This is a genomic window from Stenotrophomonas sp. AS1 (assembly GCF_048957655.1).
In the GTDB taxonomy this organism is placed as follows: domain Bacteria; phylum Pseudomonadota; class Gammaproteobacteria; order Xanthomonadales; family Xanthomonadaceae; genus Stenotrophomonas; species Stenotrophomonas bentonitica_A.
Genome location: NZ_JARVXM010000005.1, coordinates 57672 through 112730, shown reverse-complemented (window position 1 = coordinate 112730; position 55059 = coordinate 57672). Strand labels below are relative to the sequence as shown.

The 55059-nt window shown below is 67.6% G+C and carries 55 protein-coding genes (2 of these 55 running past the window's edge); 19 read left to right on the top strand and 36 right to left on the bottom strand.

Annotated elements, in window-relative coordinates; genetic code table 11:
* On the bottom strand, positions 1–909 hold the 5' portion of the coding sequence (locus PV764_RS08740) for a KpsF/GutQ family sugar-phosphate isomerase (protein WP_019185411.1). Its footprint begins 93 nt before the window's first position; the window shows 909 of its 1002 coding nt (coding positions 1–909); it begins with the start codon at positions 907–909; its stop codon lies off the left edge, out of view.
* Between the two features lie 53 nt (positions 910–962).
* Here PV764_RS08740 and PV764_RS08735 point away from each other — a divergent pair, with 53 nt between their 5' ends.
* From PV764_RS08735 to PV764_RS08725, 3 genes are all read left to right on the top strand, one after another.
* Complete coding sequence (locus tag PV764_RS08735) at positions 963–1196, top strand: BolA family protein (protein WP_019185412.1); 234 nt, start codon at positions 963–965, stop codon at positions 1194–1196.
* Positions 1197–1300: 104 nt separating this feature from the next.
* Complete coding sequence (gene murA / locus PV764_RS08730) at positions 1301–2575, top strand: UDP-N-acetylglucosamine 1-carboxyvinyltransferase (protein WP_019185413.1); 1275 nt, start codon at positions 1301–1303, stop codon at positions 2573–2575.
* Entirely contained in the window at positions 2572–2880 is a 309-nt protein-coding gene (locus PV764_RS08725) for an EF-hand domain-containing protein (RefSeq protein ID WP_284128266.1), read from the top strand. The genes murA and PV764_RS08725 overlap by 4 nt, the downstream gene beginning before the upstream one ends.
* Positions 2881–2913: 33 nt before the next feature.
* Here PV764_RS08725 and PV764_RS08720 read toward each other — a convergent pair whose 3' ends face one another.
* The 5 genes from PV764_RS08720 to purM all read right to left on the bottom strand — a co-directional run bounded on the left by PV764_RS08720 (position 2914) and on the right by purM (position 6640).
* A complete protein-coding gene (locus PV764_RS08720; RefSeq protein WP_019185415.1) occupies positions 2914–3597 on the bottom strand; it encodes a DUF3108 domain-containing protein in 684 nt (227 codons plus the stop codon).
* Between the two features lie 2 nt (positions 3598–3599).
* On the bottom strand, positions 3600–4343 hold the full coding sequence (locus PV764_RS08715) for a DUF3108 domain-containing protein (protein ID WP_261997832.1): 744 nt from the start codon (positions 4341–4343) through the stop codon (positions 3600–3602).
* A gap of 103 nt (positions 4344–4446) precedes the next feature.
* Positions 4447–5097, bottom strand: a complete 651-nt coding sequence (purN, locus tag PV764_RS08710) for a phosphoribosylglycinamide formyltransferase (RefSeq protein WP_421116487.1) — start codon at positions 5095–5097, stop codon at positions 4447–4449.
* On the bottom strand, positions 5094–5576 hold the full coding sequence (locus tag PV764_RS08705) for a hypothetical protein (protein ID WP_019185418.1): 483 nt from the start codon (positions 5574–5576) through the stop codon (positions 5094–5096). The genes purN and PV764_RS08705 overlap by 4 nt, the downstream gene beginning before the upstream one ends.
* Positions 5577–5584: 8 nt before the next feature.
* Positions 5585–6640 carry a phosphoribosylformylglycinamidine cyclo-ligase gene (gene purM / locus PV764_RS08700; protein WP_019185419.1) on the bottom strand — a complete coding sequence of 352 codons (1056 nt, stop codon included), beginning with the start codon at positions 6638–6640 and terminating at the stop codon, positions 5585–5587.
* A gap of 108 nt (positions 6641–6748) precedes the next feature.
* Between purM and PV764_RS08695 the strand changes: the two genes are divergently transcribed.
* The 3 genes from PV764_RS08695 to hda are packed head-to-tail and all read left to right on the top strand — an operon-like array spanning position 6749 to position 9749.
* Positions 6749–7873, top strand: coding sequence for a DUF2066 domain-containing protein (locus PV764_RS08695; RefSeq protein WP_235319018.1), 1125 nt, complete (start codon positions 6749–6751; stop codon positions 7871–7873).
* Positions 7870–9042, top strand: a complete 1173-nt coding sequence (locus PV764_RS08690) for an AI-2E family transporter (RefSeq protein ID WP_046274061.1) — start codon at positions 7870–7872, stop codon at positions 9040–9042. The genes PV764_RS08695 and PV764_RS08690 overlap by 4 nt, the downstream gene beginning before the upstream one ends.
* Entirely contained in the window at positions 9039–9749 is a 711-nt protein-coding gene (gene hda / locus PV764_RS08685; RefSeq protein WP_019185422.1) for a DnaA regulatory inactivator Hda, read from the top strand. Before PV764_RS08690 ends, hda begins: the two co-directional genes overlap by 4 nt.
* Before the next feature lie 202 nt (positions 9750–9951).
* Here the strand turns inward: hda and murU are convergent, their stop codons facing one another.
* Genes murU through PV764_RS08665 form a run of 4 tightly spaced genes read right to left on the bottom strand, consistent with a single transcriptional unit; the run spans position 9952 to position 13559 of the window.
* Complete coding sequence (gene murU / locus PV764_RS08680; RefSeq protein WP_421116486.1) at positions 9952–10656, bottom strand: N-acetylmuramate alpha-1-phosphate uridylyltransferase MurU; 705 nt, start codon at positions 10654–10656, stop codon at positions 9952–9954.
* Positions 10653–11678: an aminoglycoside phosphotransferase family protein gene (locus PV764_RS08675; protein WP_261997789.1), complete on the bottom strand. Its 1026-nt coding sequence runs from the start codon at positions 11676–11678 to the stop codon at positions 10653–10655. Before PV764_RS08675 ends, murU begins: the two co-directional genes overlap by 4 nt.
* Before the next feature lie 58 nt (positions 11679–11736).
* The gene (locus PV764_RS08670) at positions 11737–12006 is read right to left on the bottom strand and encodes a GlsB/YeaQ/YmgE family stress response membrane protein (RefSeq protein WP_019185648.1); all 270 of its coding nucleotides are present in this window, start codon (positions 12004–12006) and stop codon (positions 11737–11739) included.
* Between the two features lie 59 nt (positions 12007–12065).
* Complete coding sequence (locus PV764_RS08665) at positions 12066–13559, bottom strand: M20 family metallopeptidase (protein WP_019185649.1); 1494 nt, start codon at positions 13557–13559, stop codon at positions 12066–12068.
* Positions 13560–13811: 252 nt separating this feature from the next.
* Between PV764_RS08665 and PV764_RS08660 the strand changes: the two genes are divergently transcribed.
* From PV764_RS08660 to PV764_RS08645, 4 genes are all read left to right on the top strand, one after another.
* Positions 13812–14087, top strand: coding sequence for a ComEA family DNA-binding protein (locus PV764_RS08660; protein WP_046274067.1), 276 nt, complete (start codon positions 13812–13814; stop codon positions 14085–14087).
* Positions 14088–14495: 408 nt separating this feature from the next.
* Positions 14496–15557, top strand: coding sequence for a L,D-transpeptidase (locus PV764_RS08655; protein WP_019185651.1), 1062 nt, complete (start codon positions 14496–14498; stop codon positions 15555–15557).
* A 27-nt stretch (positions 15558–15584) separates the two neighbouring features.
* On the top strand, positions 15585–16292 hold the full coding sequence (locus tag PV764_RS08650) for a murein L,D-transpeptidase catalytic domain family protein (RefSeq protein ID WP_390330834.1): 708 nt from the start codon (positions 15585–15587) through the stop codon (positions 16290–16292).
* 36 nt (positions 16293–16328) lie between these two features.
* Positions 16329–16940 carry a HutD family protein gene (locus PV764_RS08645; protein WP_046274069.1) on the top strand — a complete coding sequence of 204 codons (612 nt, stop codon included), beginning with the start codon at positions 16329–16331 and terminating at the stop codon, positions 16938–16940.
* Positions 16941–16954: 14 nt separating this feature from the next.
* Here PV764_RS08645 and PV764_RS08640 read toward each other — a convergent pair whose 3' ends face one another.
* The 19 genes from PV764_RS08640 to PV764_RS08550 all read right to left on the bottom strand — a co-directional run bounded on the left by PV764_RS08640 (position 16955) and on the right by PV764_RS08550 (position 35948).
* Positions 16955–18568 carry a sulfite reductase subunit alpha gene (locus PV764_RS08640; RefSeq protein WP_421116485.1) on the bottom strand — a complete coding sequence of 538 codons (1614 nt, stop codon included), beginning with the start codon at positions 18566–18568 and terminating at the stop codon, positions 16955–16957.
* A complete protein-coding gene (locus PV764_RS08635) occupies positions 18565–19545 on the bottom strand; it encodes an FAD:protein FMN transferase (protein WP_421116484.1) in 981 nt (326 codons plus the stop codon). Before PV764_RS08635 ends, PV764_RS08640 begins: the two co-directional genes overlap by 4 nt.
* A 120-nt stretch (positions 19546–19665) precedes the next feature.
* On the bottom strand, positions 19666–20472 hold the full coding sequence (locus PV764_RS08630) for a DUF4198 domain-containing protein (protein ID WP_421116483.1): 807 nt from the start codon (positions 20470–20472) through the stop codon (positions 19666–19668).
* A 25-nt stretch (positions 20473–20497) separates the two neighbouring features.
* A complete protein-coding gene (locus PV764_RS08625; protein ID WP_102789113.1) occupies positions 20498–21016 on the bottom strand; it encodes a DUF2271 domain-containing protein in 519 nt (172 codons plus the stop codon).
* Between the two features lie 23 nt (positions 21017–21039).
* Complete coding sequence (locus PV764_RS08620) at positions 21040–21678, bottom strand: PepSY-associated TM helix domain-containing protein (RefSeq protein WP_421116482.1); 639 nt, start codon at positions 21676–21678, stop codon at positions 21040–21042.
* A 150-nt stretch (positions 21679–21828) separates the two neighbouring features.
* The gene (locus tag PV764_RS08615; protein ID WP_421116481.1) at positions 21829–24252 is read right to left on the bottom strand and encodes a TonB-dependent receptor domain-containing protein; all 2424 of its coding nucleotides are present in this window, start codon (positions 24250–24252) and stop codon (positions 21829–21831) included.
* A gap of 140 nt (positions 24253–24392) precedes the next feature.
* Positions 24393–24827, bottom strand: a complete 435-nt coding sequence (locus PV764_RS08610; protein ID WP_421116480.1) for a hypothetical protein — start codon at positions 24825–24827, stop codon at positions 24393–24395.
* Between the two features lie 129 nt (positions 24828–24956).
* Entirely contained in the window at positions 24957–25670 is a 714-nt protein-coding gene (locus tag PV764_RS08605; RefSeq protein WP_421116479.1) for a tetratricopeptide repeat protein, read from the bottom strand.
* Positions 25663–26352, bottom strand: coding sequence for a Fe2+-dependent dioxygenase (locus tag PV764_RS08600; RefSeq protein WP_019185662.1), 690 nt, complete (start codon positions 26350–26352; stop codon positions 25663–25665). Before PV764_RS08600 ends, PV764_RS08605 begins: the two co-directional genes overlap by 8 nt.
* 49 nt (positions 26353–26401) lie before the next feature.
* Positions 26402–28684, bottom strand: a complete 2283-nt coding sequence (locus PV764_RS08595; protein ID WP_421116478.1) for a TonB-dependent receptor — start codon at positions 28682–28684, stop codon at positions 26402–26404.
* Positions 28685–28831: 147 nt separating this feature from the next.
* Entirely contained in the window at positions 28832–29218 is a 387-nt protein-coding gene (locus tag PV764_RS08590) for a hypothetical protein (protein ID WP_421116477.1), read from the bottom strand.
* A gap of 89 nt (positions 29219–29307) precedes the next feature.
* Positions 29308–29640, bottom strand: a complete 333-nt coding sequence (locus tag PV764_RS08585; protein ID WP_019185665.1) for a non-heme iron oxygenase ferredoxin subunit — start codon at positions 29638–29640, stop codon at positions 29308–29310.
* Complete coding sequence (locus PV764_RS08580; protein WP_019185666.1) at positions 29637–30173, bottom strand: GNAT family N-acetyltransferase; 537 nt, start codon at positions 30171–30173, stop codon at positions 29637–29639. Before PV764_RS08580 ends, PV764_RS08585 begins: the two co-directional genes overlap by 4 nt.
* Positions 30174–30280: 107 nt before the next feature.
* The gene (locus PV764_RS08575) at positions 30281–31537 is read right to left on the bottom strand and encodes a cysteine desulfurase (RefSeq protein WP_421116476.1); all 1257 of its coding nucleotides are present in this window, start codon (positions 31535–31537) and stop codon (positions 30281–30283) included.
* Positions 31534–32796, bottom strand: coding sequence for a Fe-S cluster assembly protein SufD (gene sufD, locus PV764_RS08570; protein WP_019185668.1), 1263 nt, complete (start codon positions 32794–32796; stop codon positions 31534–31536). Before sufD ends, PV764_RS08575 begins: the two co-directional genes overlap by 4 nt.
* Positions 32796–33560: a Fe-S cluster assembly ATPase SufC gene (gene sufC / locus PV764_RS08565; RefSeq protein WP_399621863.1), complete on the bottom strand. Its 765-nt coding sequence runs from the start codon at positions 33558–33560 to the stop codon at positions 32796–32798. Before sufC ends, sufD begins: the two co-directional genes overlap by 1 nt.
* 45 nt (positions 33561–33605) lie before the next feature.
* Complete coding sequence (locus PV764_RS08560; RefSeq protein ID WP_019185670.1) at positions 33606–34010, bottom strand: lysozyme inhibitor LprI family protein; 405 nt, start codon at positions 34008–34010, stop codon at positions 33606–33608.
* Positions 34007–35482, bottom strand: coding sequence for a Fe-S cluster assembly protein SufB (gene sufB, locus PV764_RS08555; protein WP_421116475.1), 1476 nt, complete (start codon positions 35480–35482; stop codon positions 34007–34009). Before sufB ends, PV764_RS08560 begins: the two co-directional genes overlap by 4 nt.
* Positions 35483–35495: 13 nt before the next feature.
* Positions 35496–35948 carry an SUF system Fe-S cluster assembly regulator gene (locus PV764_RS08550; RefSeq protein ID WP_026070170.1) on the bottom strand — a complete coding sequence of 151 codons (453 nt, stop codon included), beginning with the start codon at positions 35946–35948 and terminating at the stop codon, positions 35496–35498.
* A gap of 172 nt (positions 35949–36120) precedes the next feature.
* Here PV764_RS08550 and PV764_RS08545 point away from each other — a divergent pair, with 172 nt between their 5' ends.
* Positions 36121–36588: an SET domain-containing protein gene (locus PV764_RS08545; RefSeq protein ID WP_019185673.1), complete on the top strand. Its 468-nt coding sequence runs from the start codon at positions 36121–36123 to the stop codon at positions 36586–36588.
* A gap of 123 nt (positions 36589–36711) precedes the next feature.
* Positions 36712–37254, top strand: coding sequence for a type 1 glutamine amidotransferase domain-containing protein (locus PV764_RS08540; protein ID WP_421116474.1), 543 nt, complete (start codon positions 36712–36714; stop codon positions 37252–37254).
* Between the two features lie 39 nt (positions 37255–37293).
* Here the strand turns inward: PV764_RS08540 and PV764_RS08535 are convergent, their stop codons facing one another.
* From PV764_RS08535 to PV764_RS08525, 3 genes are all read right to left on the bottom strand, one after another.
* Positions 37294–37890 (bottom strand): DUF1439 domain-containing protein, encoded by a 597-nt coding sequence (locus PV764_RS08535; RefSeq protein ID WP_421116473.1) that lies wholly within the window; start codon positions 37888–37890, stop codon positions 37294–37296.
* 80 nt (positions 37891–37970) lie between these two features.
* Positions 37971–38315 carry a DUF3861 family protein gene (locus PV764_RS08530; RefSeq protein ID WP_019185676.1) on the bottom strand — a complete coding sequence of 115 codons (345 nt, stop codon included), beginning with the start codon at positions 38313–38315 and terminating at the stop codon, positions 37971–37973.
* Between the two features lie 254 nt (positions 38316–38569).
* Positions 38570–38968 (bottom strand): HU family DNA-binding protein, encoded by a 399-nt coding sequence (locus PV764_RS08525; RefSeq protein WP_019185677.1) that lies wholly within the window; start codon positions 38966–38968, stop codon positions 38570–38572.
* A gap of 364 nt (positions 38969–39332) precedes the next feature.
* On the opposite strand from PV764_RS08525, the gene PV764_RS08520 reads away from it, so the two are divergent.
* Both PV764_RS08520 and PV764_RS08515 read left to right on the top strand, forming a co-directional pair.
* On the top strand, positions 39333–39767 hold the full coding sequence (locus PV764_RS08520; protein WP_070426802.1) for an OsmC family protein: 435 nt from the start codon (positions 39333–39335) through the stop codon (positions 39765–39767).
* Positions 39768–39850: 83 nt separating this feature from the next.
* Complete coding sequence (locus tag PV764_RS08515) at positions 39851–41524, top strand: amidohydrolase (RefSeq protein ID WP_421116472.1); 1674 nt, start codon at positions 39851–39853, stop codon at positions 41522–41524.
* Between the two features lie 15 nt (positions 41525–41539).
* On the opposite strand, the gene PV764_RS08510 is transcribed toward PV764_RS08515, so the two are convergent.
* Positions 41540–42415 (bottom strand): PhzF family phenazine biosynthesis protein, encoded by an 876-nt coding sequence (locus PV764_RS08510; RefSeq protein WP_421116471.1) that lies wholly within the window; start codon positions 42413–42415, stop codon positions 41540–41542.
* A 205-nt stretch (positions 42416–42620) separates the two neighbouring features.
* Here PV764_RS08510 and PV764_RS08505 point away from each other — a divergent pair, with 205 nt between their 5' ends.
* The 3 genes from PV764_RS08505 to murD are packed head-to-tail and all read left to right on the top strand — an operon-like array spanning position 42621 to position 48000.
* Positions 42621–45224 (top strand): bifunctional aspartate kinase/diaminopimelate decarboxylase, encoded by a 2604-nt coding sequence (locus PV764_RS08505; protein WP_421116470.1) that lies wholly within the window; start codon positions 42621–42623, stop codon positions 45222–45224.
* Positions 45225–45257: 33 nt separating this feature from the next.
* Positions 45258–46610, top strand: a complete 1353-nt coding sequence (gene murL, locus PV764_RS08500) for a UDP-N-acetyl-alpha-D-muramoyl-L-alanyl-L-glutamate epimerase (protein WP_421116469.1) — start codon at positions 45258–45260, stop codon at positions 46608–46610.
* Positions 46591–48000 carry a UDP-N-acetylmuramoyl-L-alanine--D-glutamate ligase gene (gene murD / locus PV764_RS08495; RefSeq protein WP_421116468.1) on the top strand — a complete coding sequence of 470 codons (1410 nt, stop codon included), beginning with the start codon at positions 46591–46593 and terminating at the stop codon, positions 47998–48000. The genes murL and murD overlap by 20 nt, the downstream gene beginning before the upstream one ends.
* Before the next feature lie 169 nt (positions 48001–48169).
* Here the strand turns inward: murD and PV764_RS08490 are convergent, their stop codons facing one another.
* Positions 48170–48766, bottom strand: a complete 597-nt coding sequence (locus PV764_RS08490) for an SMI1/KNR4 family protein (protein ID WP_421116467.1) — start codon at positions 48764–48766, stop codon at positions 48170–48172.
* A 208-nt stretch (positions 48767–48974) separates the two neighbouring features.
* Between PV764_RS08490 and PV764_RS08485 the strand changes: the two genes are divergently transcribed.
* Complete coding sequence (locus tag PV764_RS08485; protein ID WP_421116466.1) at positions 48975–49775, top strand: dienelactone hydrolase family protein; 801 nt, start codon at positions 48975–48977, stop codon at positions 49773–49775.
* Positions 49776–49937: 162 nt separating this feature from the next.
* On the opposite strand, the gene PV764_RS08480 is transcribed toward PV764_RS08485, so the two are convergent.
* Complete coding sequence (locus PV764_RS08480; protein WP_070426810.1) at positions 49938–50936, bottom strand: polyprenyl synthetase family protein; 999 nt, start codon at positions 50934–50936, stop codon at positions 49938–49940.
* Between the two features lie 315 nt (positions 50937–51251).
* Between PV764_RS08480 and PV764_RS08475 the strand changes: the two genes are divergently transcribed.
* Complete coding sequence (locus PV764_RS08475) at positions 51252–52865, top strand: alpha-glucosidase family protein (protein ID WP_284128246.1); 1614 nt, start codon at positions 51252–51254, stop codon at positions 52863–52865.
* Positions 52866–53431: 566 nt separating this feature from the next.
* On the opposite strand, the gene PV764_RS08470 is transcribed toward PV764_RS08475, so the two are convergent.
* A protein-coding gene (locus PV764_RS08470; RefSeq protein ID WP_421116465.1) for a TonB-dependent receptor crosses the window boundary here: on the bottom strand, positions 53432–55059 show its 3' portion. 1132 nt of this gene lie beyond the right edge of the window; the window shows 1628 of its 2760 coding nt (coding positions 1133–2760); its start codon lies off the right edge, out of view; its stop codon occupies positions 53432–53434.

The window sequence follows — 55059 nt, the reverse complement described above, 5'->3', positions numbered from 1 at the left end:
GGCTTCCATCAACTGCGCGGCCTCGGCCGCCAGCTGGTCGGCACCGATGGTGCGCGGGCCGCGGGTCATCACATCGGCGATCTTCGCGCTGCGCACGTCCAGGTCGGTATCCAGCGCGCGGCGCAGGTCGCCGTCGGTGAACAGGCCGATGAGGTGGTTGTCCGCGTCCACCACGGCGGTCATGCCCAGGCGCTTGCGGCTCATCTCCACCAGGGCTTCGCTCAGGCTGGCACCGACGTCCACGCGCGGCAGCTCATCGCCGCTGTGCATGACATCGGTGATGTGCAGCAGCAGGCGGCGGCCGAGGCTGCCGGCCGGGTGCGAGCGGGCGAAATCATCGGCCGTGAAGCCACGCGCATCGAGCAGGGCCACGGCCAGTGCATCGCCCATGGCCAGCGAGGCGGTGGTGCTGGAGGTCGGGGCCAGGGCCAGCGGGCAGGCCTCGGCCGGTACGCTGACATCCAGGTGAACGTCGGCGGCGCTGGCCAGGCTGGACTGCGGTCGGCCGGTCATCGCGATCAGGCGGTTGCCCTGGCGCTTGAGCACCGGCAGCAGCATCAGCAGTTCGTCGGACTCGCCCGAATAGGACAGCGCCAGCACCACGTCGGCCTCGGTGATCATGCCCAGGTCGCCGTGCCCGGCTTCACCGGGGTGCACATAGAAGGCCGGGGTGCCGGTCGAGGCCAGGGTAGCGGCGATCTTGCGGGCCACATGGCCGGACTTGCCCATGCCGGTGGCGACCACGCGGCCCTTGCCCTGCAGGACCAGCTGGCAGGCCTGGCTGAACGCCTCGCCCAGCCGCTCGGCGACCGCGCCCAGCGCATCGCGCTCGATCTCGAACACGCGGCGGCCGCTGGCGACCAGTGCCGCAGCGTCGGCCGGATGGGGGAGTTGGGGCGAGACAGCCATGCGAGCGCCACGTGGAAGAGTAGAATGAGCGCTCATTTTATTAGGAAAGCCCGTTGGACGCCGAGACCATCCGCAATCTGATCGAAACCGGCCTGCCTGGCGCCCGCGCGGACGTGCAGGGTGACGACGGCGTGCACTTCGAGGCCACCGTGGTCTGCGACGCCTTTGCCGGAAAAATGCCGCTGGCGCGTCACCGCATGGTCTACGCGACCCTGGGCGATCTGATGGGCGGGGCGATTCATGCGCTGGCGCTGAAGACGGTCACCCCGGCCGAAGCGGGCGGTTGATTCCGGGGTACCCCTCACGGTTATCGTTTCAGCCGACCCACGGTCGGCTACCCAGACCATTCAGCCGACCAACGGTCGGCTCTACCTCATTCCAAGTAGATTCCATGGCCAAGATCGTAGTGACCGGCGGCAAGCCGCTGCACGGTGAAGTGAACATTTCCGGCGCCAAGAACGCTGTCCTCCCCATCCTGTGCGCGACCCTGCTGGCCGATGCGCCGGTGGAGATCACCAACGTGCCGCACCTGCACGATGTGGTCACCACCGTGAAGCTGCTCGGCGAGCTGGGTGCCAAGGTCACCATCGACCAGGGCACCCTGTCGCGCGGCAGCGCGATCGTGGTCGACCCGCGCTCGGTGGACCAGCACGTGGCGCCGTATGAGCTGGTCAAGACCATGCGCGCCTCGATCCTGGTGCTCGGCCCGCTGCTGGCCCGCTTCGGCGCGGCCGAAGTGTCGCTGCCCGGCGGCTGCGCGATCGGCTCGCGTCCGGTCGACCAGCACATCAAGGGCCTGCAGGCCCTGGGTGCGGAAATCACCGTCGAGAACGGCTTCATCAAGGCCCAGGCCAAGCGTCTGAAGGGGGCCCACTTCACCTTCGACATGGTCAGCGTCACCGGCACCGAAAACGTGCTGATGGCCGCCGTGCTGGCCGAAGGCACCACCGTGCTGGACAACGCGGCGATGGAGCCGGAAGTCACCGACCTGGCGCACTGCCTGATCGCGCTTGGCGCGAAGATCGAAGGCCTGGGCACCGCCCGCCTGACCATCGAAGGCGTCGAGAAGCTCTCCGGTGGCCGTCATGAAGTGCTGCCCGACCGTATCGAAACCGGCACCTTCCTGGTCGCCGCGGCGATGACCGGCGGCAAGGTCACGGTCAATCGTGCCCGCCCGAACACCATGGACGCGGTGCTGGCCAAGCTGGTGGAGGCCGGTGCGCACATCGAGACGACCGAAGACAGCATCACCCTGGACATGGGCGGCAAGCGCCCGCGTGCGGTCAACCTGACCACCGCGCCGTATCCGGCTTTCCCGACCGACATGCAGGCGCAGTTCATGGCGCTCAACTGCGTGGCCGACGGCGTGGGCGTGATCAACGAAACGATCTTCGAAAACCGCTTCATGCACGTCAACGAACTGCTGCGCCTGGGCGCGGACATCCAGGTGGAAGGCCACACCGCGATCGTGCGGGGTGCCGAGCAGCTCAGCGGCGCCCCGGTGATGGCCACCGATCTGCGCGCCTCGGCCTCGCTGATCCTGGCCGGCCTGATGGCCGAGGGTGATACCACCATCGACCGCATCTACCACCTGGACCGCGGCTACGAGAACATCGAAGAGAAGCTGTCCTCGCTGGGCGCCACCATCCGGCGCGTCGCGGCATGATCCTGCGCGGCCGGTTCACCCGCCGCCGCAAGGCGCTGCTGGTCCTGGTGCTGATCGTGCTGGCATGGCTGGGCTACGCCTGGTATGCCGGCATCGCGATCACCCAGGGCATCCAGCAGGAAGACATGGACTGGAACGCCGATGGCACGGTCAGCCGTACCGAGGTGTTCCAGTCGTTCCATGCGGTCGGCGTGGACAAGAGCGTCGACGGCAACCGCCACTGCAGCACCTACTACTGGCGCGATACGCGGCAGCAGATCCGGGTGGACTGCAGGACGGTCTTCGGCGAGGCCAAGCCGGAATGAAAAAACGCCCGCGCAAGCGGGCGTTTTTCTTGGTCAGTTCATGCCTTTGATCGTCAGGTCCAGCGCATCCTTGCCGCTCTCACGCTGCAGCAGGCGCGCCGGCACCGGGAACTCCGGCACGATCCAGGCGATCAGTTCCTTGTTGCCGTCCACGCGCGAGACCTTCGTCGCGTCGTAGGACTTGCCGGCCACGGTGATCTTTTCCTTGCCGACCACCTTGTAGGACATCGGCTTGATCCGGCCTTCGTCGACCATGCGGTAGTTCAGCGGCTTGCCGGCAGCCAGATCCCGCGCGATCGCCAGGTTGATCAGCAGGGCGTCCATGTCGCCGGCCTTGAGCGCGACCGGGCCGCGACGGTCCGGCTTGACGTCGCCGGTCCAGGTCGCCTGGTTGCTGGTCCAGTTGTAGTTGGCGTCCACGTTGCGCTTCTTGACCAGCAGCACCGAGCGGTCGTTGCTGCTCAGCGGGCGCAGGCGGCCGTTGGCTTCCTCGAAGACGGTGTTCTGGCTGAGATCGGCCAGCTGGTTCTTGACGTTGAGGCTGTAGCGCCACTTGTTGGCGCCTTCGCTGGTGAGGGTCATGGTGCCATTGGCCTGCATGCCCATGTAGCTGGCCTGGTAATCGGCCTTGAACGGCTGCAGCGCCATGGCGGGCAGGCTCACGACAGCCAGGGCGCCAGCGGCGATCCAGGTCAGCGGACGGTTCAGTGTGGTCATGCTCAGACTCCTTGGTATTCGATCAGGCGCAGATCAATCCGATCTTCGCCATCTTCGCGTTGCAGGATGCGCACCGGCGTGGGAACACCGTTGGCGATCCAGAGGATGGTTTCGTCGTTGCCGCCGTTGGTGCGGTACACCCGCAGCGCGTTGTAGGACAGGTCGCCCACGGGCACGTTCTCCGTGTCCGGCGCGGCCTGGTAGTCGTGCTGGCGGACGCGGCCCACGTCCACATAGCGGTAGTGCATCTGTCCGCCGGGGCGGGCGTCGCGCATGATCGCCAGATTCAGCAGCAGCGCGCTCTGGTCGCCGGGCTGCAGCGGGATCGGCTGGCGGCGTTCCTTCTTCAGATCGCCCAGCCACTGCGCGGTGCCGGCCTGCCAGTCATAGGTGCCGGTCACCTTCTTGCCCAGGAACAGGCCTTTGCGGACAGTGCTCTGGCTCAACGGCACGTAGGTGCCGTTGCGGTTCTCGAACACCGTGCTCTGCTCCAGGTTCAGGCCGAGCACGCTGGCAAAGCCGCTGCGGCCCACCACCTGCATGTCCACCCGCCACTGGTCGCCACCGGTGTGGGTGACGCGCATGGTCGCATCGCCGGCCTGCTTGCCCTTGTAGAGGGCTTGGTAGGTGGCGGTGAATGGCTGCAGCGGCGGCGCCTCCCAGTCCATTGCAGGCAGGGCGGGCAACGGGGGTGTCGCCGTCTCCTGCGCGTGGGCAAGGGCGGCAGTGCACAGCAGGGAGGCCATCAGCAGCACGGGCTTGAACAAAGGCGTTCTCATGCGGGCCGGTCGGTGGGGGAAGGGGAAGAATGCCAGCGCCGGGATCAGCGGCGCGTGTGCGCGGCGCTTATCAATTCAGCTGTCCGGCGCAATCTAGGCGCAGCGGGCTAAACAGGGGGTGACCGTCGAGCTGGAGCTCACCTGCCTGTTCAGTTACGCGGCCGCTGACCAGCAGCCCGAGGCTGGCGATGAGCAGCGGATGCTCCACGGCCAACACCCGCAGGGCCAGCGCTTCGGCGGTGTCACCGGCCTGGACCGGCACGCGGGCCTGCGCCAGCACGGTGCCGGCATCCAGTTCGGGCACCACGAAGTGCACGCTGGCGCCGTGCTCGGCATCACCGGCTTCCAACGCGCGCGCATGCGTGTGCAGCCCCTTGTACAGCGGCAGCAGGGAGGGATGGATGTTGACCAGGCGGCCATCGAACCGCGCCACGAAGGCCGGGCCGAGGATGCGCATGTAACCGGCGCAGACGATCCAGTCCGGGGCGAACGCGTCCAGCGCATCGGCCATCGCCGCATCGAAGGCGGCGCGGTCCGGGAAGTCCCTGGGCGAGCGCGCCCAGCGCTGGGCCGGGCCGACCTTGAGCAGGGCCGAGGCCTCGGGTTTGTCCGAGAGCACGGCCACGACCTGCGCATCCAGCCGCTGCGCGGCGATGGCGTCCAGGATGGCCTGCAGATTGCTGCCCCGGCCGGAGGCGAGTACGGCGATACGGCTGCTCATGCGGTTTCGAAGGCCGCCTTGACTGCCGGGCGCGACAGCACCACCAGGGTGAACACGCCCAGGGCGGTACCGAACGGCATGAAGATGCAGGCGATACCGGCCACCACCATGCACAGCAGGTAACGCCGGCGCTGCGCCAGGCAGCGCCCGGCATAGGCCATGTACCCGGCCAGCACCAGCCCGGCAGCGCAGCCCAGCCCACCGATCAGCACGAACACCCACCCAAGCAGGCGCGGATCGAACGGCGGCGGCGCCTCGCCCGGCGCCAACGGCGGTGGTGCGGCGAAGATGACGGCCACGCCCATCAACAGATAGATCAGCGGGAACAGCGAGAACAGCGCGGTCAGGCCGGCCAGCACATAGTGGAAGACCGACAGCAGTTGCAGCTGCGAGGTGTCAACCGCGGTGCCCGGCACGGCCGGCGCCGCTGCGGCGGGCAGCGACGGCGGTTGGGCAGCGGCCTCCAGGCGGGGCTCCATGACCGGGCTCAGCCGATCTTGACGCGTTCGGTGCCATCGGCGGGGGTCACGGCACCGATGGTCCAGTGGTCCAGCCCCTGCGCGGTGACGGCGGCAGCGACCGAGGCCACCTGGTCGGCGGCCACGATCAGCACGAAGCCGATGCCGCAGTTGAAGGTGCGCCACATCTCGCTGTCGGCCACCGCGCCTTCCTTCTGCAGCCACTGGAACACCGGCGGCAGGGTCCAGGCATCGGCCTGGATGTCCAGGCCCAGGCCCTCGGGGACGACGCGGATGATGTTCTCGGTCAGGCCGCCACCGGTGATGTGGGCCATGCCGTGGATCGCCGCGCCATGGGTCTTGAGCAGCGCCAGGATCGGCTTGACGTACAGGCGGGTCGGCGCCATCAGCGCATCGACCAGCTTGACCCCGCCCTCCAGTTCCAGGTCGGCCGGCTGGCCGGCGCGGTCATAGATGCGGCGCACGAGCGAGTAGCCGTTGGAGTGCGGGCCGGAGGAGGCGATGCCGATCAGCACGTCGCCGGCGGCCACGCTGGCGCCGTCCTTCAGTTCGCTCTTCTCGACACCGGCGACGGTGAAGCCGGCCAGGTCGTACTCGCCCGGGGCATACATGTCGGGCATTTCAGCGGTCTCACCACCGATCAGCGCGCAACCGGCCTCGGTACAGCCGTTGGCGATGCCGCCCACGACCGCTGCCGCGGTATCGATGTCCAGCTTGCCGGTGGCGAAATAATCCAGGAAGAACAGCGGCTCGGCGCCCTGGACCAGCACGTCGTTCACGCACATGGCGACCAGATCGATGCCGATCGTGTCGTGGCGGCCCAGCTGTTGTGCGAGCTTCAGCTTGGTGCCCACGCCATCCGTCCCCGAGACCAGGACCGGCTCGCGGTACTTGCTGGAGAGGTCGAACAGGGCGCCGAAGCCACCCAGGCCCCCCATGACTTCCGGGCGGAAACTGCGCTTCACCAGCGGCTTGATGCGCTCGACCAGCTCATTGCCCGCGTCGATATCGACACCGGCGTCGCGGTAGGTCAGGGGAGAGGGGTTGGACGGGGAATTGGTCACGGGCGTCGGCGCTGCGCTGGGGTGAAAGCGCGATTTTAACAGGCCACGTTGGCGCGCAGGCCCTATTCGGGCAACAATTCCCCCCGGATACGCTCAATGGAAGTCCTGATGCGCCGCAGCCTCTTTTTCATGATGTTCCTCGCGCTGTGCCTGCCGGTGGCCTCGATGGCCCAGAGCGGCCTGCGCACCGAAGGCGATGTGGCCACCGCCAGTGGCGCTTACGAGGCCGAGGTCCCGGTCAACAGCCAGGCCGATTCGGACCGCAACGGTGCCCTGGCCAGGGCGCTGGGCAATGTGCTGGCCAAACTCTCGGGCGACCGCAGCGTGATGAGCCGCCCCGGGGTGATGCAGGCCCTGCGCAACGCCAAGGATTACGTGGCCAGCTATGACTACCGCCAGGACCAGAGCACCTCGGCCGGCGGCGCCCCGAGCTACCGCACGATCCTGGTGGCGCGCTTCCGCGAGGATGACGTCGACGGGCTGATCTCGGCCCTGGGCCTGCCGCTGTGGCCGCAGCCCCGCCCGAAGCCGGTGATCTGGCTGGCCATCGACGATGGCTCCGGCCCGCGTCTGGTCACCGTGCAGCAGGCCAACGCGGCCCGCCCGCTGCTCAACCGGGCCATCGAACGCGGCTACAAGCTGGGCCTGCCCTCGGGCAGCGCGGCCGAGCAGGCGCTGGTCGGCGCGATCTGGCGCCAGGACACGGCCGCCGTTGCCCGCGCCTCGGCGCGCTATGCCCCGCCGATGCAGCTGATCGGCAAGCTCTACCGCGATGGCAGCGGCTGGGTCGCCGACTGGGTATTCGTCGATGGCGGCAAGGAACTGAACAAGTGGAGCACCAAGGACAGTGACGCCCGCCGCGCCATGGCCGGTGGTGCCGACGGCGCCGCCGATGCGCTGGTGCGCCGTTACGCCAAGGCCGGGGCCGCCACCGGTGCCGCCGGGACCTACACGATCGTGGTGCTGGGCCTGAACAGTGCCGAGGACTACATGCGCCTGGCTGCCGGCCTGCGCGAGACCGCGGTGGTGCGCAACGTCACCCCGGTGCGCGCCTCGGGCGACCGCCTGGAGCTGTCGCTGGAACTGACCACCGGCCTGCCCGGCCTGAACCGCATGCTGGGCGACAACGGCGTGATCGCGCCGACCGCGCCGCTGGCCCTGCCGGTGCCGATCGATGAAACCAACCCCTCGGCCCTGCCGCCGCCTGCCAGCAACGAGTACCGCCTGCGATGATCCTTACCCCCGAAGCGGAAATCGCGCAGTTCCTCAGGCGGTTGAAGTATGTGCTGGTGGCGCTTGCCGCCGGCTGGGTGATCTGGCTGCTCGGCCCGATCCTGACCCCCTTCGTGCTGGCCCTGGCGCTGGCCTGGCTGGGCGACCCGCTGGTCGACCGGATCGAGGCCACCGGCCGCTCGCGCAACACCGGCGTGGTGCTGGTGTTCGTCGCGATGATCCTGCTGATCACCGCCGCGCTGCTGATCCTGGTGCCGATGATCGAGCGCCAGGTCGCCACGCTGGTGGCGGCGATCCCGCAGGCACAGCAATGGCTGATGGAAAAAGGCATCCCGTGGTTCGAGCAGAAGACCGGGCTGGAGGTCATGCAGTGGATGGACCCGGACCGGCTGATCGAATGGGTGCGCAGCCACTGGCAGCAGGCCGGTGGCTTCGCCAAGACCTTCTTCGGTTACGTGCAGCGCTCGGGCTTCACGATGGTCACCTGGGTGGTCAACATCCTGCTGCTGCCGATCCTGGCGTTCTACTTCCTGCGCGACTGGGACAAGCTGGTCGAGCGCGTGGCTTCGATGATTCCGCGCAACCACGTCGGCACCATCACCAACCTGGCGCGTGAATCGGACGAGGTGCTGGGGGCATTCATCCGCGGCCAGTTCCTGGTGATGATCGCGCTGGGCGTGGTGTACGCCGCGGGCCTGTCGCTGGTCGGCCTGAAGCTGGGCCTGTTGATCGGGCTGGTGGCCGGCCTGATCAGCTTCATTCCCTACCTGGGCGCGACCACCGGCATCGTGATGGCCGTGGTGGCCGCGCTGGTGCAGGCGCAGGGCTTCGATCTGAAACTGCTGATCCTGGTCGGCGTGGTGTTCACCGTGGGCCAGCTGCTGGAAAGCTACGTGCTGACCCCGCGCATCGTCGGCGACAAGATCGGCCTGCACCCGGTGGCGGTGATCTTCGCGGTGATGGCCGGTGGCCAGCTGTTCGGCTTCCTGGGCATGCTGCTGGCGCTGCCGGTGGCGGCGGTCAGCAACGTGCTGCTGCGCTATGCGCACCAGCGCTATCGCCAGAGTGATCTGTATGCCGGTGAGAAGTCGGCGATCGTGCTCGATGCCTACGTCGACAAGCCCGAGATCGTGATCGTAGGCACCCCGAAGGGGCCGGACGCGCAGTGAGTGTCGTGCCGCAGTTGCCGCTTGCCCTGCGCTACCCGCAGGACGAGCGGCTGGAGACCTTCATCGGCGCGCCGGATGGCGCACTGGCGCAGCTGCGCGCCATCGCCGTGGGCGCGGCGCACGACTGGGTCTACCTCGAAGGCGCGCCGGGCACCGGCAAGACCCACCAGGCGCTGGCGATGTGTTCGCTGGCCGAACAGGCCGGCCGCCAGCCGACGTACCTGCCGCTGAAGGCGGTGGTCGGACGCACCCGCGCCGCGCTGGAATCGCTGGAGGGGCGCGACCTGGTCGCGCTGGACGGGCTCGACGCTGTAGCCGGGCAGCGCGAAGATGAAGTGGCGTTGTTTGATTTCCACAACCGTGCGCGCGCCGCGGGGATCACCCTGCTGTACACCGCGCAGCACGCCCCGGACCAGCTGGGGCTGGTGTTGCCGGACCTGCGCTCACGCCTGCAGCAGTGCGTGCGCGTGGTGCTGCAGCCGCTGGACGACGAAGGCCGTGCGGCGGTGCTGCGCGAACGCGCGGCGCGACGTGGCCTGGCCATCGACGAGGCCGCCATCGAATGGTTGCTGACCCGTACCGGCCGCGAGCTGGGCAGCCTGGTCAGCCTGCTGGACTGGCTGGACCGCGAATCGCTGGCGGCGCAGCGCCGCATCACCGTACCGTTCCTGCGCCAGGTCCTGGAAGACGGTCCGCACCTGTTGTAAGGGTCGGGAAACGGCCCGTAGATCCACGCCATGCGTGGATGCTTTTGGTGCTGGCAGCGCGACCGCCTCAGCCACGCATGGCGTGGCTCTACCCTGGTGGTATTCGGGAAACGTCATGTAGATCCACGCCATGCGTGGATGCACTCGGTGCCGGCGTCCTGGTTGCCTCAGCCACGCATGGCGTGGCTCTACCCTGGTGGTGTCAGGCGTTCAGTTCCGCATCCAGCTGCGCCAACCGTTCCGGCGTGCCCACATCGGTCCATCGGCCGCGATGGTGCTGGCCAGTCACACGGCCCTGCGCCATCGCATGGCGCAGGAGGGGCACGAGGCTGAACTGCGGCGGTGTCGCGCCGGCCCCGGTGGTGTCGCCGATCACCGCCCGCCAGCCGTCGAGGATCGCCGGGCGGTACACGCCGATACCGGCGTAGGTGAGCCGCGCGCTGTCGCCGTCATCGCTGACGTGGCCATCGTCGTGCAGGATGAAATCACCGCGCGGGTGCTGCGCGGGATTGTCGACCAGCACCAGATGCGCATCGCCGGCAGGCGTGCGCGGCAACGTGGCGACCTCCATATCCGTCCACACATCGCCGTTGATCACCAGGAACGGTGCCTCGCCGAGGATCGGCAGGGCATTGAGGATGCCACCACCGGTTTCCAGCGGCACGACGCCCTCATCGATGAAGTGCAGGCGCAGCCCCCAGCGCGCACCGTCGCCCAGCGCGGGTGCGAACTGGTCACCCAGCCACGCGGTGTTGATCACCACCTCATCGATCCCGGCGGCAGCGAGCCGTTCCAGGTGCCACACGATCAGCGGTTTGCCACCGGCGACCAGCAATGGCTTGGGGGTGTGCAGGGTCAGCGGGCGCATGCGCTCGCCTTTGCCGGCCGAGAAGATCATGGCCTTCATGGGCGCGCCAGCACGGGTTCGGCGATGCGGGCGAGCGCCGGTTTGATCCGCAGTTCGAACAGATCGAGCAGGGGTGCGAGCTGCGGATGACGCGGCAACACTTCATCCAGATAGCCGATGAAGCGCGGTGCATCCTCGAAGTAGTGACCTTTGCCATCGCGGTCGCGCAGGCGCACGAACAGGCCGAGGATCTTCAGGTGGCGCTGCACGCCCATCCAGTCGGCGTCGCGCAGGAACTGCGGCCACGGCCGCACCGGCAGGCCGGCGGCCAGGGCGAGTGCGTGATAACGCGCCAGCCAGGCGTCCACGCGTTCGATCGGCCAGCTCAGGAACGCATCCTTGAACAGGCTGACCGGGTCGTAGGCGATCGGTCCGCGCACCAGGTCCTGGAAATCCAGCACCGCCGGCCCCCCGTCGATCGGCATCAGGTTGCGCGGCATGAAATCGCGGTGGGTCAGCACCTGCGGCTGCTGCAGGGCGTTGTCCATCAGCAGGCGGTGCATGCGCTGCAGGTTCTCGATCTCGCCGCAGTCCAGTTCCAGGCCGAGGTGACGTTGCAGGAACCAGTCGTCGAACAGCCCGGCATCGCGCTGCAGCAGCGCCTCGCCGAAGCTGCCCATGCCCTCGGGCACGGGGATCGACTGCAGCCGGATCAGCTGCGCGAAGGCGGCATCGAACCAGGCATCGGCGTTGTCATTGTCGATATGGCGCGCCAGGGTCGGGCCGCCCAGGTCTTCCAGCAGCAGGAAGCCGTTGTCCTCATCGCGCGCCAGGACCTGCGGCACGCGCACGCCGTTGGGCTCGAGCAGGTCGTGCATGCGCAGCCACGGGCGCACATCCTCCAGCCCGGGCGGGGAGTCCATCACGATGTGGCTGCCGCGCGCGCTGGTGGCGCGCCAGTAGCTGCGGAAACCGGCATCGACCGACGCACGGTCAAGCGCAGTGGCCGGGTCGCCGAGGGCGGCACAGGTCCACTGCCGGCGGTGTTCGGCGCGCAGCGGATCGGAAGCGGGATCGTTCATGGACGGGTACGTCGAAGCGGCGCCGGACGGCGCGCGGGAAGAAAGAAGAGGGCGATGCTCAGCGCTTGCTGCTGAACAGCCGCAGCACGGCCAGGACCGCGACCGCACCCAGGATCGCGCCGATGAAACCGGCCGGCTCGCCGCGGGCATACCAGCCCATGTACTGGCCGAACCAGCCGGCCAGCAGGGCGCCGACGATGCCGAGCACGATGGTCAGCAGGCAGCCCATGCGGTTGTTGCCCGGCATGAAGAAACGCCCGAGCAGACCGACGACGAAGCCGACCAGGATGATGTAGAGCCAGCTGGTGCTGCCAAACAGTCCGTTCATGCCAAATGCGTCAGTAGAGGTGGACGCAGCCTAGCAAGGCCGGGCTGCGTCCGCCAACGTCAGCAGCAGCCGTGGCCGCCGTGACGGGTACCGCTGTCGGCGGCGACCGGCGAACCGCTGGTCTCGCCACGCAGGCTGGCCGCGTAATGCTCGCTGATCACCTTGGACACGCACGAGGTCACGCGCTTGCCCATCGGGATGTGCAGGAACTCGTTCGGGCCGTGTGCGTTGGAGTGCGGGCCGAGCACGCCGGTGATCATGAACTGCGCGCCCGGGAACTTCTCGCCGAGCATGCCCATGAACGGGATCGAGCCGCCTTCGCCCATGTACATCGCCGGCTTGCCGAAGAAGGTCTGGCTGGCATCGTCGATCGCCTGGGTCAGCCACGGCGCCATGGCCGGGGCGTTCCAGCCGCTGGAGGCCTTCTCCAGGTCCAGCTTCACTTCGGCGCCATTCGGCGGATCGCGCAGCAGCGCTTCCTTGAGCAGCTCGCCGCAGGCCTTGCCGTCGGCGGTCGGGGGCAGGCGCAGCGACAGCTTCACCGCGGTATGCGGGCGCAGCACGTTGCCGGCCGAGGCCAGCGGCGGCAGGCCGTCCACACCGGTGACCGACAGCGCCGGCCGCCAGGTGCGGTTGAGCACCAGTTCGGCCAGGTCATCGTTCATCGGGCGCAGGCCGTCGACCATCGGGAATTTCTCGAAGATGGCGGTGTCCACCACTTCAGCGGCACGCTTGGCCTGTTCCTGGCGCTCGGCCGGGATCTCGACATTCATGCCGTCGATCAGGATGCGGCCGGTGTTCTCGTCCTCGATGCGCGAGATCAGCTGGCGCAGCAGGCGGAAGCTGGACGGGATCACGCCGGAGGCATCGCCGGAATGCACGCCTTCGTTGAGCACCTTGACCGAGAAGTTGCCGCCGGTCAGGCCGCGCAGCGAGGTGGTGCACCACAGCTGGTCGTAGTTGGCGCAGCCCGAATCCAGGCACACCACCAGCGACGGCTTGCCGATGCGCTCGGCCAGGTGATCAACGTAGGCGGGCAGGTCGTAGCTGCCGGATTCTTCGCAGGCTTCGATCAGGATCACGCAGCGCGCGTGCGGCAGGCCTTGTTCCTGCAGCGCCAGCACGGCGGCCAGCGAACCGAACATCGCGTAGCCGTCATCGGCGCCGCCGCGGCCGTACAGCTTGTCGCCGCGCAGCACCGGGATCCACGGGCCCAGGTCATCGTCCCAGCCGGTCATTTCCGGCTGCTTGTCCAGATGGCCGTACAGCAGGATGGTGTCGTCGCCGGTCTCGGCGCCGGAGGCCGGGATTTCCAGCAGCAGCAGCGGGGTGCGGCCTTCCAGGCGCACGACCTCGACGGTCAGGCCGGGCAGGTTCTGGGCCTTGGCCCAGGTTTCCATCAGGGTGACGGCCTGTTCCATGTAGCCGTTGGCGACCCAATCGGCGTCGAACATCGGCGATTTGTTGGGGATACGGATGTAATCGACCAATTGCGGGACGATCTCGTTGTCCCACTTTTCACTGACGAATTGGCCGAGCTTGGCGCTGTCCATCTGAACTCCGGAATGCTTTGACAAGTCCGTCCATTCTACGCCTGCGCTGGGGTAGGTATTTCCCTACATCACGTCGGGTGTTACGCCTGCTGTGTGAAGGCGCCGTGGACGATAGGCTGTGTGTATGTGGCGAGGGACGCTGGAACCTTCGACAGGATTGCCGGCAGGGGCCGGTTCCGAGCCACAAGGAGCTACACAGTGGGACCTTGGTTTTCGTGCAGCGCGCTGGTGCTGGGACTGCTGTTGAGCGGAATGGCCTTCGCGGCCGATCGGATCAACATCAATACGGCGGATGCGTCGACGCTGCAGCAGGGATTGGCGAACGTGGGCCCGATGAAGGCCGAAGCGATCGTCGCATACCGGCGACAACACGGCCCTTTTGAACGCGTCGAGGATCTGGCGCGGGTGAAGGGGATAGGGACAGCTACCGTCGAACGGAATCGACAACGGATGACCACCGGGGCCAGGCAGGCGCCGGTCCAGGCACCGCCCAGGAGGGCAGCGCCGGCCACCGTACCAAGGCGCTGAACAACAGGACACCTCGGGACGGGCAGGACGCCGGTCACTGGCTGCCACGGCAGGATGCCGCGGTGGCACCGACCGCTGCAGGGAGGCGGCACGCACGGAGGCGGCGCGGAAGGAGCGGCGCGGACCCACCAGGACGGTGGCATCCAGACCCCGGGAAGGGCTGAGATGGCGGAAGCATATACGGCCGAGTGCACGGAGCATGGCCGGCACCCAGACTGCGCAGGACGCACAGGGGGAAGGCGGGATGCCGACAAGGATGTATCGATTGCCCGGTCTGCACACGGAGGTGTGGCCGGGCAATTACTGTTTGGGGCGAACGAAATACGACGCGTGGCCCCCCGTGGTTTTCGCGAACGCTTGGCGGCACTTCGTGTAGCGTGGCGGCATCTCTTCGAATGGATGCACGACATGGCAGTACGCAGCACGCTGTTGAGTCTGGCGCTCGGAACGCTGTTGGCGACCGGGATGCTTCCCGCCACGGCCGCCAACACTGCGCCGACGGCCAGCAGGACGACCGAGGCCCCGCGCGGCCCCACCGATCTCAAGCCCGGCGAGTTCCTCTGGCATCCGGAGATCTCCCCGTCCGGCCCGATCGTGCTGGTGGTCAGCCTCGATGAGCAGCGCGCTTACGTGTACCGCAACGGCATCGCGATCGGCATGAGCACGATCAGCTCGGGCAAGGCCGGGCACGAAACCCCGACCGGTGTGTTCACGATCCTGCAGAAGGACAAGGACCACAAATCCAACCTCTACAACAGCGCCCCGATGCCGTACATGCAGCGCCTGACCTGGGACGGCATCGCGCTGCACGGCGGCAGCCTGCCCGGGCATCCGGCCTCGCACGGCTGCGTGCGGTTGCCGCAGGCGTTCGCGCAGAAGCTGTTCGGCGAGACCCATCGCGGCGATACCGTGGTGGTGGCCGATGCCAAGAGCGCGCCGATGACGCTGGCCTATCCGGCCGTGCTGGCCCCGGTCAGCAGCACCGGCAAGCCGCTGGTGGAGAGCACCGACGCACCCGCGCACTACTGGAACGATGCGGCCGCACCGGCCGGCCAGGTCGGCATCCTGGTCAGCCTGCACGACCAGCGCCTGTACGTGCTGCGCGATGGCGTGCTGATCGGCGAGTCGCGGCTGGAAGCCAAGGCGCTGCCGGCCTTCGAGGGGACCACCCTGTTCGTGATGGGCCAGGGCTACCAGGACAACCCCAGCCCGCTGGATCCGCACCGCCCGCTGCACCGCTGGACCGCGTATCCGCTGCTGGGCCAGACCGCCGCCAATGCGACCCCGGACCTGCTCGCCACGCCCAGCCTGCCGATGGCGCTGCCGCCGGAATTCGCCGAACAGCTGTACAGCGTGCTGGTGCCCGGCACCACGCTGCTGGTGACCAGCCTGCCGGCGGTACGCCCGGTGGCCGATGAACAGAACCTGCAGCCTGTCTTGGAATCCGACGCCGGTGGGTCCACTTTGTAAGGGTTGCCTCCGCCTGGTGAGCTGCCCATGCCCGTTGTGAAATTGCTGCCTGCTGCGTTCTGTGGCCTGATCGCGTCCGCCACGGCGGGCGCGGCCAGCCCTGCGCCGGCGCCGACCGGCAGCCCGGTGCAGATGGCCGAGATGCTCTCCAGGGCTGCACCGGCTGCGGACAAGCACGTGCTGCAGCTGGCCGCCCGCGCGATGCGCTGTGCGCTGCGCCGGCCGGAGCTGGGCGTCGACCCGGGCAAGTTGAGCGTGATCGATTACTCGCGGCCGTCGACCGAACCGCGCATGTGGATTTTCGATCTGACCCGCCAGCGGCTGCTGTTCGAGGAGTGGGTTGCGCATGGGCGCAACAGCGGTGACAACCGCACCCAGCATTTCTCCAACAAGGACGGCAGCTTCATGTCCAGCCTGGGCGCGTTCACCGCCAAGGAAACCTACATGGGCGGCAACGGCTACTCGCTGCGGCTGGAAGGGCTGGAACCCGGCTTCAACGATCATGCCCGCGACCGCGCGATCGTCATCCACGGGGCGCCGTACGTGAATCCCGCGATCGCACGGCTGCAGGGGCGCCTGGGCCGCAGCCTGGGCTGCCCGGCGGTGCGGTTGTCGGTGGCGCGGCCGCTGATCGACAGCCTGCGCGGCGGCACGATGGTGTTCGCGTACTACCCGGACAAGGACTGGCTGGCGCGTTCACGGCTACTGGAACCCGATTGCGGCGGTATGTCCTGACAGGACTGCCTACCTCGGCTCAGGCACACTAGGGCCATGTCCACCGATACCGTCCTGAGCGCGGCCAGCCGCGTCATTCCCGCTTTCGAGTACCGCCGCGAACGCTGGCGCAATGGCCTGGGCTGGACCCGCGAAATCCTGCGCGTGCCCGACAACGACGATTGGCAGGTGCGCCTGTCGATCGCCGAGATCGAGCAGGACGCCGCGTTCTCGGCGTTTCCGGGCATCGAGCGCGAACTGGTGCTGCTGCGTGGCGAGGGCCTGCGCTTGCGTTTCGACGATGGCGCGCTGCACACGCTGATGCCGCCGCACGACCGGCTGCGGTTTGCCGGCGAGGCGCAGGTGACCGGCGAACTGGTCGACGGGGTGACCCACGATTTCAATCTGATGTGGCGGCGCGATGCGGTCCAGGCCGAGCTGCTGCATCGGCCATTGGTCGGCAGCATGTTCTTTTTCACCGAACCCGAGGGGGCGTGGGCGATCCATCTGCTGGCCGGCCAGGCCGAATTTGAAGGGGAGCCGTCGTTGGCACCGCTGGCCGCCGGTGATACCGCCTGGTTGGCTGCCGGCGAGCGCCGCCGCTTCGCGTTGCACGGCGGCGGCGAGTTGTTGGCGATCCGCGTCAGTGCGGTGGGCCGCAACGCCTGAGGCCCAGGCAATCCTCAGTACACGTCGCGCCGGTAACGCCCGGCCACGATCAGCGCTTCTTTGCCGTCGCGTCCCAGCGCCTGCTCGATCACCGCATCCACCGCCGGTGCCATGCCCTGCAGGCTGCCGCAGACCAGGATCGTGGCACCGTCGTGCACCCACTGCTGCAGCGTGTGGATCTGCGCCTGCAGCCGGTCCTGCACGTAGTGATGCTCACCACCGTCGCGACTGAACACCGTATCCAGCCGTGCGATCCAGCCGTCGCGCTGCCAGGCGCGCAGGTCGTCGCCGAAGAAGAAATCGTGCGCGGCCGTACGCTCGCCGAACAGCAGCCAGTTGCGGCGCGCGCCGGCGCTGATCCGCTCGCGCAGGTGCGCGCGCAGGCCGGCGATGCCGGTGCCGTTGCCGATCAGGATCAGCGGCGTTGCCGCCGCCACACCATGGAAGTTCGGGTTGCTGCGGAAGCGCAGATCAATGCGCCCATCGAGCGCAGCGTGATCGCACAGCCAGCCGCTGCCCAGGCCCGGCGTGCCATCGGGCCGCAGCTGGCGGCGCAGCAGCAGTTGCACCTGGCCTTCGGCGGGCAGGGTGGCGATGGAGTATTCCCGGTGCGGCAGGGGACGCAACGCGGCGACCACGGCATCTGGGTCGGCAAGCGCCGCCATCTCCTCAGCACCGGGCAGATGCGCGCGCGAAAGGTGCGCACGCAGCGTCTGCCCATCGATGAACGTGTCGCCCGCCCACGGCGTCTTGCGCAGCCAGGCTTCGACGTCCGCCGGTGCATGCTGCGGCCCGATCTCGACCACGTCGCCGGCCTGCCAGACCGGCAGGGTGCCATCGGCAGGCACCAGGGTGATCCGGTAGGTCGGTGCGCCCGGGCTGCCCGGATTTTCCAGATGCCGCGCCTGCAGTTGCCAGGGCAGATACTCGGCCGGCGTCCAGTCAGGCAGCTCGGTGGCTTCGCCGCCAAGCTGGCCGAGCAGCTGCTGCCAGTGGCGCAGCGCACCGGGATCGGCATTGTCCACTTCAACCGTATCGAACAGCGGGTGCGCACCACGCTGGCGCAGCCACGCGTCGAGCTGGTGGCCGAAGGCGCAGAAATGGCCATAGCTGCGATCGCCCAGGGCCAGCACGCCGTACTGCAGGTGGGGCAGTGCGGGCGCCTGCGGCATCACCTTGCGAAGGAAGGGCAGGGCATGATCCGGTGCATCGCCCTCGCCGGTGGTGCTGACCACGAACAGCACCTGCGCGCTGCGCTGCAAAAGCTCGGCCGTCACCGCATGCAGCGCACGGATGCGCACTGGCAGCCCGGCAGCGCGCAATGCCTCTGCGCTGCGGTCGCACAGCTGCTGTGCGAAGCCGGTCTGGCTGGCCCAGACCAGCAGGATCGGTGCGGGGCCGTTGTCGGCCACGCGCGCCTGCCGCGGTCGTCCACGCCACCAGATCAGGGTGCAGAACGCGGCATAGAGCACCAGGCTGGCCGCTGCCCAGCGCCAGTGCCCAGCCAACGGTGCGGCTGGCCACCAGGCGTCGCCCAGATGCAGGCGCAGCAGCGCCCAGGCAATGACGCCCAGCAGCACCATCACCATCAGGTTGCCCAGCCACGCACGCGATGGGCGCAGGCTCATGCCGCGCCCACGCGGTCGTAGGCAAGCAACTGCTCGAATGCAGGACTCATGGATTCCTCGCTACCGTGCGCGCCACGGCCGACAAAGCGTGCGGCCAGCGCATGGGTGCGCGCAAATGCCATGGCCTCGTCCCTGCCCATCACGGTCAGCGCCGTGGCCCAGGCGTCGGCCTGCATGGCGCTGTCGGCAACCACGGTGACGGCCGCCGCAGCGCGCGTGACCGGCGCACCGATGCGCGGATCCAGCGTGTGGCTGAACTGCTCGCCGCCCTGCTCGAAGTGGTGCCAGCGATCACCGGAGGTGGCGACTGCGCGGTCCGTCAGTGCCAGCACGCGCGGCGGATAGGTGGCCTGCGCGTCTTCCTCCGGTGCCGATTCCACCAGCACGCGCCACGGCTGGCCATCGGGCTTGTGACCAAACCCGTGCAGCTCGCCGCCGACCTCCACCAATGCGGCGTGTACCCCGTTCTGGCGCAGCCACGCGCTGACCTGATCGACACCAAAGCCCTTGGCGATCGCCGACAGATCCAGTGCCAGTCCGCCGGGTTGCAGCAGGCGACCGGGCTGCCACTGCAGGCGTTCCCAGCCACAGCGCGCGCGCGTTGCCGCCAGCGTGTCGGCATCGGGAATCCGCCGGGCCTGCGCCTGCGCCCCGAACCCCCACAGCGCCACCAGCGGGCCCACGGTGGGATCGAAGGCGCCGCCGCTGCGCTGCGCGATCTCCAGCGCACACTGCATCACCGTATCGAACAACGGCGGCAGCACCTGCCATTCACCGGCGGAGGCACGGTTGAAGCGCTCGATATCGCTGTCGACTTCCCACGTGCTCATCTGCGCCACGATGGCATCGAGCTGCGCCTGGATGCCGGCATGCAACGGGTGCAGGTCGCGGGTGCGCGCCACGGCCAGTTTTACCTGCCAGGTGGTGCCCATGGTGTGGCCACCGAGGTGGGCGATGTCGAAATCCGGATTGGTCATGGGGGTGGGCAGGTCGGGCCTTGGTAAGCCCGATGGCCGGAATGCGTCGGGTGAAAAGCCCCCGTCAGGTCGGCGGGGGCGGGTGGGGAGGACGGCGCGCGCACGGCACGCCGGATGCCGTTACTCCGGCAGCACTTCCAGCGTGGCCACGTAGCTCAGGCGACGCTTCTTGGCTTCCTTGATCGAGGTCTTGCTGTCCTCGGTGCCGGTTTCCAGCCAGTACATGCCCGCTTCCGGCCAGGTGACGGCGAACTCGCCCTTGGCATCGGTACTGACCTTGATCTCTTCCTGTGCGTTGCGGTAACGGGTGCCGCCGCGGGTGATCTCGAATTCAAGGCCGGCGGTCGGCTTGCCATCGACCAGCACGCGGAAACTTGCGGCCTCACCGGCGACCAGATCGTTCGGATGCGCCAGCGCGATCATCTCGATGCCCTGGTTGGTCGGCTTCAGCGCGGTGTCGTTGGGGGTACCGTTGGTGACGAAGGTTTCCACGCGACCGACCGACTGCGAGACCTGCAGGTTCCTCGCGTTTTTCGGGACTTCGGTGGCGAAGGTGGCCGGGGTGCCGCGCCAGCGCTTGGGCTTGCCGTCTTCTTCCCAGCTGGCCGACAGGCCGTTGTTGATTGTGGCCAGGCGGTAGGTGCCCTGCTGGGTCAGCTCGACATCGAACACGCTGCGGAACTTGCCGGTCGCCGCGTTCTGCGGCTGCACGGTGCTGCCGTCGGGCGCGGTGATGACCAGGTTGTCCAGGCGCAGCGGCACGTGGTTGAAGTAGAACAGGTCGTTGGAGACCGCCGCATCGACGGTGATCCACGGGTTGGTGCCCGCGATCACGGTCTGCGAGGGCTGCAGCCAGGCCTTGTGGGCCAGGGCGGAGAACGGAAGTGCGGCGGCCATGGCGGCGGCGAGGACGAGCGTGCGCTTCATCGAAAAACTCCAGGTGGATGGGGTATCAGGGCTTGGCGGACAGGGTGACCAGACCGAGTTCGGTCGCGCCCTGGGCCTTGCCCGTCTGTGCGGCCGTGACCGGCCAGGTGAAGGGGATCTTGAGCAGTTCGCGGCCGCCGACTTCGCGCACCGCTTCCACCACGAGGGTGTAGTTGCCCGGGGCGAGTGCCTTGAGCGCCGGCTGCTTGTCGTTGAACGACAGCGCATGCTTGCCGACCGGGCGGGTCGGACCGGTCACGCCGTCCACCGGCACCTCCAGCGTGCGGCCGCTCTTGCGCCACCACTGGCGCAGGTCGGGCAGCCACTTGGTGCCATGGCCCTCGCTGTTGCCGGTCTGCTGGTACCAGACCGACAGGTTGGCGGCGACCTTCTGGTCGGCGCCTTCCAGCCACACGGCCACATAGGGGCGGTGGTATTCGGCCACGTTGAGCTTGGGCACCTCGACATTGATGTCCAGGGTGGTGGCATAGGCCGGCGAGGTGGCCAGCAGGCCGCTCAGGGCGATGGTCAGGGTGACGCGCATGGTGCGGCTCCGGAAGGGGACGGTCAGTGGATGAGGATCAGGGCGATCAGCAGCGGGATCAGCAGGCCCAGGCCGACCAGCGGCCAGGTCATGCGGCGCTGGCGGGCATGCAGGTGCAGCAGGAACAGGCCGGTGATGCAGAACACCAGGCAGGCCACGGCGAAGATATCCAGGAACCAGCCCCAGGCAGGCCCGGCATTGCGCCCTTTGTGCAGATCGTTGAAATAGGAGACCCAGCCGCGGGCGGTGGATTCGTACTCCACGGCGCCCGTTTCACGGTCGATGCTCAGCCATGCGTCCGCGCCTGGGCTGGGCATGGAGAGATAGATTTCGCCATCGGACCATTCGGCCGGGCGACGCCCGATCGAGATGCCGAGCTGTGCATCCAGCCAGCGGCTGGCCACGCGGGGGATCGGTGCCTTGCCATCGGCGCGGTCGCCCAGCTTGCCGAGCAGGTCGGCAGGCAGTTCCAGCTGACGGCTGACCACCTCCGGCGTGGCTTCGATCCGGGAGGCGTGGTTCAAGGTGATGCCGGTCGCGGCGAACAGCAGCATGCCGATCAGGCACACCGCCGAGCTGATCCAGTGCCACTGGTGCAGCGTGCGCAGCCAGAAGCCGCGGCGTTGTTGTTGCACGCTGGAAGAGGGAGCGCTGGTGGCCACGGTCGCAGGAGAGAGTACTGAGGGGCGAATTACACCATTGATGAGAATGATTCGCAATTTGTAGACAAAGAAGGCAGCGGTCCCTTGCCGGACCGCTGCCCGAGGTCAAGACCGGGCGCGGCGTCACCACGGACGCCGCACCGGTGTGCCTCAGAACTTGGCGTTCAACGAGATCCAGTAACTGCGGCGCTGGTCCTTGGTGGAATAGTCATCCACGCAGTTGTATTCGCTGTCGCTGATCAGCACGCAGGACTGCGACACGAAGTCCTTGTCGAACAGGTTGTTGACCCGCGCGTTGACGGTCAGCCAGTTGTTGATGTCCCAGCTGCCGCCGAGGTGGAAGATCGTGTAGTCCTCGTAATAGCGGGTCTGCGAGCTGCTGACGCCGCCGACGTTGCTGACCAGCGTGTCGCGGTAGCGGTCGTAGCGGCCTTCGCCGATCAGCGACAGGCTCACCGCGTCGCTGATCTGCCAGTTCAGGCTGGCATTGGCCATGTGTCTGGCCGGGTTGCCGGTGATTGGCAGGCCCTTGCCGATGCCGCTGGTCTGCTCGCTCTTGGTCCAGGTGTAGTTGCCGCGCAGCTGCAGGTTGTCCAGCAGATCGACCTGGGCCGCCGCCTCGACGCCACGGGTTTCGGCCTTGTCGATGTTCACGCTCTGCCCGAAGGTGCTGTAGCCCAGCTCGGCCCAGCCCGGGCCGATGTCCACGCAGTAGCTGCCATCGTTGGGGGCCACTTCGCAGTTGGCGAAGGTGCCGCCGCTGGCGATCTTGTCATCGAACTTGTTGAGGAAGCCGGTGACGTTGAAGCCCCAGCGATCGCCTTCGTAGTACGCGGCGATTTCGTAGTTGGTGCTGGTCTCCGGCTTCAGGTTGGGCGAGCCGACCAGCGGGGTCACGCCCTGGCCACCGAAGCCGACGATGCCGGGGAACAACTGGTCCGGGCGCGGTGTCTTGTAGCCGGTGCTGACGCCGCCCTTGAGGGTCCAGGCATCGTTGGCGTTCCACACCAGGTAAGCGCGCGGGCTGACGTGGCTGCCGAAGATGTTGTGGTCGTCATAGCGCACGCCGACCGTCGCGGTCAGGCTGTCGGTCAGCGACCAGTTGTCCTCGGCGAACAGCGCCCACATGCGGTGCTGCTGCTTCACGTTGTCTTTGTAACCGGCCCCATCCATGCCGAACACGCCGTCGACCATGTCGGTGTCGTTGTACTGGCCGCCCACGGTCAGCTTGTGCGCACCGAAGGTGAGGTCGAGCATCGTGTCCAGCACGTTGCCCTTCAGCTCCATGGTGCGCAGCGGGCGTGGCAGGAAGGCCTGCAGGCGCGCCATCTCGGCCGGGTTGAGCGCGCCCAGTCCGTTGCGTGCACCGGCAGCGCAGTTGGCGGCGGCGCCGGTGCGGCGGCAGACATCGTTCCACAGCGTCTGCAGATCGGCGCGTTCGTCCAGCGTCAGCGGCAGCGAGCGGCCGAGGTTGTTGCTGGTGATGTGGGTCAGGGTGGTCTGCCAGGTGCCGAATTCATAGCGGCCCTGATGGGTCAGCGCCAGCTGGTCGCGCTCGTAACGCTGGTAGGCGGTGTAGCCCACGCGCGGCTGCACCACCCGGCGGGTGACGTTGCCGGGGCCGTTCGGGTTGGGGATCGTGGCATTGCCCACGCGCCACAGGCTGGCCAGGCTGTCCAGGGTGCCGGTCTGGCCTTCACTGTTGTCGTACTTCTGGCGCGACACGTCGTAATCCAGCCACAGCTCGTGGTCGTCATTGACGATGAAGTTCAGGCGCATGCCCGCGTTCCAGTTCGTGTTGGCCACCGCCTTGCCACCGGCACCGAAGCCGATGCTGCGCGACCACATCGTGCCGTCCGGCAGCGGCAGGTCATCCCATTCCGGGTTGGAGGCCTTGGCGTCGTAATAGCTGCCGCGCACTGACACGCCCAGACGGTCCTTGACCAGCGGGCCGCTGAGGTAGACATCGGTGCTGCGCGCGTCACCGAACTGGTCGTCCTGCTGCACCGTGAAGCCCTGGGTGACCGCGCCATGCCACTCGGCCTGGTTGCGGCGGGTGATGATGTTGATCACCCCGCCCATGGCATCGGAACCATACAGCGTGGACATCGGGCCGCGCACCACTTCGATGCGTTCGATCGCATCCAGCGGCGGCATGTACGAGAACTGGCCACCGCCGAAGTTGTTCGGGTACAGGTTGCCGGCGTTGCTCTGGCGGCGACCGTCGATCAGCACCAGGGTGTAGTCCGAGGGCATGCCGCGCATGGAGATGGTGGCGCGGCCGTTCTTGTCGGTCGGTTCCATGCCCACGTCGATGCCTTCCACGTCGCGCAGCGCATCCACCAGGCTGGTGTAGGGGCGCTTGCTCAACTCTTCGCGGCTGATCACGCTGATGCTGGCCGGGGCATCGGCGATCTTCTGTTCGAAGCCGGCGGCGGTGACCACTACCTTGTCCAGCGTGGTCGGAGCGGCGGCGTCGCCGTGGGCGAAGGCCGGGGCGCTCAGCGCACCGAGCAGGGCGAGGGACAGCGTGCAGCGGGACAGGGACGTGCGACGACGATGGCGCTGGGCCATGGGGGCAACCTCGGAAAGGAGAGAACGGACGCGACGTGGCAGGCCGCAGGGCGGCAGCACGCGCAGGAATCAGGAACGCCCGGGGCGGGCGGAACGCGCAGAACCGGAGGCGGGCACGGTGGCGCCGCCGAAGGTCGGAATCAGCCCTGCGGTGGGGCTTGGCCGCGCTGGATGCGCAGGCCGGGTGCGGCAGGCAGCGGCGTGGCCGGTGCCGAGTCAATGGCCGGTACGACCCGCGGCGGCTGTGCCACCAGTGTGGCCATCAGCGAATCCAGCGATTCCACGACCGGCGGCAACGCGGGCGGCAGCGGCGGCGTCGCGGCAGGGTGCGCGCTGGCGACCCGGCGCGGCTTGGCCGGGGCTTCTTCCTGTGCGGTCTCACCACCGCCGGCCGGGTGCTCGCCCATTGGCATCTGCAGGACCATCACAGTGCTGCCCGGGGCGGTCCGTTCCAGCACGGGCAGGCCGGCCAGCAGCAGCGACAGCAGGCCAAGCCATGCCAGCACGCTCGACAACGCCTGCTGCCGCCCGCGCATGGCGGGAGCAAAGCTGCGGTGGCGGTGTGGATGGCGCAAGGCGGGCCCCTGTGAATGGCCAGTCGATCAGCCGACCAGCAACGCGGCGGGATTGTAGGTGAGATTCGTTAGCGGACGCAAATGAGAATGATTAATGATTTCGGTCCCTGCGCGTCCGGAGCGCAGGAATCAGCTGACCAGCGCCCGGATCGCGGGATGCGGAGAGGCCGCCAAGGTGGGGCGCACGTGAGCCAGAAACGACGGGCTCCCGTGTGCAAGTGCGCGACGCAGCCAGTCCGCCGCACCGTCGATATCACCGGCGGCGAGCAACAGGGAGGCATGGCTGGCCTGCCCGCGGAAGTCGCCGGCCTCGGCCGAACGCAGGTACCAGGCCGGTGCCGCACGCGGATCGGCCGGTACACCGATGCCGTCTTCCAGACAGCGGCCGACCAGGTTCATCGATTTGGCATGGCCCAGCCGTGCCGCGCGCAGGTACAGCGCGAATGCGGCGGCGTCATCGCGCGGCACGCCGCGGCCGGTGCCGAGCAGGTTGGCCAGGTTGTACAGGCCCCAGTCCAACTCGGCATCCGCTGCCTTGCCGTACCAGACCGCGGCCAGTGCCAGGTTGATCGGCGTCCCGGTGCCGAGTTCGTGGCAGCGGCCGAGCATGTTCATGGCGAGGGGCAGACCACCGTTGGCGGCGCGCTCGAACCAGAGCACGGCCGCCGCCGCATCGGGCGCGATCCCGCGCCCTTCCATCCGGGCCTGCCCGAGCAGGAACTGCGCCTGTGGGTCGCCGCGCTGCGCGGTCGCTTCCAGCGTGGCGAGCGCGGCGGCCGGATCGTGCTGCAGCTGGTCGGCCAGTGCTGCCACGTTGAACGCGGGCAGGGCCGCCTCAGACATCGGCCCACTGCCGCAGCAGGTTGTGATACACGCCGGTGAGATTCACCAGCGCAGGGTGTTCGGGGTGGTCATGGGTGAGGCGGCGGATCGAGACATCCAGGTCCCACATCAGGCGCCGCTGGCCGTCATCACGCAGCATGCTCTGGATCCAGAAGAACGAGGCCAGCCGCGTGCCGGCGGTGACGGGGGTGACCTGGTGCAGGCTGGTGCCCGGGTACAGCACCATGTGGCCCGCCGGCAGTTTCACCCGCTGGTTGCCGTAGGTGTCTTCGATCACCAGCTCGCCACCCTCGTACTCATCCGGGTCGCTCAGGAACAACGTGGCCGACAGGTCGGTGCGCACCGGCTGCGGCTGGCCGGGGGCGGTGTAGTCGTAGCGCACGGCGTTGTCCACATGGAACCCGAAGGTCTGCCCCGGCTGATAGCAGTTGAACAGCGGCGGGAAAATGCGACGCGGCAACGCGGCCGAGAAGAAGGTGCTGTTGCGGCCGAGTGCATCGAGGATGGCCGAGCCGACCGCACGCGCGGCCGGATCGGACTCGGGCAACTGCAGGTTGTGCTTGGCCTGCGCGGACTGGTAACCCGCGGTCAGGCGGCCGTCGGTCCAGCCGGCCGTGGCCAGCTGCTGGCGGGCTTGGGTGACCTGCTCGGCGGTGAGGACGTCGGGAATGTGCAGCAGCATGGTGGGCTCCAGCCCCTCCCGCACGAGCGCGCGGGAGGGGGCGTATCGCTTAGAACTTGAAATTGAAGGCCAACGTGGCCGAGCGGCCCGGCGCGATGGCGGCGTAATGCGAAGCGTACGCCTTGGTGAAGTAGGTTTTGTTGGTCAGGTTCTGCACGTTCAACTGCAGGCTGTAGCGCTCGCTGAAGGCGTAGCCGACCATCGCATCCCAACGGGTATAGGATGGCACCCACTTGGTGTTGTTGACGTTGCCGTAGACCTTGTCCACGTAGTTGGCACCGGCGCCCAGGCTCAGGCCCGGCACGAACGACGGCGCCCACGTGGTCCACAGGCTGGCGCTGTGCTTGGCGGTGTTGGGGAATGCGTTGCCGTTGAACGGCGATGGCACGTAGACCCCGTTGACCAGCGCAAAGCCGTTGTCCTCGACCACGGCATCCAGGTAGGTGTAGCCACCGAAGACCTGCCACCCCTCCACGATCGTGCCGCTGAAGCCGAGTTCGGCGCCCTTGACCTTCTTGGTGCCGGCGTTCTGCGTGGTGCCCGCATCGCTGGTCACGCGCGCGTTGCTCATCTCGGTCTGGAAGATCGCACCGGTCAGCGACAGGCGGGCATCGAACAGATCCCACTTGGTGCCCAGCTCGATGTTGCGGCTGCGCTGCGGCTTGAGGTCCTGGATGGTCGCGCTGATGCCGTCGGCGCCATCACCGCCGTCCACGCCGACCGGGGTGGAGGAGGTGCCCCAGGACAGGTAGATGCTGCCGTTGGCGACCGGCTTGAACACCAGGCCGGCCTGGCCGTTCCAGAACGAGGTGTCGTTGCGCAGGTGCTGCAGGTTGGCCGCGGCCGTCGGGTTGAACTGATGCGTGTTGTAGTCGTCGAAGCGCGCGCCCAGGTTCAGCATCCACTGCTCGCTGAAGCTGATCGTGTCGAACACATAGGCCGACTTGGTGCGGGTGGTCTGACGCACGTCGCGGGCCGGGTCGCTGCGGGTGACGGTATGCGTGGCCGACCACGGATCGTTCGGGTTGGGGTGGGTGAGGTCGGTGCAGTTGTAGCCGGTGGCCGCGCCGGTGGTCGGGCAGCTCTGGTTGCCGGTCAGCGGGTTGTTGGTGCCTGCGGTGGTCTGGCCATTGGGGCGGCGCACGTCGGCGATCGCGTAGGTGCCGCGCACGGTCTTTTCGCTGCTGTATTCCACGCCGGCGTTGAAACTGTGGCGCAGCGGGCCGGTCTCCAGCTCACCGGTAACGCTGGTCTGGTTGACGAAGCTGTCGGTCTGCGTGGCGCGCGCGTTGGTGCGGCGCCAGACGGTGCCGAACAGGTTCGGATTGCCCTTGCTGTCGTCCGGCTGGGTCCACAGGTAATCGTTGCTGGTGTCCCCGTAGCGGGTGATGTTGCGCAGGACGATGCCGCCGAAATCATGCGACAGGTTCAAGGTGGTGATGTCCGCCTTGGTCTTCTGGAAATCGCGGTCGACCAGGCCGTAGAACGCGTCGCGGTTGGTCACGATCGGGCTGCCGTCGCCATTGAGCGCCAGGTTGGGGCCGCTGGTGAACGGGTTGTTGTACGGGAAGCCGCCGGCATCGGGCAGGTCGTCGGTTTCCATGTGGTAGTGGCTGATCACCGCCTGGGTCGGGCCGTTCAGACCGAACGCCAGCGACGGCGCGATGCCCCAGCGGCTGCTGTTCACTTCATCGCGTCCGGCCACGTCGGCCTCGTGCTTCATGACGTTCACGCGGGCGGCGATGCCGTCGCCGATCACCTGGTTGGCATCGAGCGTGCCGCGGTAGTAGCTGTCCGTGCCGGCGGCCAGGGTGCCGGCCACGAAGTTCTCCAGCTTGGGCGTCTTGCTGACCAGGCTGATGGTGCCGCCGGCTGAACCGCGGCCGGAGTAGGCCGAGCTCGGGCCTTTGACCACGTCGATCTGCTCGATGGCGAACACTTCACGGGTCTGGCTGCCGGCGTCGCGGATGCCATCGACGTAGATGTCCGAGGCCGAATCGAAGCCGCGGATGAAGGGACGGTCACCGGTCGGGTTGCCGCCTTCGCCGGCGCCGAAGGTGATGCCCGGCACGGTGCGCAGTGCATCGAGCAGGGTGGTGGCGGCGGTCTGTTCGATCACCTGCTGGGAGATCACGCTGACCGACTTGGGCGTATCCAGCAGCGGCGCGGTGAATTTGGACGATTGCGCACGCACGCGCTCGCCGTGGACGTCGACGCCATCCAGTTCGGTGGCGCGCTGCGGATCGGCAGCGTCGGCCTCGGCATGGGCGATGGCGGGGGCGGCGATGGCCAGCAGCAGGGCGGACGACAACGGAGTCGGGCGGACGGTCATGGTGATTCCTGGCAGGACGGACGAAGGCCGGACAGCGTGTGGCGGTCACGGCGGAGCGGAGGCAGGTGGGGAAAACGGGCAGACGGCCGACGGCGGCGCGATGGCGCGGGCGTGCGCGGGCAGCGACGCGCAGCGTCGCCGCCGGAATCAGGCGTGGGGCGGGGCGTGGCCGGGGTTGAGCCGCAGCGAAGGTTCCAGCCGCTGCCAGCGCAGCGCGTCGGACGGCCACAGCGGGACGACGGCGATCCAGGGCGTGCGGCGCAGCTGGGGCAGTACTGCCGGCGGGCTGGGCTCGGGGTCGGCACCGGTCTCCGCCGCCAGGGTCGGCTCGGCAGGAAGCTCCGGTGCAGGTGTGGATGGCGCCGATGCCTGGCGCGCGCTGTCGGCGCCCAGCAGGCCGGCGGTGTGCGCCGCCGCCGGCGCCGGCCCGGCGTTACCGGCGCCGCCGGCCGTCAGCAAGCCGCAGGCCAGCAGCACCACGCAGAACGTGGCCCACAGGGCGGCGAGACCAAGGGCGGAGCGGTTGGCGGACACGGCTTACCGGGCAGAAGCGGCCGGGTGGCCGCAATGCCTATGGTAATAGGAACAATTCGCGTTTTCAAAACGCCCGCGTTCAGGCCGGCTCAGTCGCGGTCGTCGCGGGCCCAGACGGCGTCGTGTTCCCGCTTGACCGGGAACTTCGCTACCGGCGAATAGGCCGGCGCGCAGAGGGCAGCGCCGTCACGCACGTCGAAACGGGCCCCGTGCAGGACGCACTCGATGCTGCCCTCGCCGGTATCGAAGGTGCCCGAGGACAGCTCGAACTCATCGTGGGTGCACTGGTCTTCGAGTGCGTACAGTTCCCCGTCCAGGTTGAACACCACGATCGGCGTCCCGGTCACTTCGTCGAAGGTGCTCTTCATCTCGCCGGGCAGCAGCTCGGCGCTGGCGCAGACGAAGGTCCAGGTCTCGCTCATGCCGGCACCGCCAGCGGCTTTTCCAGGATCTCGAAGCGCAGATCGTCGCGCTTGGGGATGCCGAAACGCTCATCCCCATACGGGAAGGGCTTCTTGATGCCGGTGCGCTGGTAGCCGCGGCGCTCGTAGAAGGCGATCAGCTCGTCGCGGACGTCGATCACCGTCATCTGCATGACCGGCACGCCCCACTCGCGCGCCGCGTGGGCCTCGGCGGCCAGCATCAGCTGCTTGCCGATGCCGCCGCCCTGCTGGGACGGGTCGACCGAGAACATGCCGAAGTAGCCCTTGCCGTGGTCATCGGCCACGTGCGCGCAGGCCAGCAGCTGGCCATCGCGCTCGGCCAGCAGGATGGTCGAGCGTGGCTTGGCGAGGTCGGCCTGCAGGCCGTCGGCATCGATGCGGGCGCCGTCCAGCAGGTCGGCCTCGGTGGTCCAGCCGGCCCGGCTGGCATCGCCACGGTAGGCGGAGGTGACCAGGGCGATCAGGGCGGGGATGTCGGCGGCAGTGGCCGCGCGGAAGGTCAGGGTGCTCATGGCGCCATTTTAGGCCCGCAGGGGGCGCTACGGAAATGTGCGGGGCGCGCCATGAAAAACGCCGTGGCAGGCCACGGCGTTCGAGTGGGGCGCAGTCTGGCGCGGGCTCAGCCCAGCAGCTTGCGCACCTTGTTGAGCGCCACGATGAAGCGCTCGATTTCCTCATGCGTGTTGTAGAACGCCAGCGAGGCACGGCAGGTGGCGGCGACGCCGTAGTACTGCAGCAGCGGGTGCGCGCAGTGCTGGCCCGAGCGGACCGCGACGCCTTCCAGGTCGAGCAGGGTGGCCAGATCGTGCGAGTGCGCGCCGTCCACCAGGAAGGAGACCACCGCCGCCTTGTCCGGCGTGGTGCCGAAGATGCGCAGGCCGTCGATCCTGTTCAGCTCTTCGGTAAAGTGCGCCAGCAGCTCGCCTTCGCGGGCTTCCACGTGCTCCAGGCCCAGCGACTCGAGGTAATCCACCGCCACGCCCAGGCCGATGAAGCCGGCGATGTTCGGGGTACCGGCTTCGAACTTGTGCGGGGCGTCGTTGAACACGGTGCCTTCGAAGCTCACTTCCTTGATCATCTCGCCCCCGCCGAGGAACGGCGGCATGGCATCAAGGTGTTCGCGCCTGGCCCACAGGGCGCCGGTGCCGGTCGGGCCGCACATCTTGTGGCCGGTGATGGCATAGAAGTCGCAGCCGATCGCGGGGATGTCGACCTTGCGGTGCGGCACGGCCTGCGAGCCGTCCACCACGGTGACGATGCCGCGCTTGCGGGCCTCGCGGCAGATTTCGCGGACCGGGTTGACCGTGCCCAGCACGTTGGAGACATGGGCGACGGCGAGCAGCTTGACCTCGGGGGTCATCGCCGCGCGCAGCGCGTCCAGGTCCAATGCGCCCTCCGGGGTGATCTCGGCCACGCGGATCGTCGCGCCCGTGCGCTGGGCGACCAGCTGCCACGGCACGATGTTGGCATGGTGCTCCATGCGCGAGACGAGGATGACATCACCGGCCTTGAGCCGCGGCAACGCCCACGAATACGCGACCATATTGATCGCGATGGTGGTGCCACTGCACAGCACCAGCTCGCTGGCACGGACGTTGAGAAAACGCGCCAGCTTGTTGCGTGCGCCCTCGTAGGCATCGGTTGCCTCAGTGCCGAGCGCATGCACCGCGCGGCTGACGTTGGCGTTGTAGCGGCGGTAGAACTCGTCCACCGCGCCGATCACCTGCACCGGCTTCTGGCCGGTGTTGGCGTTGTCGAAGTACACCAGCGGCTTGCCGTGCACTTCGCGCATCAACAGCGGGAAGTCCAGGCGCACGCGATCCCAGTCGGGCGCGGTGCCGGTATCGGCGGCCGGGCGCGGCGTGGACAGGTTCATGCCACGCCCGCCACGGCCAGCGCACGGCTGAGCTGGGCGGTGAGCTGCTCGGTCAGGCGTGCGTCGAGGACGTTCAACGGTTCATGGCAGAACGCGGCGCTCAGCAGTTGCTGCGCGCGATCGGCCGGCAAGCCGCGCGAGCGCAGGTAGAACAGCGCGTTCGCGTCGAGCTGGCCAACCGTGGCGCCATGTGCCGCCTTTACTTCGTCGGCATCGATCACCAGCGTGGGCTGGGTATCGATCTCGGCATCGGCCGACAGCAGCAGGTTCTTGTTGGAGAGGTTGGCGTCGGTGCCATCGGCGCCTTCGCGGATGTGGATGCCGCCGTGGAAGACCACGCGGCTGCGGTTGGCGGCGACGCCACGCCAGACCATTTCCGAGGCGGTATCGCGCGCGATGTGCTCGATGCCCAGGCGCGTATCGACATGGCGGCGGCCATTGCCGAGCAGCACACCGTTGGCGGTGAGCTGGGCGTTGTCGCCTTCCAGGCGGACGTTGAGCTCATGGCGGCTCAGCGCCGCGCCCAGCTCCAGGTCCACGCGGCGGTACTGCGCGTTGCGGGCCAGCACGGCGTCGGTGCGCAGCAGCGAGGTGGCGCGGGTGGCATCGGCCTGCACGCGGGCGTGCGAGAGCACGGCATCCTGCGCGAGGTGGACGTGCACCAGGGTGTTGTCCAGGTGCGCGGCATCACCGACATGCAGGTGATGCTCGACCACGCCCAGCGCGGCACCGCTGCGCAGTTCGATCAGGTGGCGATGGTGCCAGGACAGATCGGTCTCGCCGGCCACGCTGATGAAGACCAGCTGCAGCGGCGCCTCGACCTGCACGCCTTCTTCCACGCGCAGCAGCACGCCTTCATCGGCGAGTGCAGCGTTGAGACGGGCGAATACTTCCTCGCTGCGCTCGAAGCGACGGCCAAGGAAACGGGCGGCTTCATCGCCGGCGGCCAGCGCCGAGGACAGCGTGGCCAGCTGCACACCGGCCGGCACCGCAGCGACATCGCTGAGCGCGCCGGAGGGGCGGCCATTGACGAACACCAGCCGCGGCGACGGGATGTCGGCCAGCAGGGCGGCATCGACCACGGCCGGGGCGAGCGGGGCGGGCTGGAAGCTGCGACGCTCCAGCTGGCGCAGCGACGTGTATTTCCAGGCTTCGGTACGCGGGCCGGGCAGACCGGCCTGTAGCGCGGCATCCAGCTCGGCGCGACGTGCATCGCTGCCGCAGAAGCCGCTGGCGAGGGAATCGAGCAGGGCGCTCATCAGACCGCTGCCTCCGGCACCACGCGGTCCTTCAGGAAGTGGTAGCCATGGGCTTCCAGTTCCAGGGCCAGTTCCGGGCCGCCGCTCTGCACGATCCTGCCATCGGCCAGCACGTGCACCACGTCCGGCTTGATGTAGTCGAGCAGGCGCTGGTAATGGGTGATCACGATGAAGGAACGGTCCGGCGAACGCAGCGCGTTGACGCCGTCGGCCACGCTCTTGAGCGCATCGATGTCCAGGCCGGAGTCGGTTTCATCCAGGATCGCCAGCTTCGGCTCGAGCACGGCCAGCTGGAAGATCTCGTTGCGCTTCTTCTCGCCACCGGAGAAGCCTTCGTTGACGCCGCGGTGCAGCAGTTCGTCCTTCAGGTGCAGCACGGCCAGCTTCTGGCGCACCAGCTTGAGGAACTGCATCGAATCCAGTTCTTGCTCGCCGCGCGCCTTGCGCTGGGCGTTGAGCGCGGCGCGCAGGAAGTAGGTGTTGTTCACGCCCGGGATTTCCACCGGGTACTGGAAGGCCAGGAACAGGCCGGCGGCGGCGCGTTCTTCCGGCGCCAGCTCGAGCAGGTCACGGCCTTCGAACTGCACGCTGCCTTCGCTCACGTCATAGCCGTCGCGGCCGGCCAGGACATTGCCCAGGGTGGACTTGCCGGCGCCGTTGGGGCCCATGATGGCGTGCACCTGGCCGGGCTTCACGTCGAGCGAGAGGCCCTTGAGAATCTCTTTTTCGCCGATGCGTGCGTGGAGGTTGTCGATCTTCAACATGTCGATAATCGTCTTGTCAGATAGGGGAACTGGAGGCAGCGCGACTCAGAGGTCGTATTCGCTGCGCTCGAGGAATTCTTTGCGCAGGTAATCGGTGCGGGTTTGAGTCAATGCAGTCTTGGCCCCGGAATAGAGCATCGGGTACATCGAGCCGTACAGCATGCGCGGGTCTTCATCCTTGCCAACCGGGTACTGCGCTTCCAGATCGGCATCGCGCAGCTGCACCCACAGGCGCTGGGCGGCTTTGAGGTTGGCCAGCGCCACCGGTGCATCGGCCAGCTTGCCCACCACCTGCCGATACACCGCGTTCAACGCGGCGTCGGCTTCTTCGAACCCTTCGTTGGCGCACTCATTCATCTGCATCTGCGTGCTCAGGTCATCGCAGGCCGATTCGGCAGACGCCGGCGCCGCAGCCCCAAGCAGCAGGGCCAAGGTCAGCACACTCTTCATCCGACCGAGCCTTCCAGGCTGACTTCCAGCAGCTTCTTGGCTTCCACCGCGAACTCCATCGGCAGCTCGCGGAAGACCTGCTTGCAGAAGCCGTCGACGATCATCGAGACCGCGTTTTCCTGGTCGATGCCGCGGGCGCGGCAATAGAACAGCTGGTCGTCGGAGATCTTGGAGGTGGTCGCCTCGTGCTCGACCGTCGCGCTGGGGTTCTTCACCTCGATGTAGGGGAAGGTATGCGCGCCGGACTTCTTGCCGATCAGCAGCGAGTCGCACTGGGTGTAGTTGCGCGCGCCTTCGGCGCCGCGATCGACCTTGACCAGGCCACGATAGGTGTTCTGGCCGTGGCCGGCGCTGATGCCCTTGCTGACGATCTTGCTCTTGGTGCGCTTGCCGATGTGGATCATCTTGGTGCCGGTGTCGGCCTGCTGACGATGGTGGGTCAGCGCGACGGAGTGGAACTCGCCGACCGAATCATCGCCCAGCAGCACGCACGACGGGTACTTCCAGGTGATCGCCGAGCCGGTCTCGACCTGGGTCCAGGTGACCTTGCTGCGCGCACCACGGCACTCGGCACGCTTGGTGACGAAGTTGTAGATGCCGCCCACGCCGTTCTCGTCGCCCGGGTACCAGTTCTGCACCGTGGAGTACTTGATCTCGGCATCTTCCAGCGCGACCAGCTCGACCACTGCGGCGTGCAGCTGGTTCTCATCGCGCATCGGCGCGGTGCAGCCTTCCAGGTAGGACACGTACGCCTTGTCTTCGCAGATGATCAGCGTGCGCTCGAACTGGCCGGTGTGGCCGGCGTTGATGCGGAAGTAGGTGCTCAGCTCCATCGGGCAACGCACGCCCTTGGGGATGAACACGAAGCTGCCATCGGAGAACACCGCCGAGTTGAGTGCGGCGAAGTAGTTGTCGCCGACCGGCACCACGGTGCCCAGGTACTGTTTGACCAGCGCCGGGTGCTCCTTGATCGCTTCGGACATGGAGCAGAAGATCACGCCCTTCTCGGCCAGTTCCTTGCGGAACGTGGTGCCGACGGAGACCGAATCGAACACCGCATCCACGGCCACGCCGGCCAGCTTGGCGCGCTCATGCAGCGGCACGCCGAGCTTGTCGTAGGTATCCAGCAGTTCCTTGGGCACGTCGTCCAGCGAGGCGTACTTCGGGCCCTTCGGCGCGGAGTAATAGCTCAGCGCCTGCAGGTCGATCTGTGCGATCTGCAGCTTGGCCCAGTCCGGCATCGGCATGCTCAGGAAGTGGCGGTAGGCGTCCAGGCGCCACTGCGTCATCCACTCCGGCTCGTCCTTCTTGGCCGACAGGGCACGGATGGTGTCCTCGTCCAGGCCGGGGGGCAACGAGTCCGATTCGATGTCCGTGATGAAGCCGGCCGAATACTTGCGGCCGAGCTGCTCATGGATCTCGCGGTTGGGGGTATCGCCGGTGGCGACGGTATCGAGGGTATCGGTGGCCATGGGGGCTGCCTGATCAGGAGACGACATCCGCCGCGATCGCGCGGCGGTGGGCGTCAACAAGGGGAAGAGGGGGCAGGATCTGCGCCAGGGTGACCGCGCGCAGCGCTTCGGACACCACGTCGTTGATCATCCGCCAGCTGCTGCGGGCGCCGCATTGCAGCTCGCGGCCGCACTGGCTGTGGTCGTGGGCGCATTCGGTCAGGCCCAGCGGCCCTTCCATGGCTTCCACGATCTCGAACAGCGTGATCTGGTCCGCCGCGCGGGTCAGCCGGTAGCCGCCGCGCACGCCGCGCAGGCCTTCCACCAGCCCGGCCTGGGCGAGTGGCTTGAGCAGCTTGCTGACGGTCGGCGGTTCCAGACGGGCGAACTCGGCCAGTTCGGTCGCACTGAGCACCTCGCCCGGGCGGGCGGCGAGTACGGTCAGCACGACGGTGGCGTAATCGGTAAGCTTGGTGACGCGGAGCATGGTGGGGGCAGAACCATAAAGCGGACTGAAATTGTACGCTTTTCTCCGCCGGCATCCAACCCGCCTGTTCAGGCGCCCGCAGGGCGGCCTTTGAGGCGTATTGAACCGCATCGCTTTGGCAATCACAAAGATTAAGCGAGAATCGGGGCTTCCCACCGCAACGGTCAGCCAGATGCCCAAGAAGATCCAGGCCCGCAAGTCCACCATCCATGGCAATGGCGTGTTCGCGCTGGCGCCGATCAAGAAAGGTGAGCGGGTCATCCAGTACAAGGGTCTGCTGCGCAGCCACGCCGACGTGGATGCCGACGACACCGGGGATGTGGAGAGTGGTCATACCTTCCTGTTCACCCTCAATGACGACTACGTCATCGATGCGAACTACAAGGGCAATGATGCGCGCTGGCTCAACCACAGCTGCGAGCCCAACTGCGAAGCGGTGATCGAGGAAGCCGAGGGCGACAACCGCCGCGAGGACAAGGTCTTCATCGAGGCGATCAAGGATATCCAGCCGGGCGACGAGCTGACCTACAACTACGGCATCACCCTGGCCGAGCGTCACACCGCGCGCCTGAAGAAGATCTGGGAATGCCGCTGCGGCTCTAAAAAGTGCACCGGCACGATGCTCCAGCCCAAGCGCTGACCGCGCCGGCGGTCACCGGCCACGTGCGCCGGTGACTGCGCCGACACGCTGTGCACATCCTGGTCACCGTCGCCCAATGCATGCCTGGCCACACTGAAGGCTCCTACTTACTGGAGCCGCTCAATGGCACATGCACTCAACGGCAAGCACATCGCGATCCTCGCTACCGATGGTTTCGAACAGTCCGAGCTGCAGGAACCCAAGCGACTGCTGGAGTCCTGGGGCGCCTCGGTGAAGGTGATCGCCCCCGGTGACGCCAGTCAGATCCGCGGCTGGAAAGACAAGGACTGGGGCGAGAACGTGAAGGTCGATGCCCCCTTGAAGGGCGCCAAGGCCGACGACTACGACGCGCTGGTCCTCCCCGGCGGCGTGATCAATCCCGACAAGCTGCGCATCGATACCGACGCGGTGGCCCTGATCAAGGCCTTCGGCGCCGCGGGCAAGCCGGTTGCTGCGATCTGCCACGGGCCGTGGCTGCTGGTCGAGTCCGGCCTGGCCAAGGGCCGCAAGGTGACCTCGTGGCCGTCGCTGGAAACCGATCTGGGCAATGCCGGTGCCGAGTGGACCGATGCCGAGGTGGTGGTGGATGGTGGCCTGATCACCAGCCGCAAGCCGGGTGACATCCCGGCGTTCGCCGATGCCGTGGCCAAGGCGCTGGCCGCTTGATGGATGCAGGCACCGACCGTGGGTCGGTGCCATTTCCGGTTACTTGCTCAGCAAGCCTGCCGGCACCAACGCACCGAGGTCCTGGTTGAAGGTGACCACCAGCTTGCCGTTCTCTACCTGCGCCGACTGCACCTGCAGCGTGCCCAGCACCGCCGCGACCGTCGGGTCGATCTTGTAGATCGGCTCGCGCCGGGCGTAATCGACCAGCCAGGCGTTGAGCAGGCCACGCGTGCGCGAATCGAGCTTGCCGCCATTACTGGCGGGCGTGAAGTCATCGACCGTCGGTTCCTGCAGGTGGAAGCCCTGGGTCTGCGCGTCATAACGCAGGCCACTGCTCAGCTTGACCTTGCCCAGCGGGGCCGGGTTGCCGCCGGCAGTGGCCATGGCGATGTCGAAACCCAGATCCAGGCGGTTGCCTTGCGGCAGGGTGAGCTGGGGATGGCTCATGGTCATCGCGATCAGGCCGCCCAGCGCGTCCTGCGTGCGCGGGAAACTGCCATCGAGGTACTGCTGCACATCGGTGGCGCCCACCGACAACTGACGGCCGGAAATGCTGGGCGCGGCCTGCGCGCCGATGGCGGCGGCCAGCAGCACGGTGCAGGCGGCGAGGCGGGACAACAGCGGGCGAACGTTCATGACGGCAGGCCGTGCGGGAATGAGACGCCAACAATAACGCGCGCGGCTGAATCCAGCTTTGACGCGTGCGGGTGGTGAGCTCAGGGCGCGCCCTGGATCGATTCCAGCGCGGCCAGCACCTCGTCCAGCTGCGGCTGCAGCACGGTCAGCGGGTGGCTGGGTTCATCGGCATGGCGCTGGGCGAGATCGCGCAGCAGCTGGGTGGCGACGATCGCCGCGGCCCGTTCGTCTCCGCTGAGGCCGGTGTTGCGCCGTGCGATTTCCAGCAGGCGCATCCAGTCCTGCTGCGCACGATGCTCCAGCTCGATGGTGCAGCGCCCGCTGCACTGCAGGCCGTCCTTTTCGATCGGGGTGACGGTGATGCGGTAACGCTGGGAAGAAGAGCTGGCCATGGCTGCCTGCGCGGTGGGGGACAAGGCCACCATAGGCTGCGATCCGCACCGCGACGACAGGCGCGGTCGCACGCAGTGTTCCACCCTGTGCGTTCCGGCCGGTCCTGCCATCGCGTGGATCACGGCAGGACAGGCATCTGCGCGGGAAGGGCGCGCCGTTGATGGCTTTGGAAACGCTGTGTTTCGCCAGCGTCGGACCCACCCGCCGCCTCGATGGGATGGCAGAACCTCCAAAAAAAACGGGACGGCGTGAGCCGTCCCGTCGGGTGCTGCAGGAAGCGCGCAGATTAGAGCGCGGCGTCCTTGAGCTTCTTGAGCGGACGCACCTTCAGCTTGGTCGACGCCGGCTTGGCGGCAAACCACTGCTCTTCCTTCGTGAACGGGTTGATGCCCTTGCGCTTCGGCTTGGCCGGCACGCTGACGGTGGAGATCTTCAGCAGGCCCGGCAGGGTGAAGCTGCCAGCGCCCTTCTTGTGCACCGAAGCGGCGACGGCGCCTTCCAGCGAGGCGAGCACGGCGCGCACGTCCTTGGCGACAACGCCGGACGCTTCAACGATGTGTGCAACCAGACCAGACTTGCTCAGCACTTCCTTGATCGGCTTGGGAGCAGCCGGCTTCGCGGCTGCCTTCGTAGCGACTTTCTTTACTGCCTTCTTCGGGGCAGCCTTCTTAGCGGTCTTTGCCATGGTTTCCTGTTCCGTGAACGGTTGGTTGTTTGGTCGCGCCGAACCCCGTCGGCAAGCGAAATGTAGGGCAACTGTGGGGCGCCGCCAATAGGCAGACGCATAAAAATTCGTGATTTCCACGCCCTTCGTTACCGCGGTGCATCAGGTCATAGCCAAAAAACAGGGTCCGCCCTCGCGGCGGGTGCCATCGGTCATGGACCGTCGCACCCCGACTGTCGCACGAAAACCACTTGAAAACAGCATCCATCCTGATCGCCGATTCAGCTGGGGGCGACACCCGGCAGCAGGCTGGCGGCGGCCAGACACGGTGCTAACGCGGACCGGTCTAGGCTGGCCTGGCCATTCATCCCGCAGGAGATCAACGATGGGTATTTCGCGTCATGCCACCGCGCATTGGGAAGGTGACCTCAAGACAGGCAAGGGACAATTGAGCACGCCCCAGAGCGGCTTGATGGACAAAACCCGCTATGCCTTCAGCAGCCGCTTCGGCGATGAGAAGGGCACCAACCCGGAAGAACTGATCGCCGCCGCACACGCCGGCTGCTTCACCATGGCGCTGTCGGCCAAGCTCACCGAAGCCGGTTTCGTGCCGACCTCGCTGGATACCGAAGCCAAGGTCGACCTCTCGATGGAAGGTGGCCCGCAGCTGTCGCAGATCACGTTGAAGGTGAAGGCCGTGGTGCCGAACATCGAGGCCACCCAGTTCCGTGCCATCGCCGATGACGCCAAGCAGAACTGCCCGGTCTCCAAGGCGCTCAGTGCGGTGCCGATCACGCTGGAAGCCGAACTGGCCAGCTGATCGGCGCACGATTGGTGCACAGCAGATTGTGATGGGAAAGCGGCGGCCGCATAGTCGCCGCTTTCCTTTTGTGGGGTGTCTGCATGCGTCCGACTGCTCTCGCTGCCCTGATGGCCTGCCTGCTGGCGGCCACCGCGCAGGCCGATGTCCGCCTGTTGACCGCCGCCACCATCCACACCGGCGATCCGGACGCGCCGACCGCCACCGCGCTGGCATGGGAGACCGAGACCGGGCGCGTGCTTGCCGTCGGTGACCGGCAGGCGATGCTCGAGCTGTATCCACTGGCGGCGCTGACCGACGTCGGCCAGGCGACCGTGATCCCGGGCCTGATCGACGCGCACGCGCACCTGATGTTCCTCGGCAGCACCCTGATGCAGGCCGACCTGACCGGCGCGACCAGCACTGCCGACATCGTCGCGCGCCTGCAGCGCTTTGCGGCGGAGAACCCCGAGGGCTGGCTGCTGGGCAGTGGCTGGGACCAGAACCGCTGGCCGGGCAAACAGTTTCCGACCGTGGCCGATCTCGACGCTGCATTCCCGGACCGCCCGGTCTGGTTGGGCCGCATCGACGGCCACGCCGGCTGGGGCAACAGCGCGGCACTGCGCGCGGTCGCCCAGCGCCCCGGGCAACGCGCGCTGAAGGGCAACTGGCAGCCTGCAGGCGGGCGCATCGTGCGCGATGCCAAGGGCCAGCCGAGCGGGGTGTTCATCGATGAAGCGATGACCCTGGTGCAGGCGGCGATACCGCCCCCGGGCGAGGCCGCACGCGAGCAGATGCTGACCCGCGCGCTCGACAAAGCAGTCAGCCAGGGCCTGACCGGCGTGCACGACATGGGCGTATCGCGCGCCGATCTGGCCCTGATGCGCCGCTTCGCCGACGCCGGCAGGTTGCCGCTGCGCATCGATGCCTATGCCGATGGCAACAGCGACGCATTGGCCGATCTGTGCGCGAACGGGGCCTACCAGCACGCCGGCGGCCGGCTGGAAATGCGCGGGGTCAAACTGTTCATGGATGGCGCGCTGGGCAGCCGCGGTGCGGCGCTGTTGGCCGATTACAGCGATGACCCGCACAACCGCGGCTTGCTGGTCACCTCACCTGAGGACTTCGAGACCGCCGTGCGCAAAGCCGATGCCTGTCATGTCCAGGTCGCCACGCATGCGATCGGCGACCGCGGCAACCGGATCGCGCTGGACACCTATGCACGGGTGCTCGGCGAGCGCCGCAGTGGCGACCATCGCTGGCGCATCGAACATGCGCAGGTGGTCGCGCTGGAGGACATTCCGCGTTTCGCCCAGCTCGGCGTGATCGCCTCGATGCAGCCTACCCACGCCACCTCGGACATGGGCTGGGCGCAGGATCGGGTCGGCCACGAGCGCATCCTCGGCGCCTATGCCTGGCGGCGGATGCTGGCCTCCGGTGCCCGGCTCGCCCTGGGCTCGGACTTCCCGGTCGAGCAGGTCGACCCGCGGCTGGGCCTGTATGCGGCGGTCACCCGCCAGGACCGTGCCGGCAGACCGCCCGGTGGCTGGCAGCCTGATCAGCGGCTGACCGCAGCCGAAGCGCTGCGCGGGTTCACCGCCGATGCGGCCTGGGCGGGTCATGACGACAGCCAGGTCGGGCGGTTGCAGCCGGGCCTGCGCGCGGACTTCGTGGTGCTTGATCGCGACCCGCTCAGCGTGCCGCCCGCCGGGCTGGCCGACCTGCAGGTGCGCTCGACCTGGGTCGATGGCGCACCGGTGTATGACGCGGCGCGCTGAGTCGCCGCCGCAGGATCACCAGTCCAGCGTGCCGCGGATGACGGTCTGCACCTGGCCGCCGGACCAGACATCGCCGTGGTCATCGATGCGCAGGGTCAGGCGCGCGTCGTGGCCGACTTCGCGGCCCTGGCTGACCACGTAGCCGTGCGCGGTGCCGGGCAGGGCATCGCGGCTGTCCAGCCAGGCAGCGAGCACGGCATTGGCCGCACCGGAGGCAGCGTCTTCAAAGCGACGGCCATTGCCGACGAAGGCGCGTACCGCGAGATCCCAGGCCTGGCCCTGGCTGCGCGCATAGGCGAACACGCCCATGGTGTCGGTCGCTTCGGCCAGGGCGGCAACGGCATCCCAGTCCGGGGTGAGTGCGCGCAGGGCCGCTTCGTCTGCCAGTTCAACCACCCACCAGCTGCGGCCACCGGCCATGCGCGCCGGCGGCAGGCTGCCCAAGGGCCAACCGGCCAGCGCGGCCTGCAGGCGCGGATCGTTGGCGGTCGTCACTTCGGCCACCGCTGCACGCGGCGTGCGGATCGCAATGGTGCGGGTAGCGCCGCTGCCGTCCACGCGCAGGGGCAACGCCCCGGCGATGCCGTCCTGGACCAGCACGCCCTCGACCGGCGCGGCCACGCCCAGTTCCAGCACGGCATGGGCGGTGCCCACGCTGGGGTGGCCGGCGAACGGGACTTCCTTCTGCGGGCTGAACATGCGGATGCCGTAGCTGGCGCCCGGGGCCTGCGGCGGGAACACGAAGGTGGTTTCCGGCAGCCGCGTCCAGCGGGCAATGGCCTGCATCGCCGCCGCGTCCAGCCCCTGTGCATCGAGCACGACGGCCAGCGGGTTGCCGGCGCCGGGGTAGGGCGAGAACACATCCAGCTGCAGGAAACGACGGGAGGTCATGGCAGATCGCTCAACGAAAAACGGGCGGGCAGCTTACCAATCGGGGCTGCGTTCCGGGCCGTGACCGGCGCCCCGCGCATCGGCGACCGGCCAAATCCGCCCGGCCTGGGCCGCCCGGGCCCTGCAACGGCCAGGCTTGGCATAGAATCGGGGGTTCGGCCCGGCGTGCCGGGCGATTCCCCTCACTACCCAAACCTCCACCTCCATGTCAGCTTCCCCCCTTGTCGATCGCTGGATCGTACTGAAGTTCGGCGGCACCTCCGTGTCGCGTCGTCACCGCTGGGACACCATCGGCAAACTGGCGAAAAAACGGGCGGAAGAAACGGGCTCGCGCGTGCTGGTGGTGGTGTCGGCGCTGTCCGGGGTGACCAATGAACTCACCGCGATCGCCGATGGCGCCGCCGACAGCCGCGACCGCGTCGCGGCGCTGGTCGCGCGCCACCGCGCGTTCCTGACCGAGCTGGAGCTGGATGCCACCGCGCTGGACGTCCGTCTGCACGCGCTGGCCGGGCTGCTCGATGATCCGCGTGCCGCCGGGCGGCCGCTGGAATGGCAGGCCGAGGTGCTGGGCCAGGGCGAACTGCTGTCCTCGACCGTTGGTGCGGCCTATCTGCGCGCCAGCGGTCTGGATTTCGGCTGGATGGACGCACGCGAGTGGCTCGATGCGCTGCCGCCGCAGCCCAGCCAGAGCGAGTGGTCGCAGCGCCTGTCGGTGAACTGCCAGTGGCGTGCCGAGGCCGATTGGGCCGCGCGTTTCCGCGCCCAGCCGACCCGCATGCTGATCACCCAGGGCTTCATCTCCCGCCACGCCGATGGCGGCACCGCCATCCTCGGCCGTGGCGGTTCGGATACCTCGGCGGCGTACTTCGGTGCGCTGCTCGGCGCCAGCCGCGTGGAGATCTGGACCGACGTGCCGGGCATGTTCAGTGCCAACCCGAAGGACGTGCCGGACGCGCGCCTGCTGACCCGCCTGGACTATTACGAGGCGCAGGAAATCGCGACGACCGGCGCCAAGGTGCTGCACCCGCGTTCGATCAAGCCGTGCCGCGACGCCGGGGTGCCGATGGCGATCCTGGATACCGAGCGTCCCGAACTGCCGGGCACCAGCATCGACGGCAATGCCGCAGCGGTGCCGGGCGTGAAGGCGATCAGCCGCCGCAACGGGATCGTGCTGGTCTCGATGGAAGGCATCGGCATGTGGCAGCAGGTCGGCTTCCTGGCCGACGTGTTCGGGCTGTTCAAGAAGCATGGCCTCTCCGTTGACCTGATCGGTTCGGCCGAGACCAACGTGACCGTTTCGCTGGATCCCTCCGAGAACCTGGTCAGCACCGACGTGCTGGCCGCGCTGTCGGCCGACCTCTCGCAGATCTGCAAGGTCAAGATCATCGTGCCGTGCGCGGCAATCACCCTGGTCGGCCGCGGCATGCGCTCGCTGCTGCACAAGCTCTCGGACGTGTGGGCCACCTTCGGCCGCGAACGCGTGCACATGATTTCGCAGTCGTCCAACGATTTGAACCTGACCTTCGTGATCGACGAGGCGGATGCGGACGGGCTGCTGCCGATCCTGCACGCCGAGCTGATCGACAGCGGCGCAATGCCGGTGGAAGAGGGCGAAGTCTTCGGCCCGCGCTGGCGCGAGATCGCCGGCACCATCCGCCCGCGCGAAACCGCCTGGTGGCGGGGCCAGCGCGAGCACCTGCTGACGCTCGCCCAGGCCGGTACGCCGCGTTACGTCTACAACCTGCCGACGGTGCGGGCGCGCGCGCGCGCGCTGAACGCGATCAAGGCGATCGACCAGCGTTACTACGCGATCAAGGCCAACTCGCACCCGGCCATCCTGGAAGTGCTGGAGCAGGAAGGCTTCGGCCTGGAGTGCGTCTCGCACGGCGAGCTCAAGCACGTGTTCAACACGCTGCCGACGTTGTCGCCCAAGCGCGTGCTGTTCACCCCCAGCTTCGCGCCGCACGCCGAGTACGATGCCGCGTTCGCGCTGGGCGTGACCGTCACCCTGGACAACGTGGAAGCACTGCAGCGCTGGCCGGAACTGTTCAGCAACCGCGAGCTGTGGCTGCGCGTGGACCTGGGCCGTGGCGAAGGCCACCATGCCAAGGTCCGCACCGGTGGCAAGGACTCCAAGTTCGGCCTGCCGATCGCCCGCGTGGATGAGTTCGTGCGCATCGCCGGCGAGCTGGGCACCCGCGTGGTCGGCCTGCATGCGCACCTGGGCAGCGGCGTGGAAACCGCACAGCACTGGCGCCTGATGTGCGATGAACTGGCCGGGTTCGCCCGCCGCATCGGCAGCGTCGAGACCATCGATATCGGCGGTGGCCTGCCGATCCCGTACAGCGCCGATGACGAGCCGTTCGATCTGGAGGCCTGGGCCGTTGGCCTGGCCGAAGTGAAGGCGGTGCACCCCGCGTTCCGCCTGGCGATCGAGCCGGGCCGGTATCTGGTGGCCGAGTCCGGCGTGCTGCTGGCCCGGGCCACCCAGGTGGTGGAGAAGGACGGCATCCGCCGCGTCGGTCTGGATGCGGGCATGAATACGCTGATGCGTCCGGCCCTGTACGACGCCTGGCATGACATCGAGAACCTCAGCCGCCTGAGTGGCTATTCCGAAGCGATGTTCGATGTGGTCGGGCCGATCTGCGAATCCAGCGATGTGTTCGGCAAGCGTCGCCGCCTGCCGGCCTCGACCGCGCCGGACGATGTGATGCTGATCGCCGACGCCGGCGCGTATGGCTACGTCATGGCCAACACTTACAACCAGCGCGAGCTGCCGCGCGAGGACGTCATCGATGATGGCCCGTGACCGCTGCCTGCCGCCTTTCAAACCGGATACACCATGACTGCTTTTGATAAACACCAGGTTGCCGTTTTCCGCTTCGTCCGCTGCGCGTTCGCCGCGGACACCGGCGTGGCGCAGCTGGTCTACGCCTTCGATGACGGCCCGGAACTGATCGAGACGGTCACCATCCCCGGTGCGCCGTTCGTGCTCGAGGGCGACCGCGCCGAGGCGGTGCAGCGCGCCCTGCGCCTGCTGCACCTGATCGCCGGTGTGAGCTATTACAAGGCGGGCGTTCCCGAGCAGGTGCGCATCGACAGTTACACCATCGATGCGGCCACCGCCGCGCTGGTGGAGACGGTCTACCTCAACGGCCTGGGCGAGTTCGCCTACCGCAATGGCCTGAACCTGCGTGGCCGCTTCCGCCTGCCGGTGGACGGCGAGGCCTTCGCCGCGCCGGCACTGGGCCTGCGCGAACACGCGCTGGTCGCCATCGGCGGCGGCAAGGATTCGCTGGTCAGCATCGAAGCGCTGCGCAACCTCGGCATCGAAGAAACGGTGACCTGGATCGGTGGCTCGCAGCTGATCCGCGCCTGCGCCGAGCGCACCGGCCTGCCGATCCTCAACATCGGCCGCACGCTTGCCCCGGAGCTGTTCGAGCTCAATCGCCAGGGCGCCTGGAACGGGCATATCCCGGTCACCGCGGTGAACTCGGCGATCATGGTGCTGGCCGCGCTGCTGCAGGGCGTGGACCAGGTGGTGTTCTCCAACGAACGCTCGGCCAGCTATGGCAGCCAGATTCCCGGCACCGGCGAGGTCAACCACCAGTGGTCGAAGGGCTGGGCGTTCGAGCAGGCCTTCGGCGAGCACCTGGAGCAGCACGTTGCGGCGGACCTGCACTATTACTCGCTGCTGCGCCCGCTTTCGGAGCTGGCGGTGGCGCGTCAGTTCGCCAAGAGCGATTTCTACGACGCACATTTCTCCAGCTGCAACCGCAACTTCCACATCCTGGGCGAGCGCCCGGTGAACCGCTGGTGCGGTGTCTGCCCGAAGTGTCACTTCGTGTTCCTGGCGCTGGCTCCGTTCATGCCGAAGATGCGCCTGGTCGGGATCTTCGGCCGCAATCTGCTCGACGATATCGAGCAGGCCCCGGGCTTCGATGCGCTGCTGGAATTCCAGGACCACAAACCGTTCGAGTGCGTCGGCGAAGGCCGCGAATCGCGAGCGGCGATGGCGACCCTGGCCGCGCGCCCGGAGTGGAACGAGGACGCGCTGGTGAAGCGTTTCGTCCACGAGATCCGCCCGCAGCTGGAGGCCACCGAACTGCAGATCGAACCGCTGCTGGTACTGGAAGGCGAACACCGCATTCCGCCGGCGATCTGGGAGCGCCTGCGTGCGAATTTCGCAGCTTGAGGGAAAGCGCGTTGCCCTATGGGGATGGGGACGCGAGGGGCGCGCGGCGTTCCGCGTCCTGCAGCAGCGGCTGCCGTCGCTGCCGCTGACCCTGTTCTGCCCGGAGGCCGAGGCCGCCGCGGCGCGCGAGGAAACCGGCGCTGCGCTGACGGTGCGATCGGAGGTCACCGGCGAGGCGCTCGCCGCGTTCGACGTGGTGATCAAATCACCGGGCATCAGCCCGTATGGCGAGGCGGCGCTGCACGCCGGGGCGCAGGGCACACAGTTCATCGGTGGTACCTCGCTGTGGTTCGCAGAGCAGGCCGCCGGCGACGGCATCGTGCACGACACCGTGTGCGTGACCGGCACCAAGGGCAAGAGCACCACCACCGCGCTGCTGGCGCACCTGCTGCGTGCCTCGGGCGCGCGCACCGGGCTGATCGGCAACATCGGCCTGCCGCTGCTGGAAGTGCTGGCGCCGCAGCCCGCGCCGCAGTACTGGGCGGTGGAACTCTCCAGCTACCAGACCGGCGAGGTCGCGCGCAGTGGCGCGCACCCACAGGTCGCCATCGTGCTCAACCTGTTCCCCGAACACCTGGACTGGCACGGCAGCGAAGCGCGCTACATCGAAGACAAGCTGCAGCTGGTCACCGGGGCCGCGCCGCGGATCGCGGTGCTCAACGCAGCCGATCCACACCTGGCCGGGCTGTCGCTGCCCCGCAGCGAGATCATCTGGTTCAACCAGCCGCTGGGTTGGCACATGCGCGGCGATGTCGTGCATCGCCGCGAGCAGCCGGTGTTCGATACCTCGCATACCCCGCTGCCCGGCCGGCACAACCGCGGCAACCTGTGCGCGGTGCTGGCGGCGATCGAAGCGCTGGGCCTGGACGCTGTGGCGCTCGCGCCGAGGGTGCAGGACTTCCGCCCGCTGCCCAACCGCCTGCAGACCATCGGGACGCGCGAGGGGATCACCTACGTCAACGATTCGATCAGCACCACGCCGCACGCGAGCCTGGCGGCGCTGGAATGTTTCGCCGGGCACCGCATCGCGCTGCTGGTGGGCGGGCATGATCGTGGACTGGACTGGCACGACTTCGTCGCGCACATGGCGCACGACGTACCGCCGGTGGAGATCGTCACGATGGGCGCCAACGGCCCGCGCATCCACGCACTGCTGCAGCCGCTGGCCGATGCCGGCCGTTTCGGTCTGCATGCGGCTGCCGATCTGCCCGAGGCCATGCAGCTGGCGCAGGCCGCGCTTGGCGGGCAGGGCGGGGTGGTGCTGTTGTCGCCGGGCGCGCCCAGCTATGGCGTGTACCGCGACTACGTCGCCCGTGGCCGCCACTTCGCCGAACTGGCCGGCTTCGATCCGGACCAGATCACGGCGATCCCGGGGATCGGGATCGCCTGATAGGTCGCTGTAGAGCCACGCCATGCGTGGCTGCCGTTGGTGTGGATCGCGCAGCCACGCATGGCGTGGCTCTACCGTGGTGTGGATGGCGCAGCCACGCATGGCGTGGCTCTGCCCCTGGGATGTGCGGCATCGTTCATCCGCGCGGGGCACGTCGGTGATCTACGCGTCAGACCTCTTCCTCATCGATGAAGGCGTAGTCGTTTTCGATGAGCTGCTGCAGGTATGCATCGAAGCTCGGCGCGATCACCCGGTAGCTGTCCGGGTCGTGCAGGTAGCGCACCACCTGGCCGACCGTGCCACCGGGCGCGGGATCGAAATCCAGGTACAGCATCGAGCTGCCGCCGTTGTTCATGCAGTGCGAGAAGCACAGGCGCTTGCCCATCGGCAGGTCGGCATCGATGCCGTCGCCGAGAATCTCCGGGTCTTCCTCCAGCCATTCCTCGTAGATCGAGCGGATGCTGTCATCCCACTGCGCGCTGTCCTCGAAGACCTGGTCCACCGAACGCAGGTAGTAGGGGTAATGCCCCTCTTCGACGTCCGAGCCCAGCATCAGCACCACCACCTCGCCGCCCGGGTAGGCGCGGAAATGCGTGCCGTCGACCCGCGCCAGCAGTGCAAGCAGGCTCTCGGGCGCCTGCGGCCAGCGCTCGTGCAGGCGCTGCAGATCGGCTGCACTAGCGCCCTCGACCCAGGCCCACATCCGCGCATCATCTTCGGGCAGGCGCGGCACCAGGCCGGACAGGAAACGGTCGACAAGGCTCATGGGGTATTCCGTACACGGGGCCGGCCAGCCTGCCATAACAGGGACGGAGGTAGTTAATTCAATAACAGGGACGGCGGTGGTCAATCCAGATGAGGTCGGGGCGTGGCCGGCCTGCCGGATCACCGGGGGGCCGTCGACCCGGCGCTTCTACACGGTGCCGTCAACCGGCCGTCATACACTCGGGGCTCTTTCTGTCGGGAGCAGACGCATGAACAGGCAATGGCGGTGGGGTGCGGCGGTGCTGTTGGGAATGACGGCGTTGCCCGCGCTGGCGGCAATGCAGGCCAAGCCGGTGGAGTGGACCCAGGACGGCACCACGTTCAGTGGGGTGCTGGTCTACGACGACAGTGACAATGACAAGCGTCCCGGCCTGGTGATGGTGCCGAACTGGAAGGGCGTGAACGACTCGGCCATCGCCAAGGCCAAGCAGCTGGCCGGCGATGACTACGTGGTACTGGTCGCCGATGTGTACGGCAAGGGCGTGCGACCGAAGACCGACGCCGAGGCCGGTCCGGTGGCGACCAAGCTGCGCAACGACCGCCCCGTGCTGCGCGCCCGTGCGCTCAAGGCGATCGAGGTGCTCAAGGCCCAGGCCGGCAAGGCGCCGCTGGATGCCAGCCGGATCGGCGCGGTCGGGTTCTGCTTCGGCGGCACCACGGTGCTGGAGATGGCGCGCGCCGGCGCACCGCTGGCTGGCGTGGTCAACCTGCACGGTGGCCTGGGCTCACCGCTGCCGGCCAAGGCCGGCGGGACGCATCCCTCCGTGCTGGTGCTCAATGGCGCCGACGACAAGGGCGTAAGCAAAGCGGACATCGCCAGCTTCGAGCAGGAAATGAACGCGGCCAAGGTCGACTGGGAGTTCACCAACTACAGTGGCGCGGTGCACTGCTTCGCCGAATCCGATGCCAACAGCCCGCCAGGCTGCCTGTACAACGAACGGGCGGCCAAGCGTGCCTGGAAGGCGCTGGATGAATTCTTCGAGGAGCGGTTCGAGACCAGAGCCCGGTGAGGAGCGGTTCGAGACCACCCCCCGGTAGAGCCGACCGTTGGTCGGCTGCACCGCGCATGGCGTGGTGCGTTCATCGGTGATCGTGGTGCGGGGGCGAAGCGCAGCCGACCAACGGTCGGCTCTACCTCTGAGGGTTACAACCGTCGGGCGGAACGCCCTCCGTCAATGCGAACGCTGCACCGCGTAGCGGGCGAGCCCGCGCAGGGCGGCCACGGCATCGTTGTCGGCCAAACCGTCGAGCGCACGCTCGGCGGCGTCGGCATACTCCTCGGCGCGCGCGCGGCTGTAGTCCAGGCCGCCGGTGGCGTGGATGGCCGCCAGCACTTCCGGCATCGCCTCGGCGTCACCGTTCTGCACGATCTCGCGCAGGCGCTCGCGGGTCGTGGCATCCGAATGCGCCATCGCGTGGATCAGCGGCAGGGTGGCCTTGCCCTCGGCGAGGTCGTCGCCCAGGTTCTTGCCCAGCTCATCGGCATTGGCCGAGTAGTCCAGCACGTCGTCGGCAATCTGGAAGGCGTAGCCCAGGTGCATGCCGTAGTCGTACAGCGCCTGCTGGGTGGCCTCATCGACACCACTGGCCAGCGCGCCCAGACGGGTGCCGGCGGCGAACAGCACCGCGGTCTTGCGCTCGATCACACGCAGGTAGGCGGCTTCATCGGTATCCGGGTTATGCACGTGCAGCAGCTGCAGCACCTCCCCCTCGGCGATGCGGTTGGTGGTGTCGGCCAGGATCCGCATGACCGGCATGCGGTCCAGTTCGACCATCAGCTGGAAGCTGCGCGAGTACAGGAAATCGCCGACCAGCACACTCGGGGCGTTGCCCCACAGTGCATTGGCGGTGCTGCGGCCACGCCGCAGGCTGGATTCGTCCACCACGTCGTCGTGCAGCAGGGTCGAGGTATGGATGAACTCGATGATCGCGGCCAGCTGGTGGTGTTCCGGACCGGCCTGGCCGACCGCGCGGCCAGCCAGCATCACCAGCATCGGGCGCAGGCGCTTGCCGCCGGCCGAGATGATGTGGTCGGCGATCTGGTTGATCAGCACGACATCCGAGGACAGTCGGCGACGAATCAGCGCATCGACGGCGTCCATGTCGGGCGCAGCGAGCGACTGGATCTGGGGCAGGCCCAGCGCGGGGCGGGTGTCTTCGGTGATGGTCATGCGGTCTGACTTTCAGGCTTGGCCGGAATTATAGGCGGTGCCGTCGTATTCCGCCTGCGAAGACGCGCCTGTGGCCCGGCCAAGGTGCGCGGCAGACGTGGGGGGGGGGGCGGACCCTGCCGATCCTGGGCGCCGCCACCGATGCGCCGTGCCCGGTTGGCTGCCGCCCGGCCGGGCGCTGGGAATGCGCCCCGCGCCGCCATCTGGCGTGAATACGTATGCATGCGACCCCACCGCTGGAGGCGCCCCGCTAAGCTTGTCGGGTTCGTTTCTGGCCCCCTCTGGGGTGCCGTGGAAGCCCGAAGGGGGGCCTCAATGTCGCAGTCTCCATGGTGGCGCGGTGCCGTCATCTATCAGATCTACCCGCGCAGTTTCCTGGATGCCAATGGCGATGGCGTGGGCGACCTGCCCGGCATCATCGAACGCCTGGACTACGTGGCCGCGCTGGGCGTCGACGCGATCTGGGTCTCGCCGTTCTTCAAATCGCCGATGGCCGACTTCGGCTATGACATCGCCGACCACCGCGATGTCGATCCGATGTTCGGCACGCTGGCCGACTTCGACCAGCTGCTGGCCAAGGCGCATGCGCGGGGCCTGAAGGTGATGATCGACCAGGTGTTCAGCCATACCTCGATCGAGCATGCCTGGTTCCAGGAGAGCCGCCAGGACCGTACCAATCCCAAGGCGGACTGGTACGTATGGGCCGACCCGCGCGAGGACGGCACCCCGCCCAACAACTGGATGTCGATCTTCGGCGGCGTGGCCTGGCAGTGGGAGCCGCGCCGCGAGCAGTACTTCCTGCACAACTTCCTGGCCGACCAGCCCGACCTGAACTTCCACAACCCGGCGGTGCAGCAGGCCACGCTGGATTATGTGCGGTTCTGGCTGGATCGCGGCGTGGACGGCTTCCGCCTGGATTCGATCAACTTCTGCTTCCACGATGCACAGCTGCGCGACAACCCGGCCAAGCCGCTGGAGAAGCGTCTGGGCCGTGGCTTCAGCGCGGACAACCCGTACGCCTACCAGTACCACTACTACAACAACACCCAGCCGGAGAACATCGGGTTCATCGAGCGGCTGCGCGTGCTGCTGGACGAGTACCCCGGCTCGGTCAGCCTGGGCGAGATCTCCGCGGAAGATTCGCTGGCCACCACGGCCGAGTACACCGCGCCGGGCCGGCTGCACATGGGCTACAGCTTCGAGCTGCTGGTGAAGGATTTCAGCGCCGGTTACATCCGCGATACGGTGTCGCGGCTGGAAGCGACGATGACCGAAGGCTGGCCGTGCTGGGCGATCTCCAACCACGACGTGGAGCGCGCAGTGACGCGCTGGGGCGGCCATCCGGCCCAACCGCGGTTGGCGCGGATGCTGGTAGCGATGCTGTGTTCGCTGCGGGGTTCGATCTGCCTGTACCAGGGCGAGGAGCTCGGGCTGGGCGAAGCGGATGTGCCGTTCGAGGCGCTGCAGGATCCGTATGGCATCACCTTCTGGCCGAACTTCAAGGGCCGCGATGGCTGCCGCACGCCGATGCCGTGGCTCGATGCGCCGAAGGCGGGGTTCACGACCGGTGAGCCGTGGTTGCCGATTCCGGCGGAGCATCAGGCCGCCTCGGTGGCGACGCAGGAACATGATCCGCAGTCGGTGTTGAATGCGTTCCGTCAGTTCCTGGCGTGGCGGCGCACGATGCCGACGCTGTTGGTGGGCGATATCCGTTTCCTTGCGTGCGCCGAGCCGGTGTTGATGTTCGAGCGGGTGCACGGGGAGGAGACGCTGCTGTTGGCGTTCAATCTGTCGGCGGATCCGGTGCGGGTGTCGCTGCCGGTGGGAGACTGGCAGGTGGTGCAGGTGCCGGGTCCGGACGCGGGCGAGGTTGTTGGTAGTGAGCTGGTGTTGCCGGCGCAGTCGATGTATTGCGCGCGACGCGGCTGATCAGGTTTTCCGGTGGTATTGAGAGGGCGGGGCCAGGTGCCTCGCCCTTTTTTTTGTCTTGCGTTCGGGCGTTGGGCCACATCAATAGCAACAACAACAGCAACAGCAACAGCAACAGCAACAGCAACAGCAACTGCGCGTTGGGCTGCGCTTGTGCTGGTTTGGGCGGGCACGGGTGGGTTGGCGGGACCCGCCGCAAGTACGTCCGTGTAGGCTCATGTCGCGCCATCCATGGCGCTCATGGTCCCGCCAACCCACCCGTGCCCGCCCTTCGACAATGGGCTGGTGCGCAAGGGAAAAGCGACGCTGGGCCGGCGCGTCCTGGCAACCGCAATGCTGATGTCGACCGTAAATCGACAGGCTTGAGCTGTCGCGCTGGTCTCAGGTGTTGAAACAGTTGAAGCAGCTGACGCATGCGCAATGGTCGGATCGGCCACACACCCCCCGACCAGACCAAGGACAGCCGGCGCTGACGCTCTTCAGGGGCAGAGAAAATCCAACAAAAAACCCGCTGTACAAGCAGCGGGTTCTTCGATGTTGCCATTACGTCGCTGAAGCAAGCTCAATCAGAACTTGTAGTTCACGCCCAGCATGTAGGTGCGGCCCCACTCCACGTACTCCAGCGGGCGATCCTTGGTGCCGGCATAGGTCCGATACGGCTCGTTGGTCAGGTTGCTTCCCTGCAGCAGCAGCGTCAGCCCATGCAGGCTGCTGCTGTCGGCGAAGGTGTAGCTGACCTGCGCATCCGTCACGTTCTCGCCGACCACGTAACGCAGGGTGCGGTTGCCGTTGAAATTGCCGATCTCGCCGATGAAGTCCGAGCGACGGCGCTGGCTCACGCGTGCCTCGAACCCACTGCGCTCGTAGTACGCGGTGAAGTTGTACACGCGCTCGGACAGGCCCGGCAGGCTGATCGGATCGCTTCCCACGCTGGAGGCGCTTTCCGGATCCAGGATCTTGATGTCGCTGTCGTTGAACGTCGCACTGGCCTGCACGCCGAAGCCGCGCAGGCTCTCGGTCAGCATCTCCAGCGGGAACGAGGCGGTCAGCTCCAGGCCCTTCAGCTTGCCACCCTGGCCGTTCTGCGGGGCCGAGAAGGTGCCGGTCGGCAGCACCGGCACGATCATGCCCGGCTGCGGTACGTAGCTGGCCAGCAGGTCGCTGAAGTCGTAGTCATCGCGCGACTGCGTATAGACGTAGGACTTCAGGTCCTTGAAGAACACTGCGGCGGCCACGTAGGCCTTCTCGCCGAAGTACTTTTCGTACGAGAGGTCGATGGCGTTGGCGCGCCATGGATCCAGCAGCGGGTTGCCACCGCTGCCGCCGGGCTTGCCGGTGGCGGTGTCCACGCCGAACTCCAGGCCGGCACGCATCTGGTCCACGCGCGGGCGTGCCACCTGCTTGGCCACGGCGAAGCGCAGTGTCTGCTGGTGCGGGAACATGAAGGCCAGGTTCAAACTCGGCAGCCAGTCGGTATAGGTCTTGCCGTCATCGATCGGCAGGATGTTCTGGCCGTCCGGCCGCGAGCGGTCGAAGTAATTGGACTGCGAGCTCTGGTCGGTACGCACCATCTGTACGCCGATGTTGCCGCGCAGGCCCACCTCGCCCAGGTCGGTATTGATGTTGGCGCGGATCCACGCGGTGCTGGTCTTTTCCTGCACCGTCCAGGCCTTGGGAATCAGATAGTCCAGGTTGGTGACCGGGTTGAACACCATGTAGCGGTCCACCGCGGCCGGGACGTTCCAGGCGGGGATGTAGCCGATACCGGCGAAGCCCAGATTGACCGGCGCGTACTGCAGGTCACTGGCGATGTTGGCATCGCCCTGGTCGCCCAGCAGGATGTTGCCCTCGGCCTGGGTCTTGTCCTTGCGGCGGTCGGCGTAGTTCACGCCCACGTCCACATCGGAGAACCACGGCAGCGAATCGGGCATCGCAAAGGTGGCCTGCAGGCGGGCGCCCTTCAGGCGGTCTTCGACCATCGGCACCTTGCCGTAGCCGGAGCCGTAGATGGTGTTGGTCAGGAACAGCGCGTCCGGGTTGGAATAGTCCAGGCCCGGGCTGATCTGTGAGAAACCATCCGGTTTGACCACCACGCCGACCGAATCCAGCTGCGGCATCGGCGTGAGCTGCAGGTTGTTCTCCAGATTCAGTTCGTTGCGCGTGGCCTTGGAGTAGTTCACGTCGGCGACGACCT

Bases quoted from the DNA above. Each gene is read 5' to 3' on its own strand.
- PV764_RS08690 (WP_046274061.1), top strand. From the start codon at position 7,870: ATGATCCTTACCCCCGAAGCGGAAATCGCGCAGTTCCTCAGGCGGTTG.
- PV764_RS08520 (WP_070426802.1), top strand. From the start codon at position 39,333: ATGGGTATTTCGCGTCATGCCACCGCGCATTGGGAAGGTGACCTCAAG.
- sufC (WP_399621863.1), bottom strand. From the start codon at position 33,560: ATGTTGAAGATCGACAACCTCCACGCACGCATCGGCGAAAAAGAGATT.
- PV764_RS08535 (WP_421116473.1), bottom strand. From the start codon at position 37,890: ATGAACGTTCGCCCGCTGTTGTCCCGCCTCGCCGCCTGCACCGTGCTG.
- sufB (WP_421116475.1), bottom strand. From the start codon at position 35,482: ATGGCCACCGATACCCTCGATACCGTCGCCACCGGCGATACCCCCAAC.
- PV764_RS08675 (WP_261997789.1), bottom strand. From the start codon at position 11,678: ATGAACGATCCCGCTTCCGATCCGCTGCGCGCCGAACACCGCCGGCAG.
- PV764_RS08670 (WP_019185648.1), bottom strand. From the start codon at position 12,006: ATGAACGGACTGTTTGGCAGCACCAGCTGGCTCTACATCATCCTGGTC.
- purN (WP_421116487.1), bottom strand. From the start codon at position 5,097: ATGAGCAGCCGTATCGCCGTACTCGCCTCCGGCCGGGGCAGCAATCTG.
- PV764_RS08715 (WP_261997832.1), bottom strand. From the start codon at position 4,343: ATGGCCTCCCTGCTGTGCACTGCCGCCCTTGCCCACGCGCAGGAGACG.
- PV764_RS08490 (WP_421116467.1), bottom strand. From the start codon at position 48,766: ATGAGCCTTGTCGACCGTTTCCTGTCCGGCCTGGTGCCGCGCCTGCCC.
- PV764_RS08530 (WP_019185676.1), bottom strand. From the start codon at position 38,315: ATGGTGGCCTTGTCCCCCACCGCGCAGGCAGCCATGGCCAGCTCTTCT.
- PV764_RS08580 (WP_019185666.1), bottom strand. From the start codon at position 30,173: ATGAGCACCCTGACCTTCCGCGCGGCCACTGCCGCCGACATCCCCGCC.
- sufD (WP_019185668.1), bottom strand. From the start codon at position 32,796: ATGAGCGCCCTGCTCGATTCCCTCGCCAGCGGCTTCTGCGGCAGCGAT.
- PV764_RS08545 (WP_019185673.1), top strand. From the start codon at position 36,121: ATGCCCAAGAAGATCCAGGCCCGCAAGTCCACCATCCATGGCAATGGC.
- PV764_RS08605 (WP_421116479.1), bottom strand. From the start codon at position 25,670: ATGTCTGAGGCGGCCCTGCCCGCGTTCAACGTGGCAGCACTGGCCGAC.
- PV764_RS08650 (WP_390330834.1), top strand. From the start codon at position 15,585: ATGCCCGTTGTGAAATTGCTGCCTGCTGCGTTCTGTGGCCTGATCGCG.
- PV764_RS08540 (WP_421116474.1), top strand. From the start codon at position 36,712: ATGGCACATGCACTCAACGGCAAGCACATCGCGATCCTCGCTACCGAT.
- murU (WP_421116486.1), bottom strand. From the start codon at position 10,656: ATGAAGGCCATGATCTTCTCGGCCGGCAAAGGCGAGCGCATGCGCCCG.
- PV764_RS08630 (WP_421116483.1), bottom strand. From the start codon at position 20,472: ATGAAGCGCACGCTCGTCCTCGCCGCCGCCATGGCCGCCGCACTTCCG.
- PV764_RS08625 (WP_102789113.1), bottom strand. From the start codon at position 21,016: ATGCGCGTCACCCTGACCATCGCCCTGAGCGGCCTGCTGGCCACCTCG.
- PV764_RS08585 (WP_019185665.1), bottom strand. From the start codon at position 29,640: ATGAGCGAGACCTGGACCTTCGTCTGCGCCAGCGCCGAGCTGCTGCCC.
- PV764_RS08600 (WP_019185662.1), bottom strand. From the start codon at position 26,352: ATGCTGCTGCACATTCCCGACGTCCTCACCGCCGAGCAGGTCACCCAA.
- PV764_RS08525 (WP_019185677.1), bottom strand. From the start codon at position 38,968: ATGGCAAAGACCGCTAAGAAGGCTGCCCCGAAGAAGGCAGTAAAGAAA.
- PV764_RS08665 (WP_019185649.1), bottom strand. From the start codon at position 13,559: ATGGACAGCGCCAAGCTCGGCCAATTCGTCAGTGAAAAGTGGGACAAC.
- PV764_RS08635 (WP_421116484.1), bottom strand. From the start codon at position 19,545: ATGACCAATCCGGATTTCGACATCGCCCACCTCGGTGGCCACACCATG.
- murA (WP_019185413.1), top strand. From the start codon at position 1,301: ATGGCCAAGATCGTAGTGACCGGCGGCAAGCCGCTGCACGGTGAAGTG.
- PV764_RS08705 (WP_019185418.1), bottom strand. From the start codon at position 5,576: ATGGAGCCCCGCCTGGAGGCCGCTGCCCAACCGCCGTCGCTGCCCGCC.
- PV764_RS08560 (WP_019185670.1), bottom strand. From the start codon at position 34,010: ATGAAGAGTGTGCTGACCTTGGCCCTGCTGCTTGGGGCTGCGGCGCCG.
- PV764_RS08640 (WP_421116485.1), bottom strand. From the start codon at position 18,568: ATGAGCCTGCGCCCATCGCGTGCGTGGCTGGGCAACCTGATGGTGATG.
- PV764_RS08720 (WP_019185415.1), bottom strand. From the start codon at position 3,597: ATGACCACACTGAACCGTCCGCTGACCTGGATCGCCGCTGGCGCCCTG.
- PV764_RS08480 (WP_070426810.1), bottom strand. From the start codon at position 50,936: ATGACCATCACCGAAGACACCCGCCCCGCGCTGGGCCTGCCCCAGATC.
- PV764_RS08515 (WP_421116472.1), top strand. From the start codon at position 39,851: ATGCGTCCGACTGCTCTCGCTGCCCTGATGGCCTGCCTGCTGGCGGCC.
- PV764_RS08550 (WP_026070170.1), bottom strand. From the start codon at position 35,948: ATGCTCCGCGTCACCAAGCTTACCGATTACGCCACCGTCGTGCTGACC.
- PV764_RS08595 (WP_421116478.1), bottom strand. From the start codon at position 28,684: ATGACCGTCCGCCCGACTCCGTTGTCGTCCGCCCTGCTGCTGGCCATC.
- PV764_RS08615 (WP_421116481.1), bottom strand. From the start codon at position 24,252: ATGGCCCAGCGCCATCGTCGTCGCACGTCCCTGTCCCGCTGCACGCTG.
- PV764_RS08725 (WP_284128266.1), top strand. From the start codon at position 2,572: ATGATCCTGCGCGGCCGGTTCACCCGCCGCCGCAAGGCGCTGCTGGTC.
- PV764_RS08575 (WP_421116476.1), bottom strand. From the start codon at position 31,537: ATGAACCTGTCCACGCCGCGCCCGGCCGCCGATACCGGCACCGCGCCC.
- PV764_RS08655 (WP_019185651.1), top strand. From the start codon at position 14,496: ATGGCAGTACGCAGCACGCTGTTGAGTCTGGCGCTCGGAACGCTGTTG.
- PV764_RS08485 (WP_421116466.1), top strand. From the start codon at position 48,975: ATGAACAGGCAATGGCGGTGGGGTGCGGCGGTGCTGTTGGGAATGACG.
- PV764_RS08505 (WP_421116470.1), top strand. From the start codon at position 42,621: ATGTCAGCTTCCCCCCTTGTCGATCGCTGGATCGTACTGAAGTTCGGC.
- PV764_RS08510 (WP_421116471.1), bottom strand. From the start codon at position 42,415: ATGACCTCCCGTCGTTTCCTGCAGCTGGATGTGTTCTCGCCCTACCCC.
- PV764_RS08475 (WP_284128246.1), top strand. From the start codon at position 51,252: ATGTCGCAGTCTCCATGGTGGCGCGGTGCCGTCATCTATCAGATCTAC.
- PV764_RS08695 (WP_235319018.1), top strand. From the start codon at position 6,749: ATGCGCCGCAGCCTCTTTTTCATGATGTTCCTCGCGCTGTGCCTGCCG.
- murL (WP_421116469.1), top strand. From the start codon at position 45,258: ATGACTGCTTTTGATAAACACCAGGTTGCCGTTTTCCGCTTCGTCCGC.
- PV764_RS08660 (WP_046274067.1), top strand. From the start codon at position 13,812: ATGGCCTTCGCGGCCGATCGGATCAACATCAATACGGCGGATGCGTCG.
- PV764_RS08645 (WP_046274069.1), top strand. From the start codon at position 16,329: ATGTCCACCGATACCGTCCTGAGCGCGGCCAGCCGCGTCATTCCCGCT.